Raw genomic sequence first — 57,671 nt, 5'->3', positions numbered from 1 at the left:
TGGTAAGAGGCTGCGGCCGTGTTGGCCAAATCATTGCGCCGGTATCGGACAAGCGTGTCTGGCGGGCAATGGCCTGTGCGGAAGCAACCACCGAGGCGATCACCGAGGAACGGCGCTCTTCCGTCGCACGCCACTGCGCGCGTTTGAGCGACAGCTTCATCATGTCGCTGGAGGCCAGGCGCAAGTCCTCGGCGGCCTTTTCCGCAGTGGCATGCGCCCCGCTGTCCTTCGCGTGAATAGCTTCGTAGCCAGGCTGTTTGGGTACCGGGGGATCTGTCAAACGACTTTTGGTAACCTGCCCGGTTTTTTTATCGAACTGCGCTTCATCGGGCACGAAGCACTGCTCAAGTAGGTGATGCAGGAGCAGCGGTTTGCCCTTATCGGACACTGCCAAGGGCCTGCTGTAGCAGGCATCGAGGCTGGAGCCTTGATCCTGCGTACCATCGCTGAGCAGCCGCTGCAGCGCAGTGGTGCTTTTGAGCTCATAGGCTGGAGTCGCGGCGTTCGGATCCTTACCAAAGTTTTCTCCGGGGTGGGCGAAGAACGTGGAGGCTTTTTGCGGGAGTGTGAGGGCTGCGTCGATTTCCGTATGGTCGCGCGGTATCAATTGCATGACATAGTTGCCCGGGCTTGCCGGTATTTCGAACAGCATCGCCCAGAACCGAGGCTGGCCGACCTCATCACCGCCAATCTTGATCCAGACCTGCGGTTGGATCTCAGGCTGCTCGTCCTCGACCTCGCTCAACACCGCATGCTTGTCGGCGTGTTGCTCTAGTTTAGGGTCGTTTTTCGCCGGTGGCTGAGCCGGTGGCGGCGCCAGGCCTTGTTCAGGGTTTGGTATCGCGGCGCTCAACCCCAGTGTCAAGAAACGCGCGACACGCTGGCGGGCCTGCTCAAGCTTGGGCTCGTCGAACGCAAAGCCGATGGACAGGCTCAGCGTTCGCCCGAATGCCGCGAAAGACATGCTTGCCGCGCCTCGGCCGGCGACGCCGTTCGCTTGCACCGCAACCTCCAAGGCCAAGGACAGTGTACGGCTCAGGCGCTGGCCGATCTCGATGCGAATCTCGTCGAAACCCAGGTCGATCTCCATCCACACCCGCACTTCGATGTTCACCGTGCAACTGAACGCCAGCGAGCCGTAAAACAGTGTGTCGCTGGGTTGTTTCAGGGAGATCAATGCGATGAACTTGGCGTCGAGGGCAAAATCCATTTCCGCCACCGCTGAGGCGCCGAGCGAGCGACCGCCGACTTTCCCGCCGATACGCGCGAAGCCCTTGGCGCGGAAGGCAATACCATAAAGGATCGAGGCATCCTCGATACGCATCACCATGCCACCTTCGCAGGTGATGCCAAAGGCATCCTCCGTGAACTCGAACTTCAGCTCGTAGGGCCAACCAAGCTCGTAATGAAACAGCCCCGGTCGGGTATACAGGGTGGCCGACCAAGTCACGGCCCTGAACGCCATTATCATCGGTTCAGGGAGTTTCGGATGCTCTCCGATCAAACCGTTGGGGTCGGACAGCAGGCGAGCCAGAAACTCCTGACGAGGCGCGGACAGGTACAGGTAGCCACGCAGGGTGGGGCGCGATGCAATGGATTGGCGATCGGTGGCATTCGCCCAGTCAGCATAATTCACGCACAGCCAGGCCCTGACCGTCATGAGGAAGGTCAGGTCCGAGCGCAAGGCAGCGGCCACATCCATCAGCAAAAGGTTTGGCAGTTTCGCTTCATCGTCGCTGAGGCTGCCGTCCTGCGATGCCGACTCCAGCGACAGCATGGCCCTTAGTGCCAGGGTCAGCCGATCGCCGGTCGCTTCTGGCTCCCAGGCTTCGAAGCGTGCAAGGTCATTTTGATAGCGCGAGACATCGTCGAGCACTTCGACCAATGCTTGCGGCGTGGTCACCGCGTCTGCGCGCCGCAGGCCCGCGAGGGTATAGCGATATCCGATGCCAAAGCCCATTTCACGCAGATAGATCGGCTTGACCGGTGTGGGTATCTCGGTGGACAGCTTGCCCATTTCCCCGTACAGGAAGAACGCATGGCGCTTATCGCCCTGGGCGTCCTCCAACTCGAGAAAGCCCATGGACGCACTCATCGACGCCCAGCTCTTGAGGTTGAGACGCCCCGAGGCAAGGAAGCCGCGTGCCTTGATACCCGCCGGCAGCACATCAGCGGGATACAACGTCGGCAGGTTACCGTCCACGGCGATCGCGGTAGCTTCCACTGTACCTGCCTGCATCGACAGGGATACCCCCAGGCCATCGAAGCGCACACGTGGCAAGCGGGCGCCTTTGACCTGGGTCGAGATGTACATGTTATGCAAGTCGATTCGGGCGCTGATCGTGTCACTGTTGGGAGTGAGCCTGGCCTGCCCGCAGATCACCAGCGCCGGGTCACCGCCAAAGGCCTCGCACGAGCCGAGGTAGCCGATGCCTCGCAGCTCGAAGGCGAAGACATCGAACAGGTTGAAGGTCACCCTGGGCTCTATGGGAATCTGGAAGCTGATCGCCCGCGCCAGGCGGCTGATGTCCCGGGCCAGGGGCGCCTTGTTGAGGCTAATTTTGAGGCCGCGCAAGTGTTTGAGGAAGGTATCGGCAAACTCATCTTGTACAGGTGCAAAGACCAAGCTGCCGGTCACCTGGAAATAGAACTGGTAGCCGCCCTCCCCAGCCATGTCGACCAGGGCGAACCCCAGCTTGGTGATGGTCAACTCGAAGCGTGTGGCGTGGCAAACGATCGGGCTTTGCGTTTTGTCCAGCTGCGCGTCGCAGGCCAGTACGGCCAGGCGCCCATTGCCAGGCTCTCGGCCCAGGCTCAAGGTCACCTTGCAATTGGCCTGGCCAACCAGTTCCGGTGGCAGCTGCCCACTGCCGTTGATGGAGAAGGCCTGGATTTCGCCGCGTTTCACGACCAATTTGCCGGCATCGAAGCGGAATGGCATGTCGACACCGGGAAGGGTCACCGGCTCGCTGGGGTCGACCTCGGCGACGATATCGAACAACCCCTGGCCGACCACGAACTCCGACACCTTGAACACCAACCCGCGCCCGCCGCCGCCAAGCCTTGAGTAGAACAGGTCGATTTCGGCGTCCTTGTGCAACGCCATTCTTGGGGCGCCAGCAGAGAAATCCAGTGCGAACTGAGCAAACTCGCCTTTCTCGTCGAGCTTTCCGGATTTTGGACGAATAAGGTACGTCAAGCCAAACAGGTCCCCCGGCTCGGGCTTGCCCCTGATTTCGCATGCCTCGTCCGCCTCCAGCCGGGCAGTCAGGGTGTTCAAGTCGAACTTCAGGCGAATGCTCAACGCGGTGGAGAACGCATCGAGATGAATGATCGCCTTTAGCGGCAAGGTCAGCGAGGAACCGCTCAACTGCACCTTGTCGGCGCCTTCCACCTCCACGTACTGGTTCAATTTGTCCATCAGTTTGCCCGCTGGCTTGCCGGGCGTCTTGTCCTGGTTTTCTCCGGCCGTCCCGAAGAATGGCAGCAGGCGTTTGGCTTTATCCAAGTCGTAGCCCAGCGAGCCGTCGAAGTCCTCCGTACGCAGTTCGGTAAAGGTCGGTGTACCGCTGAATTGGCCAATTGTGAGCGTTACACCGCCGTCGACCTTCAAGCTTTCCGAAGCGGGTCTGTGTTCGAGCAGGCTCTGGAAGAACGACAGCTTGCCTTGCTCCAATACGGCCAGGGCAATCACGGTATCTTTCTTCTTCCAACCGCGCAGTTGAAGCAGCCGCGACTTGGGACGTACGCCATCCAGGTCGGTGTCGCGCACCGCTTCCACCGGCGCATCCGCACGCTTGAGCCACAGGTCGGTCGACAGCTCCAGCACGTTCTTGGAATCTGCTTCGCCTTTGGGAGACACCAGCAAGGCCGCTACCAGGCCCCTTGAGAAGTCCAACAGCAGTGTCGGCGCCCACTCAGCCGGTACTATCAACTCCAGCCCGGCGAACGCCAACGCTTCGATCGGGCCCTGGTCAGTGTGGGTTGGGTTTTCAACCGGGGTGATCAGCAGCTGCTTCAGCGCGCAGCTGCGAGCATCGATCCGCACCTCGACCGCTACATGGCTGAAAACCTGTTTCGCCCCCTTGCCGAGCAGTTCGAGCACTCGACCAATCAAGTCCAGGGTGGCTTCGACCAGGCTACCCAGCACCCCGGCAGCGGCGCCCAGCGCTTGGCCGGCGTGGCGTGCCATCCATTTCAGGCTGGCCGCCAACAGCTTGCCCAGGCGATCGACCAGCGCCGAAGCATCTGGCATGGCCGGCAGCCCTGGGTAGATCGGGGTGGAGGGCGCGCCGGGCAGCTGTATCAGGCCGACCAAGCGGACCACCCCTTCGATTACCGTTTCGGCTGCGACGGCGATCAGTTCCAAGGGATAGGGATCGATGATGCTGAGCTCGGTAAGGCGCCCGACAGCGCGGGTGTTGACCAGCGAAACCTGGTACTTCGCCTTGAAGGCCAACAGCAGCCGTGGATCGTCCTTGGCGCGAATCACCACCTTGGGGAACACGATGCTCGCGCTCAGGGTGCCAACTGCTTTACCGGTTGCCAGATCGAGCGTTAGGGGCCCCTTGGTGCCGTCGACGTTCTCCGAATTGAAAACTAAGTGCATGTCGTCCAGATCGACCGTGACCGGTAGCGCCGTCTGGGCCCCAATACCCGTTATCGCGTCGACTACATGGTCCGCACTGCCATTGATCTCAAGGCTTCCACTCAACTGGTAGCGGTCGTTGGCACCCTGGATCTTGAAGTGACTCAACCCCGCGATCCATAGAGGTGGGTTCGCTAATGTCCACTCGATACTGGCCGCGCCTTCCGTGCTGGTGGCAATGCTCAACTCGCCGTCTAGCACTGAGAATTTCAACTCCGGGCTGGTGGCCCAGGTGACTTTGAGCGGTGGCGACGGTAGGTGGAGGTTCGGCAATGGCAAACCGAAATCGAACAACCGCACCGGGTCACCGAGACTCAGTCCGTCGAGCGATAAGTCAGGAAACGGCATGGCCGGCAAGTCGAAGCCCAGCCACGGCATCTGTTCGAACGTTGGCAGGTCCACTTGCGTGATCAACTCGACCAAACGAGATAACGCGTCAGTGGGCACGTCATTAACCTGGCAAGTTAGCTCGACTTGCCCGGCACGGTGCTCGGTCGCGTTGAATTCAAAGCCGATACGCGCGGTCAGCTGCGCTCGCAAGACTGGCTGCCCGGAAGGCGGCTCTCCCTGAGCAGCGCGCAAAAGTGCTTCAAGATCGATGGACAGCCCTGCATTGACCGAGGCCGAACCGAAGATTTGGGTGCAGCCGAAGAACGCGCATTGCTGCGCGCCAGCACCGAGGGTTATCTCAAGTCGTGCCAATGTGCTGGCAAGCGCCGTGCGCGCACTGGCCAAGATCACCGACATCTGCGCGACTTGATCTTTGGCCGCTGCCGTAGTCTTTGCCTGGGCCAACGTGTCAAGGGCCTTGAGGTCGCCAGCCAGGTCATCGGGCTTGCGCAGCACGAGTGCGCCTGAAGGGTCTTCGTCGAGCAGCACGCCCGGTACATCCAGCTTGATGGGGAAGTGCTGTGCACCCGAGAGCGCTGAGCCATGCAAGGTGCCTTCGCAGGTGATGTTCAACTGCGCCACTTCGAAGACTTTGTGCCTCAACGCAGGCCTGCCCACCTTCGCCTCGTCCAAAGCCTGCGCAAGACGTTGCAGATCACCTTGCACTGCTTTAGCGGAGACTTCGAGAGCCAGTTTCAGCTCAACCGAATTGCCACCCTGTGCTGCCGTTCGCAAAAAAAGCCTGATATCCATAAGAGTGCCCTTAGTGTTTATCGAACTTCTGAGCAAAAAACGTGGCATCGCAGCACAGCATTGAGCCCGCGGACAGGCGTGAGTGTAGCAGCGTTGCAACGGCAGGTAGCCAAGGCCAAAGCCGTGAGCAAACACGCGAAGAAAGTTGATACTTAGGCAGGGTCAAGCAACGTGTTTCAGCCCACTTTTTAACACGGGCAGTAACACGGCATAGGCGTTAGCGGTTGCGACGTAACGCGCACCGCGCTTAGCAACTTAGTGCCAGAGCACTTAATGTGTGACTGGAACGCGTCCTGCCAGCGGGTTCCCGTAATAGATGACAGCATCGCTATCAAGCTCAACCGCGTATTTATTAAACTCCGTTTCGTCTATCACTTCGTTGTCTGGTTTCCACGCATAGCGCACCGGCGCGCCGTGCGTGTCAACAACTTCTGGATTTGAACCCACTGCCAGCGTAAAATTTTTCTTGGTCATTCCCCAGCGCAGAGAAACTGCAACCCACTCGTACTCGCCATTTTCGAAAGACACTACGGGCATGACAACCTCCTGCTTGTGTTGTTCATCAACTTAGTCGACAAGCACGTTCAGGCTAGCTCAACGCCGCTTGATCGAAGGTAACGCATTATAATTTTTCAGCATTACGTATAGTGCGCCTCTTCTTTATCATCACGTTCTCGGCCAAGCCCTCAGGGGGCTTAAACTGGCTGTAGACCATGCCGAGAAAGTAAGGGGGAGTCGGAGACCGTATCGATCAGCGTTCGGTCAACATTCTCGGGTTGATAGTTTGGCGCATCCCCCCACGGCTGGTCTTTGATCAATGCGCCATTCAACCTGGCAAGCACGGATTCATGCACGAACACGCGCTGCCCCTGCGCTTCGTGAATGACCCTCCCTCTGGGCTTTCCAAACGGTGGCATCGACCCGTTCAAGAGGGTTCGCGTATGGGTATGGAGATCCCAGACCAACCGCGGTACCCATTCTGCAATCATCCAGGGGCCGGATAGCGACTGGTGGGCTTGGGCAAGCGGGTCTGGTACAGGACAGGCGCTTGGGTACAGCTCGTTTCGACAGGAGGGAACGTCGATATCCAACTGGGCTTCCAGGCTCTCCCCGATCATCCAGCGCAAGGCAATCAGGGCCAACTGCGCTTCTTCTGGCGGGTAGCCGCCGCCAACGTCGCAATGCACGCCAGCGAACCACACCTGTTTCAGATCCACAGGTTTCGGATCAGTCGCCTTGGGCCTCCACAGGTTCTGGCGAAAAAAGCAGCGCCGCTCGTCAATCGATACCGCATGGCGGACGATGTCGACGCCGGGATTTCGTGCGGTATAGGGCACGGACAACGGGTCGTAAACCCAACCCACGGAACTGACGGTGTCGAACAACCCTAGAAAGCGAATCGCTACCGTTTGGGAAAAAGTTGCCTTGAACTGCTTCATCAATTCAAAGTCCGGCTGCTTATGCGCGGTCAGCCACCAGCCGATGTAGCGGAACACCTGATCGAGCGACGGCTCGACACTTCCATTCTTTGCGCGCGGTTGGGTAGTCAGCAATGACCAGGCGAAATCCAGTTGTTGCGCCTGATGGGCGGGAAGTAGCCCAAGGGTGTGGACCATGGCGGCCAGGATTCGAGCCGCATAGGCACCCCGAGAAAAACCGTAGATGAAAATTTGATCGTTGGGCTTATAGTGTTCCATCAAAAACCGGTAAGCATTGAGCACATTGCGCTTGATCCCCCAGCCAAACGCCAGCCCGGCAATACGTGAAGGCAGCTTTTGCCATTCGAACAGGGTTTCACTTAGCCCAAAGGTGCCGACACCCTGATCGTAGTAGGTCAGCACCGTCTCACTGTTCTTGGGCAGTGTTCGAAAAATGCGCAGGACATTAGTGGGTTCATCAGAGAAGCGGTTATTTGTTCCATCAATGCAGAGAACAAGCTGGCGCGCCATGATCGGGTAGCCTCGCGGTTGTGCTGTCCGAATCAGTCAAGCGAGCGCCCTCGCTGCCATTCGACCAGTCAGGACTACGGTGACCCCACATCCGGGACGTGACAACTGTTGGGCAAATCGTGGGAAGCTAATTCAAGGCATAGCAAAGTTAACGCCGCTTTGCCATCAAGTACTTCGCTATAACGTGGTCCACTTTTCGAACCAAGGATGGATAGGGGCGCCTCCTCGCCCAAAACATGCGGCCAGGCCATATAGACCCACGAACTTCTACTATATTGAAAGTGGGTTCCAGGCCCGCGTGCAACGCAATCGGAATTCCGACGTAAGAGCAATCGCCTCATACTAGGGGTCCGGTTTATTGCGGTATCGGACAGTACAGCGTTTCCCCCGGCCGTGATCAACACGGCGGATGGTGCGAGGTCTACCTGATGCCGAATCGTCAACGCAGCCCCCGGCAGACCTTCGACAAGAAGGTCATCGCATCCATTATTCGTGATCCCGATTCACGCGCCCTGGTCATTGAGGCTCTGGCGCAAATACGGGTGGGACGCGAAGCGACTATTCCGAGCGCAGAGGGCCTGGACGCCGGCGCAGAATCGAAGAATCAAGAGCGGGCGCGGTTTTGGGTAAACATGCTCGAATGCATTGGCTGCCTGGCCACCTTTGTAGAGGCGCTGCGTGCACGGGGGCTGTTGAAGGTGGCGTCAAGCACAAACCCGCTGCTTGGTGAGCCGAGCGATCAGATAGACCCCAGGTGGGTGCACATCGACGACATCAATCTGCCTGGTTTCCTTGATCGTGCCAGGGCCTTTCGCTGCAAGGTCCGAGTCGATGGCGTTATCAAAGGCAGTGGCGTGCTTGTCGGGCCTAGCTCGGCGCTGACAGCATGGCATGTAGTTGCCGTGGACGGGCCTCGCACACCGTCAGAAACACAGCCGACTATCGAAGTGGTGCTTTCTGACGGACGCACCATCGGTGCGTTCATGCTGGCGCCAGCCTCCTCCCCTTGTGCTGATGTCGAGTGGTATGAAGGCCGCGCCCCCAAGTCCGACGCTGAGGTCATCGACCGCCACGATGTAGCACTGTTGCGACTGAGGCAACCCGCAGGCATTCACCTGTCCTTTGCCACCCTGGCATCGCCTCCCTACGAATACATCGGCCCGGCAGCTATCATTCTGATCTCCCACCCTAATGGCCAATGGCAGGGTCTGGAATTCACCAGTCTGAAGAGACTGCGCAACCTGACAGCACGGTGGGGCTATCGTGTTCACGGTAACAAGGGGGGATCCTCGGGTGGTGGCTGCTTCGACAGCAGTTTTTCCTTGGTCGGCATTCATCAGGGCCGGGCGCCAGGCGGTGGCCGCCTGGTGCCGTTGGTACGTTTCCACAGCCTCGTGCATCAAGCCATCGCCAATGACGAGACGCCCGAAAAGCTCTGGTCTCTCGACGGCACCCCCTACAGCGGGCTGGTCGTCGGCCGCGACGGATTCTTCGTCGGTTACCACGCGGCCATGCGCGGGGCGGCGCGCGTCAGGGGTTTGTGGATTCGACGCGTCAACCTCAAGCATGACGTATCGGGCTTGCCCTTCTCATACGAGCTACTCGACAAGTTGGTGGCGCGTAGTCCCAACGCCCGGGTGATTCGTGTCAGCTTCGACACCTTGGTCCAGGATCTGCCTGCCGAAATCGCCCGTCGTGCCGCGGACGCCAGTCTGCAGGTCGCACCGCCACAGGCCCGGAGCGGCGTCGGGGTGGACCAGACGGAGCCTGAAGCCATGATCGCCGATCGCAGCCGCAACCTGGCGCAAGCGCTCGAAGACAAGGCATTGGCCTTGGGCATCACACTCTGGGTGTTCTTCGATCACCCATCAGTCATGTTCGGCGACGAATCCCGCTGGGCGCTGACCGCCTTTGTGGACCAGGCCCTGCGACTGAAGCACCTGCGCGTTGCCCTTGCGGGCTACGAGGCCATCCAGATGCCGGGGGCCCAGTTCCAGTTTCAGATGGATGCCGAAGGTGAAGGCGCGCCAGGCCTGATGATTGAATACATCGCGGATGTGAGGAAGGAGGATGTGCAAAACCTCATTCGATATGCCTGTGATGCCATGCAGCGCTCCATCAGCCCTGAACGTGTAGAAGAGTGGACCGAGGAGGCGTTGGAGGGCCTGCACCTCGTCAATAATCGCTATGACAGCGTACTTCGGACCGAAATCGCCTCTCGGCTGCAGCCGCGGCTTAAACAGCTCTTTGAGAAATGAGGCCAGATATGAGCGCAAGCGACGATACAGCGAATCCCGCATGGCTATTTGCAGCCCTGTCGGGGCCTTTCGAGCCGAAGCAGGCATTACAGCTGTGTGCATCCACTGTCGAAGCCGACAGCCTTGTCATGGTGGCGACCCGTCTCGCGCAAGTCTGCGATACCAACCCTGCCGGTGCGCGCGACCGCTGGCTGATGCGCACGTCATCGCGGCATGACCTGCTCAAGTCCCTCGCCCCTTCTCAACTGCTCACCGCAGTCGCTGAACGGCGCAAGAGCGCCCAAGACCCGGAAACGGTGGACTTGCTGAATGTCCTGCTCAACGAACCACCATTGCAGCGCAAGGATATCGAGTGGGTCATTGAAAGCCGCAGCGATCAGTCGCAGTTGGAGCGGGTCATCGTTGCACTCGACCGAGCGGGCGAAGTCGCACCGGCCAACGATTTGCTGCAACCCGCACGGTCAGCGCTGGCCGAACTGAGCCGAGCGCAAAATCGGCGTCGGGTCGCGGAACGTGGTTTCTTCGGGCGCGAGGCTGAGTCCAACCTGATCAAGCAGTGGCTTTCACATCCCATCATGGCGGCGCCCGTCACCTGCCTGTTCCTGACTGGCGGGGCTGGCATTGGCAAATCGACATTGCTCGCTGAGTCCGTACGTCGCCACTATGAGCACCATCAACCACTGCTCCTGCGTTTGGACTTCGACCGAGCGGGGCTGGACGTGCTGGACAGGATCGGGCTGACCATGGAGGCGACCCGTCAGTTGGCAGAGCAACTGGGTGCTTCTTGCAGCGAACTGATGGACGCTCGGCTTGACGCCGGCCTGGTTACGGTGAGAGACACCAAGGCGCAGTTGAGTATTCGCCAACAACTGCCCGAGTCGCTAGCAAGCCAGCTCGGCAAGGCGGTGGCGGCATCAGGCCGACCGGTACTGGTCGTGCTGGATACGCTCGAAGTGCTGCGTGGCCGTGGCGAGACCCATCCTGAAGAGTTGTTCAAATGGCTCGACGCACTGGTTACCAAAGGCGTGAAGCCGATGCACGTGCTGGCGGCCGGCCGGGGCGACGCGCTAGACAGCTTGCCCGAGATCGATCTGGCAGGGGCTACGGGCTCGCCCAACGGCCAACCACCGGGGCGCGTGATCCGCCTGGAACTGCCCGGCCTGGAGGACGACGCGGCCCTGGCCCTGCTAGCCAGGCTGGAGGTACCGGAGCATCTGCGGCACGAGTTGCTCGAACTGGCGCAAGGTAATCCGCTGAAGCTGCGGCTTGCCGCCGAAGTCGCCAAGCGTTCGGGCATCGAGAGCCTGCCCAAGCACAAACGCGGCGCGGAGGTCAGCGCCGCCTTCCTCTATCGCTTGCTGCTTTCGCGCATCACAGACCCTGACCTGAAGCGGCTGGCCCACCCCGGGCTGGTAGTGCGGCGGATCAATGCGGAGCTGATCCGCAAGGTGCTTGCCCCAGCGCTCGGGCTGGGGGCGATCACCGAGCAGCGGGCAAATGACTTGCTGACGCAGTTGGCGACCCATCATTGGCTGGTTGAAAATGACCCGGGGGCGCCGGGGTTCCTCAAGCACCTCAGCCACATGCGTAAAGTGCTGCTGCCGCTGCTGTACCGATCCGCGCCCAGGCAATCCGCGCGAATCGATGCAGCAGCCATCCATTGGTTTGCCGCGCAGCCTTCGAATTGGGCGCAGGTCGAATCGGTGTATCACCAACTGCAGTTGACCCGCGTCAACCCCGCCACGCCAAGCGTACCGGCCAACATTGCCGCCCAATTCGACGACGACACACTCGAGGAATTGCCGCTTGCCGCGGCCGATCTGGTGCGGGTCAGCCGCGGCGGGCGCAGTAGCCAGTTCCGGCCCTCGCAGGCGGTGGTCAGTGGCTGGGCTGACGACACAGGTGTCGTGCGTGAGCTTCTGGCGGTGGTTCAGCGTCAGGACTGGACCGAAGGCGTGAGCATCGTGCGCAGTGTCATGGACGCGCAAGGTCTGGACATGCGTTCACAGATGGCAGACGCGATCCGCATGTTCTACTGGCGATCAGGCCAATGGGCGAAGGCGCGCCACTGGCTGACCGAGCGTGACCGTTTCGACGATTCGGATGGGGACCTTTCCAACTTACCCGAGCCGCTTGCACTGGCACGGCTGGAAATGCGGGCAGCGTTCAACCCCGAGGGTTTGCGTCGCCATTGGCAGATGTGGAGGCCGATACTGCCATCACTCGAACGCGCCTCCGTCGTGGCCGTCGACAACGCGGCGCGGCGCGGCGCACTCAGCTTGTTGCTGGCTAATCTTCCCGACCCGTTTCATTTCTCCTCAACTGATTCACGAGATTGCGATGTTGCCGCAGCCGCCAACGAGCGCTGGAATGGCGGCCTAGGCAACGAATCCAGGCGCGCTGAAACGCTTGGCCGCGAACGGATGGGGCGCGTGCTCCCGCCCAATTACAGTACCGAACCGCTCCTCCCCGGCAGGCTTCTGGCGACACTCACGCCATACGCCGTGTTCGTCAGTAACTTGTCCGTCCTGGCAGAGCATGCCGACCTGCGAGAGGCGGCAACATTGGCTACGTCGGCAATTTCGCTGGGCGGTGGGCTGATTAGCGAATCGCAAATCGAACCCGTAAAACCCGTGACGGGCGATCCGGTTGTCTGGCTGACCCATTTCGGTTTGTTTGCCGAGTGGGCTGAAGCACGCGCTTTCATCCACCGCGATGCCGATTTGAAGCTCATTAGCCGGGCCGCCGAGCGGTGGCGCCGGACAATAGCGGGAAACTGGTCGATTGGCCAACGTCGAGGTGGCTGGCGCAATCACCCGCCGATTGACGAAACCCTGCGCAAGCGCCTGGAGGTGCTCCTTGGAGGCCCTACGCCCACGGACCAGGCGCATGAAGAGCTCGCCATGTGGGCAAAGGCCCTTGGGACTGACGCACTTCTGCCGCTTCTGCGCCGCCGGCTGGACGGTGCGTTAGCCGAGACCGAGCAGGCACGCAGCACGTCCACGCCTGAACGCATCACACAACGGCTGCTGGCGCGCGGTACGCCGGCGGCCTTCGCACCGGCGCTGACGGTTCTCATCTTGCGCGGCGCATTCTGAAGGAGAGCGACATGACGAATGAAGAGAGGCTCGACAGCCTGAAGAAAAGGCTTACCCCCAAGATGGAAGCGGCAGTGCGAGCTGCGATGGATTCGGGCCGGTTGCCGCACTCGATCATGAGCACGCTGTCCGGCCCCAGCCTTGACTCAATGGCGGCGGGACAACCCCTGGAAGCCGTAGCAAGAAAGTATTCGACAGTCCTCTCCAGCCTGGAGGCGATCGTGATGCTGGTGGGGCGCCCGCCGTTACTGATCCGCAACGACATGGTGGTACTTGAACCGCTGCCAGACTTTCCCGAGGAGACTGGGTCGCTTATTCAGGGTGTGCAGAAGTGGGTTCCGTCCGTTGGACGCCTCGAGTTTCGCAATTACGACATGCCATGGGGAGGCACTGGCTGGGTGGTCGCGCACCAGGGCAACGGTACCGTGGTGGTTACCAACCGGCATGTGGCCAAGCTGGTGGCCAAACGTAAGCAAGACGGCTCTGCCGTTTTCATGCGTTCCCTTGCCGGAGCTCGCTATGGCGCCGCGATCGACTTTGGCGAGGAAGCTAGCAGCCAAAGCGGCGACAACAGTCGCACAGCCGAGCTGGTCCATATCGAATACCTGGCCGACGATACGTCGGCGGACATAGCCCTGCTTAGGATAGAGACGGCGGACTTTACCCTCCCTACCCCTCTGGAGCTGATCAATGACAACGACAGACTGGCCAAAGATGACCTGGTCGCTCTAATCGGTTACCCCGCCTACGACTCGCGCAATGATGCCGACGCGCAAGCGCGCTATTTCCGTGACTTGTACGAGGTCAAGCGCTTTGCGCCGGGCAAAATCCTGCTGCCCCCTGAAAACGGCATCCTGACCTACGACTGTACGAGCCTGGGTGGCAACTCCGGCTCGCCGCTGATCCGGCTCGAAGACGGCAAAGTTGTCGGCCTGCATTTCTCCGGTATCTATGGCAAGGCAAACACCGCCGTCAGTGCCAAGACCATCGCGGCTCTGCTCAATGGCGAACGCCCAATTTCGGTTTTGATGCAGGCTGCCCGCGAAGAGGCCAAGGATGGCAGCCACCCGGCCGAACACTTCAACAATAGAGAAGGCTTCAGTACCCAGTTCCTGGAAGGCGAAGTCGGGGCAGCAGTGGTTTCGACACCTTGGCCACGCCTCCCCCAACGACTTTCGGAGGACCTCGCCAAACCAAGCGACAACCCTCCAGAGCCCTTCGAGCTGCGCTACACCCATTTTGGGGTGAAATACTCTGCAATACTCAAGCTCCCGCTGATCACTGCAGTCAACATCGATGGTGGAGCGACGGTAAGAATCAAGCGAGGGGTAGACAAGTGGTTCGTCGATGAGCGCATACCCAGGTCGATCCAGTTAGGCGAAAGCAACTTCAAGGATGCCGAGATCGATCGTGGCCACATGGTGCGACGCGAGGACCCCAATTGGGGTGATGCAGCAGAGGCACAAAAGGCCAACGACGACACCTTCCATTACGTCAACGCGGCCGCCCAGCACTCGCGCTTGAATCAGGGTAAGGCGCTTTGGCAAGGTCTGGAAAACTACATCCTCGACAGTGCACGTACGCACGGTTTCAAGGCCTGTGTTTTCACCGGCCCGATTCTGCGAGGCCCGGACAGCGAAGAGGAAGAGATCGAAATCGACGGTGCAACTGTCCCGGTCGAGTTCTGGAAATTGGTGGCCACGCTGGACAGCGAGAGCAAGGCGCTGCACGCCACCGCCTACGTATTGAGCCAAGGGCAGCTGATCCGCAAGCTGATGGAGGATCGATCACGCCCAGAAGCGTTGGAGGGTATGGTCCTCGGCGCCTACCGTACATTCCAGGTAGCGATTACCGATTTGGTCAAGGCCACCGGTTATGACTTCAGCGATTACCTAGGTGCCGACCCGCTCACCAAGAATCCATTGGGGCAGGAGGCGGTAGGTAGGGGGGAGCCGTTGGTTTTACCGATTGAAGAACTCCCTGACATCATCCTGTGACGGGCGAGTAAACCGATAAGGGCGAGCGCAGCTGGGGGAGGCAACAAGTGCCCCCTCCACTGCATGGACTGCAAGATAGCCGGGGACGGATATGAAGACGCAACGCCTACGCCGGGTCTTCATCTTGATCACGACGTTCCTGCTTGTCAGCACCTTCGGGTTGAGTACCCGATCACCCGATACAGACCCCACCTGGAGTGCATACACGCTCTTCGGCAACGTAAAAACCCGGCTCGAACTGGTTTAAGATCCCTTCGCAAGAAGGCGACAGGTAAGTGGCAGTCTAAGTTTGGTCAGTTGCGTCGACACGTCGGCATACAGCAGGAGAACAACGAAGATGAAGGACCTTACTACCTACTTGAGCCCACAAGCTGTCTCGGATTTAGCGGGCCACAATGCAAAAGCTCCTTTCGTGTCAGACTGGCTGACCAGTCGGATCACCGCCTTCAATCGTAGCTCCGATAATCTGGAAGGACCTACGGCAGATGCCCAGGAGCTGAATCGAATGCGTCAGGAGATCACCCTGGCGATCGATAAATTCGAAGCGGCTATCAACGAAATACTGATTGCGAGACGGACCGAGGAAGAACAGGTACGGCGTTGGGTTCTGATCGTTGGCATCGTGTTGATCATTTTAGTGATCGGGTCCGCTGTCGCCCCATTCCTGTCTCCCGCAGCCAATACAGCCTGGATTACCACTCTCATGTCAGGGCTCTCGGTGGCCGGCCTGCTCTATCTTCTGTACTCACCCGTGCATAAATTAATCGACCTGGCTCGCGAACGCTCAGGCCTCATGATTTTGCCGTCAACCTTCAGAATTCGTGTGCTTGCCGCCGGTACCAGAGAAGAACAGGCGCAAATTGCCAAGGAGCTGTTCAATCTGCTGCAAAAGCCAACGTTTACTGAAGGTCAGTAGCTAGCGGTCATGCAGGTGTTTTTTTAGAAAAGCCCGCGTGCGGTCCTGCACTGGGTTGCTGAGGATATCACTCGGTGCGCCCTGCTCCACGACCACGCCGCCGTCCATGAACACAATCTGATCGGCCACCTCACCGGCGAAACGCATCTCGTGTGTGACGATGAGCATGGTCATATGTTCGGCCGCCAATTGCTTCATGACCAGGTTCACTTCTTCGACAAGCTCGGGGTCTAGTGCCGACGTCGCCTCATCGAACAACATCACCTTGGGTTCCATGGCCAGGGCACGGGCGATGGCAACACGCTGTTTTTGCCCACCAGACAAACGTGATGGGTACTCGTCGATCTTGTTAGCCAACCCGACCTTCTGCAAGTACTCCAGGGCCAACGCCCTGGCCGCACTTTTCGAATAGCCTTTTAACTTCACCGGCCCTATCGCGATGTTTTCACAGACGGTGAGGTGCGGGAACAGGTTGAAGTGCTGAAACACCATGCCCATCTGTTGGCGCACCTGGTTGATATGCTGTTCGAAGGCGCGGCCTTTCAAGGGCCGGTTGACCTGATCGCCGTCAAGCCAGACCTCACCACCATTAAGCACTTCGAGATGATTGATCGAGCGCAGCAAGGTACTTTTACCCGAGCCGCTGGGGCCAATGATGGCGACAATCTGCCCACGCGACACCGACAGGTCGATACCCTTGAGCACTTCAAGTGCACCGTAGGCTTTACGAGCGCCCTTCACTTCCACCATAACGTTGTTGTTCATCGTGACATCTCGACCTTTGCTTCAATAAGATGCAACCCAGCCTCGAGCACCAGGTTGGCCACGTAGTAGATCACCGCCACGGCGATGTAGAACTCAAAGGGGCTGTACGTTTCGCTGACTGCCAGTTGGGCGCTGTAGACCAGTTCGGCGATACCAATGATCGATACCAGCGACGTGTCTTTGAGCAAGACAATGAGGTTGTTCCCAAGCGGCGCAATGGTTTTTCTGAGCGCCTGCGGAACGATGATGTAGCGCTGGGTCATTGCCTTGCTCAGGCCAATCGAGCGCGCGCCTTCTATCTGGCCAGGGTCAACTGCCTCGATCCCCGACTTGATCACATCAGCGTTGTACACCGCAAAGTGCAGGCTCAGCCCGATGATTCCGGCAGCCAGCGCCGGAATATCGATTCCCACCTGAACCAACCCGTAGTAGATCAAATACAGTTGCAGCAACAAGGGCGTGCCCATCAACAGCCAGGTGACGAAACGCACAGGCAATGCCATGGCCCTGGGCGCATACAAGTCGATCAGGGCAAACAGCACGCCCACCACCACGCTGATGACACTGGAACAGAGAAACATGACAACCGTCCACCACAGGCCGGTCGCCAGCATTTCATAGTAAGGCGTGATGACACTCAGGTTTAATCCTTCCACGGGTACTCCTCACTTGGTCGCGTATCGCCGGTCCAGTACTTCCACCAAGTACTTGACCGAGTAGACCATGACGATATAAAGCAACGCCGACACCATGAATATCTCGAACGGTTTGTAAGTTGAGCTGATGAAGCGCTGCGCGGTATATGTCAGTTCAACAACCGAAATGGCCGACACCAGGGCAGAGCCCTTTATCAGGCCAATGGCATTGACGCCAAGCGGCCTGATCATGAGTTTCAGTGCTTGTGGAATGATGATGAACAACAGCGTCTGCCTGCGGCTGAAACCAATTGACCGTGCGCCCTCCTCCTGGCCAGGGTCGACGTTGTCGATAGCACCTCTGATGGACTCGGACATATACGCAGCGATATTCATGCCTAAGCCGATCACCGCAGCAGAGAATGGCTCCAGCTCTATGCCTATCTGTGGCCCGCCAAAGTAGATAATGAACAACTGCACGAGGCAGGGCGTACCGCGAAATACGCTGACGTAAATCTTGGCTGCCCATCGCAGGATAATGACTGGCGATAACCTGCCTGCCACGAGAATGATTGCCAGGCCCAAACCCAGTAATAATGAAAGTAATGAAATTTGCACAGTTACCCAAGCGGCTTCCATGAAAAACGGGTAGGTACGGAGGATCAATGACAGGTCCATAAAAACCACTCACAAAGTTCAGCCAACCTGGCCCAACCTGTCGGCCAGGCCACTGCAGGTGTGCATCAGCGGATGTCGCTACCCACCCATCTCATGGAGATTTCTTTATAAGTGCCATCGGCCAGGATCTCGTCCAGGGCCTTCTGCAACTGGGCCTTGAGTTCAGGGTTGTTCCTGCGGATGGCAATGCCGAGGCCTTCACGGCCACCCTGCTCGTCGGGCAGGTTGATGATGCGCACTTTCTGACCGGTTTCCTTTACCGCAACCATGACCGGAATGCTGTCCATCACTACCGCATCGATACGCCCGGCATCCAGGTCGACCAGCATTTCCGGCAACCCTTTATAGGTGCGCACTTTAAGATTGCCGCGAGCACGCGCCCATTCAGAGAGTAATAAGACCCAAATTAACGGCCATAATGGCCGCTACGCGGCGGGAGGTCACACCGAACTTCCGCCGAATATTTCCCATATGGAAGTTCACATTGGCTTCCGAGCAGTTGCAGATAACCGATATCTCCCAACTGGTCTTGCCGATGGCGCACCACTGCAACACTTCCTTCTCCCGGCTGGTCAGAACCACCGGTTTGCTGACCGGATGTTCGAAGGCCAGTCCGGCACCGCTCTGCAGTGCGTAGTCCTTGAGCATCCACAGGGTCGGCAGGACCGACTCTATGAAACGGTTGGCCTCGGCCCGGTTTTCCGCTTCCACGCTGAGGCTCAGCGCGCCGAGTTCGCCGCGAGCACCATGCAGCGGCATGGTCAGCCCATACACCAGGCCGGCGGCCGAGGCTTCCTCGAAGAACTCGTGCTGCTTTCGCGTCTGGTAGATGGACGGTTCCCAGAAAATCGGCAGTACGCTCTGGGTACAGTGACTGACCGTCGGGTCGACCCGCGCGTAGCCAGCCCGGTCGTAATGCTCGCGCCAGGCGGCCGGGTAGTTGCCGACGATGAAGGCGTTCTCGTAGTCCTGGCTGTCCTTAGGCAACAGGCCGAACAGGATCTTCGAGAATCCAAGGTCGCTCGCCATCTTCTGCAGGATGGCGCTCCACTCCAATTTTCCACTTGAGCGTTCCAGCTCAAGAAAACCGTCAACCAAGGCCATTTGTCATGCGAGTCGCCCAAGGTAACGCCAACGGTGACGTCCTTGAGGTCATCCAGCCCCTTGATCGGAGAGCCTTCCTTTACACCGATGGTACGGCCTGCATGGTAATAAGGCCCCACGAAATCAACGGCTTTCAGCCGCTCGGGAGTAATGGTCATCGAAGCGATGACGGCGTCATACTTTTTGGCTAACAGCCCGGCAATAATGCCGTCGAAGGGGGTGGTGATGATTTTTATCTTTACACCCAAGCGCTGGGCGAGTGCTTCACCAATGGAGGCGTCGAAACCCACAATTTCATTCTTTTCGTTGGCGAAACTGAAGGGAGCGTACTGGCCGCTCATGGCCACGCGCAGTGTTTTTGATTCTTGAACTGTCTGCAAGTCATCGGCCTGCGCCACGCCCTGAGAGAACAATGCAATTACTGCCACTGCGCTGGATGCAAGTAGCATCCTGGTTTTTCTTACCCACATCGAGGCACTCCTTGGAAGTTTGTATTTCTTATTGTCTGGGGCGCTGATGGCCCCTCCTTCACAAAGAGCTTTGCACACGGACACCTTGAAATCACCCTGCAATGTGCGTGTTCGGGTGGCACATTGCCGGGATCGACCGACATAATGTCGGCGCTACTTCGACCGGTTTCAAAACTGGAGTAGTGTCTTGCAATGCACCAAAAACTAGCAAGTATTCGGCTGGCGTGCCTCCTGCACTTCACTGGGGCATCCGGCCATTTACCGGTGAACAGGCAGGAGTGCCAGCATTGCGCGAATTAGACATCAAAGATCGGGAAATCCTCGAGATACTTTCCAAGGAAGCACGCGTGGCACTCAAAGCGCTGGCGGCAAGAATCGGCCTGTCGCGAAGTGCTACCAGCGAGCGGGTTTTGCAGCTGGAGCGTAGCGGGGTCATTCGCGGCTACCGTGCCGACATTGGTGAAATCGATGCCAATGTAATACGGGCGATTATCCTGGTAGCACTGAAACGTACACCAGCACTCGGGCTGCTGGACCTGCTGGCACAAAACGCCCAGGTGAAACGGGTTTCATCGGTCAGCGGGCAACTCGACCTGGTGGTCGAAGTAGAGGCGAGGACGATCGATGACTTGAACCGGGTACGAGACGCTGTGGCGTGCCATGACTCTGTAGACGACATCACTACGGCGGTGGTGCTACGGCGCGATATTGACCGCCAAAAAGCCTGAGCACACGACAAAGGGCGTGCCCCTCGGCACGCCCTCCTGCCCAGCCGATAGGCTATTTCAGCGCTGCGATGAAGCTGTCTTTCAGCACCTCGAGCAGGAAATCGGCATTGGCCCGGCTGAAAATCATTGAAGGCCGCATTTTCAACACATTGTCATGCGGGCCCTCGGTGCCGATCAACACGCCGCGCTCCCTGGCGCCGTCGGCTACTTTCCTGGCCAAGGCCGTGGCCGGCACCTTCGACTGACGGTCAGTGACCAGCACAATGCCGAGGAACAGGCCCAGGCCGCGCACATCACCAATCACATCAAATTGCTGCTGCAGCTTGCGGAAACCATCGAGCAGGTAATTGCCAACGCTCAAGGCATTTTCCTTCAACTGGTCGCGCTCGATCGCATCGAGCACTGCCAGGCCTACCGCGCACGACACGGGGTTGCCGGCGAAGGTATTGAAATACTCCATGCCGTTGTTGAAGGCATCGGCAACCTCGCGCGTGGTCACGACCGCCGACATCGGGTGGCCGTTACCGATCGGCTTGCCCATGGTGACAGCATCCGGCACTACGCCCTGAGTCTCGAATGCCCACCAGTGGCTGCCCACACGGCCAAACCCGACCTGTACCTCATCGGCCAGGCACAGCCCACCTTCGGCGCGCACCATGGCGTATACCTCCTGCAGGTAGTGTTCGGGCAGGAACACCTGCCCCGCCACGCTGGGAATCGACTCGGCAAGGAAAAAAGCGGGCTTCTTGCCTGCCTTGCGCATGGCATCCAGTTGCTCTGCTACCGACTCGGCAAAGCGCTTGCCGTGCTCTTCCACTGGCCAATGCTCGGGCGCGTAGTAGCTGTCCGGGACCACCGCCTCGTAAACATGCGCCGCCCTGCCTTTGCCGGCCTTGCGCTTGTACTTGTATGGGCTCAGGTCGATGAGCTCCTGGGTGGTGCCGTGGTAGGCCCAGTCCAGCACGATTGCCTGGTCACTGCCTGTGTAGTTGCGCGCCATGCGCAGCATCAAACTGTTGGCTTCACTGCCCGAACAACCAAAGGACGCGACGCAAAGCCCCTCTGGCAAGGTGCCGGTCAGGCGTTCGGCATATTCGACAATGTTGTCATGAAGGTAGCGGGTATTGGTGTTCAGTCGCGCAGCCTGACGGGTCAAGGCTTCGACCACATCGGGATGGCTATGGCCCAGGTGGCAGACGTTATTGAAGCAGTCCAGGTAGGCCCGCCCGAAGTTGTCGATCAGCCATACGCCATCGCCACGCACGAACTTGATCGGGTCAGTGTACGAAATTGACAGGTTCGGTAGCAGCAACTCCTTGCGCTTGGCAATGATCTGGGCCTTGGTCATGCCCTGCTGGTCGTAGGTCTCTGGCGGAATGCCGGCCAACATCGAGGCATCAGGGAACAAGTCAGCCCACACGTCACGGTACTCTGGCTCACCAACGCCAATGACCTCGCTCGCGGTCAGCTGGGTATCGGTGGCCATCTGCAGATGCAGGTGGGGGATCCAGCCGCCATTTTCATGGTCGGTGCCCATGTAACCGACCAGGTCGCCAGCCTCTAGCTTGTCACCGGCTTTCAAGCGGCCGAGCGCCTCATGGGCCATGTGCCCCCACAAGGTCAGAAATGGCGGGCAACCTGCCGGTGCGTGCTCGATCATCACCAGGCCACCATACCCAAGCGGGTCTGGTTCTACCTCGACGCTTCTGACGGTGCCGGTGACCGGTGCGTACAAAGGCGTACCCGCCGGCATCACCAGGTCGACCCCCACATGCAAGGTGCGACGCTGGCCCTTGATGAAACGGGACTCGAAAGCACTGTCGGTATAGATAGTACGCAACTCGCCCCATGGCCCGATGGCCAGCGGCACCTTGTGCGCGGCAGAGAACGCGTCCCACCAGCGGGTCGCATCCGCAGGACGTTGCTCGGCCGAAGCGATGGTCATTTCGTGGCTGGCGTCGCCAAACGGCGCGATCACTTTGTTGAGGATGGCGGCTGAAGGGCGCACCAGGTCGGCGAACGCTTTGTGGTTATCCGCAATCCAGCGGCGGATTTCCCCGGCACCGTCGATGGCATCGAAACCACAGGCCTTGCGCAGGATGCCGGTGGCCAGCCGTGGGTTCATCGCATCAAGCTGTTCCAGCAGGCGCCAGGCAGGTGCTTCACTGATCGCCAGGTAGGGATTGTCGCCTGCCTGATCGTGCCGCGAAGCAGAAAACGTCACGCTGATGACCAGGCGCATGGCAATCAGGTTGAACAGCACATCAAGCTCTTGCGCTTGCAGCGGGTACTTTTCATGGAAGCCGGCCACCAGCGCAGCAGCAGCGCCGATCGGGTCGTCCATGTCGAGAATGGCGTAAGCGCTGGCGATCGCGACTTCGGCAATCAGCACGCTATGCACTGCGTCGCCAAAGTCGATGAAGCCAGTTACGTTGCTGGTGGATTCGGCATCGACCAGAATGTTCCAGTCGTTGGCGTCGTTGTGGATCACCTGGGCGCGAAGTGAAGCCAGCCTGGGCTGGACAGTCTGCTCGAACTGGGTGATGAAACGTTCGGCAATGGCCCGCCGCTCGGGGCTCTTGATGCAGTGCAGGCGTGATCGAGCGCGCGCCGCATGGCACAGGTCCCAGTCCAGTTCACGAACGGCGCCCGGGTGCATGAAGCCCTGCAGGGCGCGGTCAAGCTCACCGAGTGCCTGGCCGAAGTTTCTCATCAGCGCAAAGGAGCGCCTGGCCTCGGCGAGCGGCGTGCCGGCCAACCAGCTGACCAGGCGCACCGCGTGCTGTTCACCTGTGGCGCTGGTCACCGTCGGTAGGTAATCGCCCGCCACGCTGGCCCGCAGGTGAGGCACGCCCAAGTGCGCGCCATGCACGGCCAGGTGATCGAGCAGCGCGGTTTGAAACTCGCTTTCTACCCTGGGCTCGCTGGCATTGACGATTTTCAGGATCCAGCCTGCATCCATGCCCGTCTTCAGCCGGTAGTTGCAATCACGCTCCCCGTCCAGGGGCGTTGCAATGCCGGTGACATTGAAGAAATCTTTTGCAAGGCCCTCTGCATCGCTTGCCGAAAACCGAGGTGCCGGGTGGGAAAGGTCTGTCATATCATCACGTTCCGAGCGAGCAAATTGTTTTTTCAATAGCTTGTCATGCACCACCGAAACCGACACCCTGCATACGGTCGGGATCGACAGGCATTATGCCGGTTCCGGCCGGCATAAAGACGGCGAGCTTATTGGGTGGTGCAATGCGTGACCTGGACGCAAAAGATCGTGAGATTCTTGAAGTACTTTCGAAAGATGCGCGTATTGCGCTGAAGGCGTTGGCCGGCCGCATAGGCCTTTCCAGAAGCGCCACTACCGAGCGCGTCGCCAACCTTGAGCGCAGCGGGATCATCCGTGGCTATCGGGCGGACATCGGCGAAATAGACGCCAACGTGATAAGGGCGATCTTGCTGGTGACGTTGCAGCGCACACCTGCCATGGGGCTGCTCGACCAGCTGGCAACGGACGCGCGCGTGCGGCGGGTTTCATCGGTGAGCGGCCAGCTTGACCTGGTGGTTGAAGTGGAGACACGGACAATCGACGACCTCAACCAGGTACGCGACAATGTGGCACGTCACGAATCAGTGGATGACATTACCACTTCGGTGGTCCTGCGCCGGGATATCGACCGTCAGGGCGCCTGACACCCTGACGGATCGTCAACCGCTGTTTGTCACCCAACGCAAACATACCCGCCAGCCCTGGCGGCGCGCCGCATCGGTGTACCCCACGTCCACCTCGCCTGCGCAACGCTGAACAATGGTCCGTACAATCGACAGCCCCAGGCCGGAGCCTTCCCCCACCGAGCCAGTGCCGCGATAGAACGGGTCGAACACGCGCTCCCACTCTTGCGGGTCAATGCCCGGGCCATCGTCGCTGACACTGAGCGTGACTTGGCCGACGCCCTGCTCCACACGCAGGTCGACATGGCCCGCCACAGGGGCATGGCGAATGGCGTTCTCGACCAGGTTGCTGATCACGGTCCTCAACTCGACTTCGCGTATGGGCAAGCGTGCATCGTCACCTTCCAGGCCAATGTCGAGCTGCTTCTGCTCGGCCAAGGGCATCAGATCTTCCAGCACCCGACGGCAGACTTCATGCAGGGATACCGCAGGTGTCGGCAGCGCGCCGAGCTGGGCGCTCGCCAATGCCAACAGTTGCTCGATGAGCTTGCGGCTTCTGGCGATACCGAGCCGCAGTTGGGCCACTTGGGCCTGGGCGCGGGCCGTCATTGCTTCGGGTTCAAGGCCTTCCACCTGCAGTGAAAGGGCTGTAAGGGGGGTGCGCAGTTCATGGGCTGCATCGGCGACAAAGCGCTTCTGGCTCTCCAGGGTGCGGGCAACACGCGCCAGCAGCCGGTTGATTGCCTGGATGAAAGGGCGTATTTCGATAGCCAGCATACGCTCATCAATCGGCCGCAGGTCCTGATCATCACGGCGGTCGAGCATTGCCGCCAAACTCGCGACAGGCCTGAACAGCTCGCGAATCAGGTTGGCCACCACCACCAGCAAAATGGCAAAGAGGATGGCGAATGGCAGCAATGCACGCCATGCGCTATCGCGGGCATCGCGATTGCGGCTGTCAATTTCCTGCGCAACGGCAAAACGCTTGCCGGAAGAATCGGTGTTCACCAGCACACGGAAAGGTTCGTTTCCGACATTTATGGTAGACAAGCCATTGGCCACGGCGCCCGGAATGGGCAACGGCAACAAGCTGTCATCAGCATGGCTGACGGCCTGTCCATCAGCCAGATACTGGATGACGATGCGGGTTTCTTCATCGTCGCCTGGGACAGAATGCTCGTTGGCTGGGTAATGAAATGCCAAACCTTGGCGCATGTACAACGCCGCAACCTGGCGCAGGCTGTTGTCCTGCAGCTCAAGCGCCTCATCGAAGGCCGAGAGGTAGCTGAATACCCCACTCATTGTCGCAACCAGTAGTATCGCCAGGGACAACCCTAGCGACAGGCGGAGCTGCAGGGACTGGTTCAGGCGCCTTTTGAGACCATCCATCCCAACCCCCTGATATTGCGAATCACATCCTTGCCCAGCTTGCGGCGCAAGGCATGGATGAGAAACTCCACCGCGTTGCTTTCGACCTCGTTCCCCCACCCGTAAAGCCGGTCCTCCAGTTCGGCCCGCGACAAGATCGCCCCCGGGCGGATCAGTAATGCCTGAAGCAAGGCGAACTCTCGGTTGGAAAGCTGAACAGGCGGCTGAGCCATCACCCTGGCGCATTTGCTGACAAGGTCCAGGCTGACCGTGCCGTTGCCCAGTTCAGGGGTCGCGCGCCCGCCTTTGCGCCGCATGACGGCGCGCATCCTGGCAAGCAATTCGGCCATTTCAAAGGGCTTTTGCAAGAAATCATCCGCCCCGCCATCCAGCCCGCGCACGCGGTCATCAAGCTCCGCGCGCGCGGTAATGATCAGCAGGGGAACGGGGTTGTCGGCGGCACGCAGCTGTTGCAGCAATTGCAGCCCATCTTGTCCGGGCAACCCCAGGTCGAGCAGCACCTGGTCGTAGGCCTGCGTGCGCAAGGCCGCCTCTGCGGTCGGGCCATCGGCTACCCAGTCCACCGCGTAACCCGCTGTTGCCAGCGCGTCCTGCAGTGCCTGGGCAATCATGCAGTCATCTTCGACCAGTAACACCCGCATTGCCTTCCCCAAAATGAGCACGTGATGGAACAATAGCCGAGTGCACGGTGACTGATTGTTCCTCGCTTCAACCTTGTCGTGGCCTTTGCAGGTTGTCGAAAGCTTTCAACAGGGCATCCATTGCCGCTTTGCAGTCATCCTGCTGCGGCTGGCCTGCACGCAGTGCATCGAGTGCCCGATCGATAGCCTTGTCCAGTACATGCCAGTCGCTGGCCGCGCGTGGCTTGATCCCGGCCTCGGCGTCGTCCCAGCTTTTTTCCAGGTCTTTGATGCGGGCCTTGGCAGCCGGCAAGTCCTGGGCATCGACCTTGGCCGCCACATCCTCGGCAATGGCCCGGAATGGGCTGAGGTCGCCCAGCTTGGTCGCTGCTTGGGCGCCCGCAGGTGCCTGCTGTGTTTGTTGTTGATCCGGTTTGGAACAACCTTGGGTTAGCAGCACGCCAAACGTGCAGGCGATTGCCAACGTCGCTATGCGTAAACGATGCGAAATCATGGGTAACTACCTTTTTGATCAACGGGCGAGTCGTTTGGACTGTTCGGCGCTGAACTGGGCAACGCCGACCAGGATGAAGATGACGCAAAGAAACAGTGCACTGGTCCAGGTGGCCCCCATGCCGAGGCCGCCATATGCGTGCGATTGAGTCAGCAGGTCGCCCAGGGAAGCACCAAGTGGTCGAGTCAGAATGTAAGCCACCCAGAACACCAGCACCGTACTGGCGCCCAGTCGCCAGGCGAGCACGCAAACGGCGATCAATACGGCAAAGATCACCACGCCGATATCAAAGCCAAGCCCCAACGCTTCGGTAGCCAGGTCACCGCCAGCAGTGCCTAGCGCGAAAGTACAAAGCACGGTGGTCCAATAGAAAAGCTCGCGCCTTGCGGTAACGATCTCGCGTATCGACAGGTTGCGCTCCAGCACGTACCAGATCGCAAAGTTGGCAGCCAGCAACACCGAGAAAAACGCTGTGCTGGCGTAAAGGCTGATGTCCAGCTCGTCGGTCAGGATGTCGGTGATCTGGGTGCCCAGAATGCTCACCAGCACCACGCACAGCCAGTAAATCCAGGGTTCACAGTGGCGCTTGCGCAACTGCAAGGCCAACGCACCCGCCAGCAGCACGGCCATCACCGCACTGGTGATGGCCAGCCCCCAGCCTACGTCGACGGCGAGAAAGTCGGCGAATGTTTCGCCCACCGTGGTGGACATGATCTTGATGATCCAGAAGGACAGCGTCACTTCCGGTACTTTGTTGAGCCAAGTGCTGCTCGGCGCATTCATCGAGTAACCTCCTCAGGTTCCAAAGGGGTATCCGAGTGCGAGGTTACCGTTGAACACTTAGATCAGGCTGAGCGCCTCAGTCATCGCGTATGTGCCGCTCCCTGCGCTCTTGCCGCTCCTTGGCCTCAATGCTCAGCGTCGCTGTTGGCCGCAGCAGCAAGCGTTTCAGGCCGATGGGCTCGCCAGTGTCCTTGCACCACCCGTATTCGCCCCGAGCAAGGCGCTGCAGGGCTTCGTCGATCTTGTCCAGCAGCTTCTTTTCCCGCTCGAGCAGGCGCAACTGCCATTGCCGTTGCTCCTCCACAGTGCCCAGGTCGGAAGGGTCACTGCTTGGCTCGAATGTGCGCATGAGTTCGAACTCGCTGGAGATTCGCGCTTGTAACACTGTGCGCTGCGACAGCAGCAGGTCACGGAAGAATGCCTGCTGCGAGGCATCCATGTAGGCCTGTGCAGGCATGCGAAGCAGCTCTTGTTCGTTCATCGCTATCACTCTTGCGTCAGGTTCAAAAGGGTCAGTGCCGCTGTGCATTGAATGCCAGAGGCAACCCTTGACAGTGTTCGTTCAACACAACGCCGAAAGTGTATGCAGCACCAGCGGCAACCCCAGATGCTGCTGGCGATTTTCTCGATGCGTGCGCAGGTAACCCGGACGTCTGCATCGAAAACCTTGCCTTCGTTCACCAAGCGGGCATTCCTGACAAGGATTCGGCTCATGCAGGAGCTTCCTTTTGGTTCCTGCCCACCACGAGGTGTTCGCACTTGAGGGACATGATCTGAAACTTGTCTCGATAATGTTATGTTATAACACATTATCTCATCCCGGCATGAACATGCCACCCATCCCTTTTGAACCTTATGTGAGCAAGCCCCCATGAGCGCTACGCCTACCGCAGCCCAGAACATTGAACCCTATGCCGACACCGAACTGGCCTGCCTGGCGGGTGCCAAGGCGGCGCTTTATCGGTGGGCTGCAACGGTAGCCACGCGTGACGTGGACCAGGTGCTGGCACTGTATGCGCCAGACGCCATTCTGGTGCCGACCTTGTCCAACCAGGTGCGCGATTGTGATGACAGCCGACGCAACTACTTCGACAACTTCCTGGCCAATGATGGGCTGGTGTGTGACGTTCAGGTGTTCAAGAAGCGCGTCAGCCGCAAGCTCGGCACCGTGGTGGTCGGCGGGCTCTACACCTTCGTCTACCGCAATGGCGGTGAGCAGCACGTGGTGCCGGCAAGGTTTTTGTTCACCTTTGAACGCATTGATGGGCAATGGCTGATCACAGGCCATCACTCATCGGTCGAGGCTTGAGTCCATTTCATTCGCAGTACTCGATCAATCTCGCCAACCAGTTGCCGTGTGGCCGCCTCGATCGTCCCTTCATTGCGGCACAGCACCCAGCCGTGCGCTGCAACCGCCCGCTCGAACGCCTCGGTACAGGCCACCTGCTCATCCAGGTTGTGGATCACCGTGCTGCCCAGCCCGCGCGTGCGGGCCGCAGCCCTTGCCCATGAAGTTTCTGGGGCGGTGACAACCCCGACATGCAAATCTGGCACTTGCACGCTTCGTTCAAGGTTCAGGCGCAAGATATGGTCAAACGGCACAGTGCGGCGGAACGCAGCGTCAGAGGGGTACCAGCGATCAATCAGGATGATGCTGTCAGCTGGCTGCCTAGGCAGTACATGTCGGGAAATCCACGCACGGCTTTCAGCAAAGCGTTCGCACACCCTGAACTCCAGGTCCTGGCAAGGGCTTCTGGCGAGCTGGTTGACCAGGGCCATGGTTTCGCGCCGGTAGGGGTCGTTGTTTCTTTCGCAAAGACGAATCACCTTTTTTCCTTCCACCCTCAGGGCCTGGGTAACGGCTTCCAGCAGCGTGGTCTTGCCGGTGCCCTTGGGGCCATCGATGGAAACAAATAGCGGGCGGTTCATCTTTCAATACCTGTTGGCTCAGGCGCGGGATGAGACCACCGATCACCGCCTGCATACAAGCAATTATCGAAAGGAGAACATCTGTACTCCCCAGGTATACGCACTTCCCCAAATATCAACCTTGAGCCTGCCAGCCCACTTGTTCGAGGGCCATCAGTAAGCGTGCCCCCTCAAGGCCAGGCACCTCTCGCCCATCTCCTGCCAGCATCGACCTGCCTGCCAGGATCGCGTTGACAATGGCTTCCTCCACGGCCTCGGCCGCCGCGGCGAACAGCGGCGAAATATGGTCGTTGTTGACCATCGCCACTTGCGCGGTCACCGGCAGATCGCGGCGGTTGTAATCGGCAGGCGCCAGCCCGGTGTTCCCCGTCGAGAAGGCCAGGAAGATGTCGCCACTGGAGTCATCGGTGCCGCCCCCGGTGCGGGCAATGCCCAGCGCAGCACGTTGCGCCAGGCGTTGACATTGATGTGGCAGCAACGGTGCATCGGTGGCCAATACCACCACGATCGAGCCCATGCCAGGGGTGTCCTGCTGGTCAAATGGCGAAGGGAGGCCAAGCAACACCCGGCCCACGGGATAGCCATCCACCCGCAGCTCCCGACGCTGGCCATGATTGGCCTGAACGAAGGCGCCCACCGTCCAGCCACCCTGCTCTGCCAGCAACACCCGTGACGCCGTACCAATCCCGCCTTTGAACTCATGGCAGATCATCCCGGTGCCGCCGCCTACGGCACCCTCGGCCACCGGCCCGCTGCATGCTGCCCCCAGCGCTTGCTGAACCAGGTCCGCGTTGACATGCTGGCCCCAGATGTCGTTCAACACGCCGTCGTAGGTCTCCATCACCACCGGCATGCACCAGTAGGTCGATGCGTCCGCCAGGGTCGCATGCTCGTGGGCGATCAGCGCGTCGCGCACCACCCCAACGCTGTGCGTGTTGGTGGTGGCAATGGCGGTCGTCAACAGGCCCGCTTCACGAATCCACTCCAGGCCTGTGGCATCGCCATTGCCGTTCAATACATGGCAGCCGGCAAAACAAGGCTGATGGCGCGCCGGGCCTTCGCGGGGCTCGATGACACTGACACCGGTACGCACAGGTTTTCCGTCATGGGTCGTGTTCAGGGTGGCGTGGCCAACCCGTACACCCGGTACATCGGTGATTGCGTTGTACGGGCCTGGTTGACCAAGGCCCAGCGTGATACCGAAGTCGCGTGCTCGCATCATGTCTCTCGCTCAAAGTTTCTGAAACGCCGGGCTCAACCTGCCATATGTGCCATACAGCAACATGGAGGTAAGCAGAAGCCCGACAATGATGAAGATGTCCCGGGCCGAAGCCGCACTCAGCAGGGTCGTCAGCAGGTAACCGGCACCGGTCACGGCAGCCAGTGCCGGCAACGGCCACAGCGGCATACGGTACGGGTGCTCGCGATCACGGCGCAGTACCCGGCTGAACAGTGCGCACAACCCCACGACCAGGTACACACAGAGGATCAGCAGTACGGTGAAAGACGTGAGTTCTGCCAGGTTGGAGCTGAAGGTCAGGGCCGTGGAAGGCACGGCAAGGAACAGCGTGGCCAACCACGGCGACTCCCACTTGGGATGAATGCGGGTGAATGTACGGTTCAGGGCCGGCATCCACAACGCATCCCGCCCGCTGCTGTAGATCACCCGCCCACTCTGGATCACCAGGGCGATGATGGCGTTGAACACCGACAGGAAAATCCCGCCACTCACCAGGCGCGACAGCGTTTCGTTGCCATGCGCCGTCAGCAGGTAGCCAATCGGGTCCGGGCTGGCCAGCATCGCCTCCAGCGAGGGCGCGCCGATCAGCAGTGCCAGCAGCGGGATCACTTCGATGGCCACCACCAGCACCAGTGACCACAGCACCGCCTTGGGGATGCCACGCCCGCCGCACTTCATGTCTTCTGCCAGCAACACTGCGCCGCCAAAACCATTGAAGGAAAACAACGCCGTGCCGACCGCACCAATCACCAGCGCCCAGGGTGCCGCATGCAGTATCCCGTTATCGAGCACCAGTGGGCTGACCAGGCTGGTGAGCGGTTGCTGGGCATGGCCGAAGCCCAGCACCACGATCACCATCAGCGCCGCTACCTCAAGCAACAGGCAGATGCCGGTAACCCATGCGTTCAACTTTATATTGAGGATACCCAGCAGATACCCCAGGGCGACAATCACCAGGGCCACCGCCTGCCCATCAAGCTGGGAGCCCAGCGCCGCATTCAAGTACGTGGCAGCCCCGGTTGCCAGTACCGGTGGAATGAACACCAGCATCGCCAGCACGGTAAGAAAGGTGGCGTAACCGGCCATGCCGCCAAATACCCGTTTGGCAAACACGTACTCTCCCCCGGCAGCACTGTGGGCGCGCCCCAGTTCGGCATAGCAAAGTGCAAACATCAGCGCCAGCACGCCACCGAGCATGAAGGCCCAGATCACCCCGGTACCTGCCTGGGCGATGGCAAATGGCGCGATGACGAAGACCGAGCTGGCGGGGGTGACCGAAGATACGGTGATGGCGACGACATCAGCGACGCTCAGCGTCGGTTTCAGTTTCGAGAGGGGTGCACTACAGGACGTCATTTGTTCATCCTCACGTTGTTGTTAGTGTCAGGAGGCAGAACCAGGAAACGAAACATGGCGAGCTCGACGGCCCGCTTGATGGGGATGAAATCTATGCGCCAGCGCCCAGTCGGACAATTCCCACTAAGGGGTACCCCCGGTTGACAGCTGTGGCAAAGCGAGCGCCAATGCCCTACCGCTTTCAAGGACGCCGTCGTGGACATTCTCTTTCATGAAGTTGCCGCTCATACCGCGTTGGCCAGAGCGATCGAGCAGATTGGCAGCCCGCGCTTCTGGCGCCAGCTGATCCTGGTGCTACGCCACTGGGTGCCGTTCGACAACGCACTGGCGATTCACTTCGCGGCCCATGGCGCGCCCCAGGTGCTTGAGGAATACGACGCCGCGCCAGCGCCGGCCGCAGGTGAGCTGTACCTGGACGGCCTGTACCTGCTGGACCCTTTCTACCAGGCCGCCCGCGAAGGCTTGGCCAGTGGTTGCTACCACCTGGAAGAAGTGGCCCCGGACCATTTCTGGCAAACGGACTATTACCAGAACTACTTCCAGGACCATGTGCTGGTGGACGAAATCCAGTTTCTGTTGCAGTTGCCGGACGGGGTGTTGTCACTGTCGCTGGGCATGCGCCGCGCTTTCGATGCAACGGAACTGGGCAAGTTCAACCTGGTCAGTGCCTGGGTGCTGGCCCTGCTTCAGCAGCACTGGGCGCGTAGCGACATCTCGGTGCCCGTGCGGCCACCGGTTGGCGATGCCTTGGCCAGGTTTGCCCAAGGCCTGTTGTCCGAGCGCGAGCTGGAAATTGCCCGCCTGATACTGCGCGGCTACTCGTCGAAGGCGATGGCGCAACGGCTGGGGATCTCGCCGGAGACCATCAAGGTGCACCGGCGCCACCTGTACGCGAAGCTGAACATCTCATCCCACCCGGAACTGTTTTCGATGTTCATCCGTGAGCTGGGGTTCACCGATGAACGCGCGGAGCCTACATCACCTTGAGTCAACCCAGCTGGGCCTGAAGAAACAGCGAAAACAACTCCGATTGCGACTTGATCCCCAGCTTGCTGTACATATGCTTGCGGTGCACCTTTACGGTTTCGACAGAGATTTCCAGCTTGCGCGCAATCTCCTTGCTCGAACAGCCGCTGAGCATCAGCCGGCCCACTTCCAGCTCACGTCCGGTCAGCGGCGACTGCATCTGCTCGACCTTTTCCTCCATGCGGCTTTGCCAGTGCGGCGCAGGCTTGGTGGCCGCCTCCAACAACTCTCGCTCGAAAGCCATGCGCTGGCGCATCAGGCCAGACACCCAAGGCCGCAACAGTTCCAGCAGGGTGACCTGTTCAAGGGTGAAACGGCGTTTGCAGCCAAGTGAAAGGCAAAGCGTACGTTGCGCATCCAGTTGCACGTTGAACTGAATTTCATCCGCTACCACGTTGAGGCGAAAGTAGCGCTGGTAGTAATCGGTCTGCTCGAAGCACTCGGGGGCGACGTCCGCCAGCCGCACCAGGCCAGATGCCGCAGCTTCGCGGCTGGCCACATAGAAGGGGTCCAGCAGGTACAGGCCGTTCAAGTAATCCTGGAACAGCGGATCAGGGTTGCCGTCCTCGCTGGGGCATTCGGCAAACACCTGCGGTTGCCCCGCCGAAAACAGCAGCGCGACCCAACTGTCGCAGGGCACGTATTCGTTCAACAGCCGCACCAGGGCAGGCCAGAAATGCGCTTTATCGAGCGTTTCGATCAGTTGGCCCACCGCTCGGTGCCAGGCAATGTCGTGCAGCGTAAAATTCATCCTCTACCCCTGCAGGGTTACCACGTGGGCGTAATACCCCAAGCGTGATCACCACCCCATAATCCGGGCTAGCTTACGCTGACCGAACCTTTACCGGGGTCGTTTTTTACGCCCCATGCCGCTTGCGCATGGTGGTTGAAGCAGACAGTCGAGGAATCCACATGAAGGTCGAACTTGTGCAACTGGCCGGTCGCGATGGCGACACCGCACACAATTTGCAGCGTACCATCGAGGCAATCAACAACTGCCACGCAGGTACCGACCTGCTGGTGTTTCCCGAAACCCAGCTGACAGGCTTCCCTACCGAAGACAACATTGGCCAGGTCGCCGAAGCGCTCGATGGCCCGAGCATCACGGCCATTCAGCAGGCAGCCTGTGCGCGGGATGTTGCTGTAGTGGTGGGCATGGCCGAAGCCGCCGTCGACGGCAACTTCTACAACACCACCGTGCTGGTCACGCCGGAGGGCGTCGCCCTCAGCTACCGCAAGACCCACCTGTGGGCATCAGACTCCGGCGTGTTCACCCCAGGGGATCGCTATGCCACCACCCTGTTCAAAGGCGTGCGTGTCGGTTTGCTGATCTGCTTCGACATCGAATTCCCCGAATCCGCCCGCGCCCTGGGCCAGCTCGGCGCCGAGCTGATCATCGTCACCAACGGCAACATGGACCCGTATGGCCCAACTCACAAAACCGCCATCAGCGCGCGTGCCATGGAAAACCAGGCCTTCGCGGTCATGGTCAACCGGGTCGGTGACGGTGATGGCGGCCTGGTCTTTGCCGGTGGCAGTGCCGTGGTCGACCCCTACGGCCAGTTGCTATGCGAAGCGGGCCGTGGCGAGTGCCGCATGACCGTCGAGCTGGCCATGGAGCAACTGCAACAAGCACGGCGCGACTACAGCTACATCGCCCAGCGCCGTATTCGCCTGCCAGGTGAACTGCTCGAGCATGAAAACGGCCTGCGCGAATTGATCATCCCCTCCTGATACTCCGCCATTCAAGCCCCCTCACGGGCAAGCAAGGCCGCCAAGGACGGCAGCACGTTCGACTCTGAATAACAATCACAAGCTGGAGCAAGCAGTAATGGCCACACTCAAGCGAACACTTTCGCTGGGTTCGGTGGTGCTTTTCGGCATCGCCTACATGACCCCGATCATCGTCCTTGGTACCTTTGGCATTCTGGCGGATACCACCGCAGGGATGGTGCCCGCAGCCTACCTTGCGGCCGCCATCGCCATGCTGTTCACCGCCTTGAGCTATGGCAACATGGCGCGCGCCTTCCCGGTTGCCGGGTCCGCCTATACCTACGTACGCAAGTCGATCAGCCCGCAACTGGGCTTCATCACCGGTTGGGCGGTGCTGCTCGACTACCTGTTCCTGCCCATGGCGATCTGGCTGATTGGTGCCGCCTACCTGCACTCGGCTTTCCCCAGTGTGCCGCAGGCCATCTGGGTTCTGGCGTTCATCGCTGTGACCACCACCATCAATGTGATTGGCCTGCGCCTGGCGAAAACCGTAAACGGCCTGCTGATGCTCATTCAGCTTCTGGTGCTGGCGGCGTTTGTCGCCCTCGCCGTGCACTACGTGTGGGGTGATCCCACGGTACCGCTATGGACCCTCGAGCCCTTCTACAAGGAAGGTGCCCAGTTGCCGCTGATCATGAGCGGTGCCGCGATCGCCTGTTACTCCTTCCTCGGCTTCGATGCCGTCAGTACCCTGACTGAAGAGACCAAGGAGCCACGCAAGAACATCCCAAGGGCCATCCTGCTGATCACCCTGATTGGCGGCGGTCTGTTCATCGCCTGCAGCTACTTCGTGCAGCTGGCCCACCCGTCTACCGACTTCATCAACGCAGATGCGGCAGCCTATGAAATCGCCCAGAACATCGGCGGCGACCTGTTCGTGAGCGTTTTCCTGCTGGGGCTGATCGTTGGCCAGTTCACCTCTGGCCTGTCGGCTCAAGCCAGCGCCTCCCGGCTGCTGTATGCAATGGGCCGTGACGGTGTGTTGCCCAAGTCGTTCTTTGGCAAGCTGAGCGAGCGCTTCAGCACACCAGTGCCCAGTATCATCCTGTGCGGGGTCGTCGCCCTGCTCGCCTTGCGCATGGATGTGACCACGTCCACTTCGTTCATCAACTTCGGCGCCTTCCTGGCCTTCAGCCTGGTCAACCTGGCGGTCATCTTCCATTACTGGCTGGCCATTCAGATATAGCCCATCGCGACGGCGTAAGAGACTGCCTGCACGCGGTTACTGGCGCCGATTTTGCGTTGGATGTTGCGGTGGTGGTAATTCACCGTATCGGTGCACACCCCCATGATCACGCCGATTTCCTCCGAGGTCTTGCCGTCGGCCGTCCAGCGCAGCACATCACATTCCCTACCGCTGAACTCCACATCCGTATTGAACACACGCACGTCGCTCTCCAGCTCGGAAATCTTCTCGTGGACCGCTGCGGCAAACGCCTTGGTCACCACCTTCAACGCCTCAAATTCCTGAAGACTGATGGGATTATCCTTGCGCGCCAGGCTTAACACCCCAACCCTCCCCTGGGTGTTGAACGAGGGCTGTGCCAGGCCGTGGCGTAAATTCGAGTCGTTGGCTTCGGACCACAGATCCGGGCACCCACGGAACAACTCATTGCTCCACAAAATGGGGGACGACGATACTTTGCTGTGTTTCACCGTGGGATCGATCACCGCGTAGTTAGCCGCCTGATATCGCTGCACCCAGTCCTCGGGATAATTGCCATACATATAAGTCCTGGGCCGCATGAACGGAGTCACGCTGCACATGCCGTAGGCAAAAAAATCAAACCGTAGTTCGCGCAAGGCCCTCAACGCGACAGCCGTAAACTCCTGCATATCCATGGTTCGCGCAAAGATACTATAAAAGTACGCATCCCATCCCAACTGCTGCCCTAATTCCATGGGGCAACGCGGCGGCACAGCCGTACTTCTATACCTGGCATTCCCACTGGTGGGCTTGGTGTCCAACGTGTGGCTGATGGCAAGCCTGGATCACCTGGCAATCTACCTGGGGCTGGGATGGTTGTGCCTGGGCATGCTTTACCTGACCGCAATTACCCGCGGTTTCAGCAAGCAGCCACCCGAGATGCATTTCGAAGAAGCGTAGTGAATCACGTAACAGGTAAGGGGCCGGAGCATGCAAACCTCTCGGCCTTGCTTGCAAGCGCGCTTTCACCTGCCGTGCCCAAATGCGGCAATGCCTGCTAGTCTGACGGACGATGGAGGCCGTGCTGGCTGCCTCCCCTTTAGCCACAGGCACCGGCCAATGACCTTCAACCCCCAAGTAAACCTGACCAACTGCGACCGCGAGCCCATCCAGACGCCCGGCAGCATCCAACCCCACGGCTGCCTGCTGGCCTGTGATGCATCGGCGACCGTGGTCCTGCGCCATTCAGTCAACGCCCCGGATGTGCTTGGCATAACAGGCGATATCAACGGCCAGAAGCTGCAAGCGGTGCTAGGGGACGAGGTAGCCCACACCTTGCGCAACGCGTTGGCCCGTACTCGCGAAGCCTCGCGCCCTGCACTCAGCTTCAGCGTTAGGCTGCCTAACGGCCAGGCTTTCGATGTCGCCGCCCACCTGTTCAAAGGCACTGCGATCCTGGAGTTCGAACCGGCCGGCGCCAGCATCGCCGAGCCTATTGAGCTGGCGCGAACCCTGATTGCCCAGCTGCGCGAAATCGAACAAACCAGCAAATTGTTCCGCGACGCCGCCCGCTTTGTCCGAGCAGTGCTTGGCTATGACCGGGTGATGATCTACCAGCTAGGCACCGACGGTGCCGGCAAGGTGGTCGCAGAGGCCAGGCGCAGCGACCTCGAAAGCTTCATGGGCCAGTACTTTCCCGCGTCCGACATCCCGCAGCAGGCCCGTGCGCTTTATCTGCGCAACCCGATCCGGGTCATTTCCGACGCCCAGTTCAAAACGGTGGCCATCGAGCCTGTCCTCGATCCGTCAGGCGAACCGCTCGACCTGTCCTACGCGCACCTGCGCAGCGTGTCGCCGATCCATTGCGAGTACCTGTGCAACATGGGCGTGGGCGCCTCGATGTCGATATCGGTGATCGTCAACGGCGAACTGTGGGGGATGATCGCCTGCCACCACTATGCACCCCGCACCCTGGCCATGGGGCAGCGGGTAGCCGCAGAGATGTTCGGCGAGTTCTTCTCCCTGCACATCGAGACCTTGCGCAGCCGGCAGAAGCTCGAAGCTGCCGTGCAGGTTCACAAAGCGCTGGACAGCATGCTGCGCGACGCCAACCAGACCGCTGACATCGATTCGTTCTTCCACGCACGCCTGCCACGGTTGATGTCGCTGATCCCCTGCGATGGCATCGGCATGTCGCTACAAGGCCGCTGGTCAACCGTCGGCCTGGTGCCGCCTAAAACGGCCGTCCCCGATTTGCTGCGCCTGGCAGACATGGTCAGCGAAGGCCGGACCTGGGCGTCCAACCGTCTGTCGATGGTATTACCTTCAGCCCAGGCATACTTTACCGAAGTATCGGGCGTCCTGATCATCCCGATGTCGCAGCAGCCGAGGGATTACCTGATCTTCTTCCGCAAGGAGGTGGTCGAGACGCTCGACTGGGCCGGGGACCCGAACAAGACCTACGACAGCGGCTTGCTGGGCGACCGCCTGACACCCCGCAAAAGCTTTGCCATCTGGAAAGAAACCGTTCACCAGCAGTCGCTGCCCTGGACCGAACAGGACCGCCAGTTTGGCGACTCCATCCGTACCGCCATCGTCGAAGTGGTGCTGTACAACAGCGAACTACTGGCCAGCGAGCGCACGAAGGCGGAAGTGCGCCAGCGCATCCTCAACGAAGAACTCAATCATCGGGTCAAGAACATTCTGTCGTTGATCGGCGCTCTGGTTGCCCACCCGACCTCGGAAAGCCAGACACTGCAGGACTACGTGGCGACACTGAAGGGGCGCATCCAGGCGTTGTCTCTCGCTCACGATCAAGTGGTACGTGGTGATGGTGGCGGGCGACTGGCCAAGCTGCTGGAGGCAGAGCTTTCACCCTACCGCACCGCCGCTGGGGTGATCGAGCTGCAGGGCCCGAATGTTACCCTTGATGCCCGCGCCTATTCGGTCATGGCTTTGGTGCTGCACGAGCTGGCAACCAATGCCGCCAAATACGGCGCGCTGTCGCGGGCTGGCGGCAAGCTTGCAGTGAGCTGGGCCATCGACGCTACCAACGCCTGCGCCATCAGTTGGCGTGAAAGCGGCGGGCCAACGGTTCGGCCACCTACCCGCAATGGCTTTGGCTCGGTGCTGATCGACCGCAGTATCCCGTTCGACCTTGGCGGCACGAGCGCGGTGGAGTATCACGCCGAAGGCCTGCAAGGGTTGTTCAAGATTCCTGCAATGCACCTTTCCGTGGCCGAGGCTGCCGAACCCGCGAGCCTGGCTGCGCCCATCGCACGTGCCAAGGATATCTTCGCAGCGCAAACAGGGCTGAGTGTGCTGATCCTCGAAGACCAGCTGGTGATCGCGATTGGCCTGGAACAGATTCTCAACGATGCGCAGATCAAGGACGTGATCACCGCCAGCTCCGAAGATGAAGCCTTGCGCTTGATTGCCAGTCGCACACCGGATGCCGCGATATTGGATGTCAACCTGGGCACTGGCACATCCATTTCTGTGGCCGATGAACTGGTGCGTCGGCAGATTCCGTTCCTGTTCGCCACCGGCTATGGCGACAGCATCAGCATTCCCGAGCACCTGCAGCACGTGCCCGTCACACGCAAGCCCTATGACGCCAATGCCATTCTGGCCAGCGTGAAACGGTTGCTCGATCTGGGCTGAATGGTTGTAGCAGCCTCGTGCTGCGAAAAGGCCCGTACGGCTGACAGTGATGTGTCGGCTATACGGGCCTCTTCGCAGCACAAGGCTGTTACAACAAGGGCACGGCGCCAGCCATGAAGTGGCGCCAGCCCTGTCAGGCGTTATACCGCCAGCGCGCGCTCACGCAACTCGCTGTTGAGGATGCGGTCGTTCTCGCTGTAGTCGACCGGGCAGTCGATCACGTGCACGCCTGGGGTCTTGATGCAGTGTTCCAGCAGCGGCAGCAGGCCTTCGGCGCTTTCCACGCGGTGGCCATTGGCACCATAGGCTTCGGCGTATTTGACGAAGTCCGGGTTGCCGTAGTCCAGGCCGAAATCGGTGAAGCCCATGTTGGCCTGCTTCCAGCGGATCATGCCATAGCCGTCGTCACGCAGGATCACCACGGTGATGTGCATGCCCAGACGTACCGCAGTTTCCAGCTCCTGGCTGTTCATCATGAAGCCACCGTCACCGCACACCGAAATTACCGGGCGGTCCGGGTGCACCAGGTGCGCGGCCATCGCCGATGGCAAGCCGGCGCCCATGGTCGCCAGGGCGTTGTCCAGCAGCACGGTGTTGGGCTTGTGCGCCTTGTAGTTACGGGCGAACCAGATCTTGTAGATGCCGTTGTCCAGGGCAACGATGCCTTCGGACGGCAGTACACGACGGATGTCGGCCACCAGGCGCTGCGGGTAGACCGGGAAGCGGTTATCGTCGGCACCTTCGGCGATCTGTGCTTCGTTGGCTTCACGAATGGCCATCAGGCGGGTGAAGTCCCAGTGCGACGTGTCGTTCAGCGCTTCGCTGATCTGCCACACAGCGTTGGCAATGTCGCCGATCACTTCAACCTGCGGGAAGTACACGGCATCGACTTCAGCGGAGCGGAAGTTGATGTGGATGACCTCGGTGCCGCCACGGACCATGAAGAATGGCGGCTTCTCGATCACGTCGTGGCCGATGTTGATGATCAGGTCGGCCGCTTCGACGGCGCGGTGAACGAAGTCACCCGACGACAGCGCGGCGTTACCCAGGAAGCGCGGGTGGCGCTCGTCGACCACACCTTTACCCATCTGGGTGGTGATGAACGGGATGCCGGTCTTGTCGATCAGTTGCTTGAGGACCTTGGCGGTCATCTTGCGGTTGGCGCCTGCGCCGATCACCAGGATCGGGTTACGGGCGTTCAGCAGTTTCTCGACGGCTGCTTCGATGGCCACGTGCTCGGCCAGCGGGCGGCGGTGCAAGCTGCGCGGGATCGGCAGTGCATCAGTCTGCTCGGCGGCGATGTCTTCCGGCAGCTCCAGGTGTACCGCCCCCGGCTTTTCTTCTTCGGCCAGGCGGAAGGCTTCGCGCATGCGCGACGGGATGTTGTCGGCCGAGGCGAACTGGTGGGTGTACTTGGTGATGGGGTCCATCATGCCGCACACGTCAATGATCTGGAAGCGGCCCTGCTTGGACTTCTTGATCGGCTTCTGCCCGGTGATCATCATCATCGGCATGCCGCCCAGGTAGGCATAGGCGCTGGCGGTGACCAGGTTGGTGGCGCCAGGGCCAAGGGTCGACAGGCTGACGCCGGTCTTGCCGGTCAGGCGGCCGTAGGTGGCAGCCATGAAACCTGCAGACTGCTCGTGACGGGTCAGTACCAGCTTGATCTTCGACTTGCGCAGGGATTCGAGCAGGTCGAGGTTTTCCTCACCAGGAATGCCGAATACATACTCGACACCTTCGTTTTCCAGGCATTGCACAACGACATCGGCGGCCTTGGCCATTTGGGGTACTACCTCAAAATCTTTGTGGGATTGCAGATTTATTAAGCTGCGTGACTGAGATGTTGCAGGATGTCTCAGTGGCGCGCATCGTAGGCCCTCTGGTTAATAATAATAAATATATTGTTATGATGCTTAGCATCACAGTTCGTTATGAATGCAGCTCGCATGAAAGGTAGCACCCCTCAATGAACCTCAAGGCATTGCGTTGCTGTGTCGAAATCGTCCGGCAAGGCAGCTTCACCAAGGCCGCGCAGCACCTGCACATCGCCCAGCCAGCGCTGAGCATGGCCGTTACCCGGCTGGAAGAAGAACTGGGCGTCACCCTGTTCAACCGCACCACGCGCAAAGTGATCCTCACGGCAGAAGGCGAGCAATTTCTGCCACGCATTGCCTCGGCCCTGCGCGAGATGGATGTTGCCCGACAAGAACTGCGCGACATGGCCGACCTGAAGCGCGGCGAAGTGCGCCTGGGTATTCCGCCGATGTTCGGCCTGCACTACGTGCCCGGTTTGATGAACGCCTTCCGCCAGTTGTACCCAGGCATTGCCATGACCGTGTTCGAAGGCAGTGCCGAAGACATTGGCCATCGGCTGGAGCAGCGGGAAATCGACCTCGCACTGCTGGAGTCCCGGCGTGTGCCGCCGGACAAGGAATCGATCCTGCTGGGCAGCGACGAGATGCTGGCGTGCATGCACCCCGATCACCCCTATGCCGGCAAGGCTTTCCTCACCGCCGAAGACCTGCGTAATACCGACATGGTGGTGTTCGACCGCACCTTCGTGCAACGCCATCTGCTGGACGCGTTCTTTGCCGAGCATGGCATCACTTACCAAGTGGCGCTGCAGAGCAACTTCGTCTCGCTTGTGGTGCAGGCCGCATTGGACAACATGGGGGTGGCCACCCTGCTGCGCTCGGTGCAACAGCGCACGCCAGGCATCGTCGGTGTGCCCTTCCGGCCGGCACAGCAGATGAGTTTCCGCTTGTGCTGGCGCTCGGGGGAATACCTTTCGCTCGCCAGCAAACGGTTCATCGACTTTGCCGCGCAAACCCACTACCTGGAGCGATAACCGGCAGTTTTCAGGGCCAGATGCTCGATCACCTGCTCCACTGCGCGTCCCAGGCAGCCCTTGAAGAAGTGGTTGGCACCGGCATACACCGACACCGCCCGTTGGCCAGGGCCTGCCCATTGCAGCAGGTTGGCCAGCGGCGCCATTTCATCCCGTTCGCCATGCAGCAACAGGCAATCCGCAGGCACCGGCAATGGCTCGTAATAACGCCCGCCCGGCACATCACCCACCGGCAGCCCCAGCAATGCCACCGCCTGCAGCTGCCCTTCAAGCTCACAAGCCACACGCGCGAACACGTAGGCACCAAAGGAAAACCCGACCAGGGCCAGCGGCAGCTCTGGCAGTTCCCGGCTGAAGTGACGAATAACCGCAATGCAGTCCTGCGCTTCGCCGATGCCTTCGTCATGCACCCCTTGCGTCTGCCCCACCCCACGAAAGCTCGGCCGCACCACTTGCCAGCCGGCTGCACATAACTGCCGTGCCAAGGTCAGCGGCACGATATGCCGTGGGCTGCCGCCCAGCAGCGGTTGCGGGTGGCTGACCAGCACCAGCCCCTTCGGTGCGCCAGCGGGGTAGTCGATCAACAGCTCGATTTGGCCGAGCGGCCCGTCGATGAGCAGTGGGTTACGCGGGGTGTCCGACATCGCAGTTGTCCTTGTGAACCGAATGTATGGCGCTTATTCACGCCGCTTGCCAAGCCTACATCCGTACTCACCCCTGCAACAGGGCAAACAATCTGACAGGCATCCTGTTGCATTTGTCAGGCTCATGCCCAAGCAAATGTAATTGGAAACAGCAGAATCATTGCAGTTCGCCAGGTTCTTGCCTGCGCTTCGCCTCCCTACAATGACCCCACAACAACAAACGAGCCCAGCTCCGTGAGGCACGCCCCCATGTACAGAGACCATATCGTCAAACCGCGCGCGACCGACAACCCGGCATTCATGGGTATGGCCGCCGCCGTGATCTTCGCCCTCGCCCTGCTCTACGGCGTGGGCGACGGTAGCCTGGCCCGGCTGATGGGCCCGATCGTGCTCGACCTGCAGGCACCGCTGATGCGCAACATCGCCGTGGCCGGCACCCTGGCCGTGACCCTGGTATTGAACGTGTTCATCCTTGGCCGCTTTCCGTTGCGGGCCCAGGTGATTACGGTCTGGTGCGAACTGTTGCTGTTGTTTCTGCTGTTTTTCGACACCTTCGACCTGTCCTACAGCTTCATCGCCACCAAGGTCGGTTTCATGATCACGCAAGGGGTGTTCACCACCGTCTACGTGTCCACCCTCTCGATCGCCATCGCCTTCGTCCTGGCGCTGCTGGGCGCAACCGCACGGCTGTCGTCCAACGGCTTCGCCATCGCCATTGCCAGCTTCTACACCTCGTTCTTTCGCGGCGTGCCGCTGCTGATCCAGATCTACCTGATCTACCTTGGTATCCCCCAGCTCGGCTATGTAGTCGGTGCCGTGCCGGCGGGGATCCTGGCGTTGTCGCTGTGCTACGGCGCCTACATGACGGAAATCTTCCGCGCCGGTATCAGCAGCATCCCGCGCGGGCAATGGGAAGCTTCGCGGGCGATCGGCCTGACCCCCTTCCAGGCCATGACCCGGGTAATCCTGCCGCAGTCGATGCGGTTGATCATCCCGCCCACCGGCAACCAGTTCATCTCCATGCTCAAGGACAGCTCGCTGGTGTCGGTGATCGGTGTGTGGGAGCTGATGTTCCTCGCCCGCACCCAGGGCCGTGCGGAGTTTCGCCACCTGGAAATGTTGATCACCGCCGCCGTCTTGTACTGGGTGCTGTCGATCCTGCTCGAAGCCGTGCAGTCGCGCCTGGAAAAACGTTTCGACCGCGCCCATCGCTGATCGAGGAGCCCCATGATGAACCAACCTTTCACCCCCGGTATCGCCCAGGCCGCCATATCGATTCGTGGCCTGCAGAAATGGTACGGCGAGTTTCACGTGCTCAAGGGCATAGACCTGGAGATCGCCAGTGGCGAAATCGTGGTGGTCTGTGGGCCGTCCGGTTCGGGCAAATCCACATTGATCCGCTGCCTGAACCTGCTCGAAGACTTCCAGAAAGGCCAGGTGCTGATCGCCGGCAACCCGCTGGACCGCGACGCAGCCAGCGTGGCGGCTATCCGCCGCCAGGTGGGTATGGTGTTCCAGCAGTTCAACCTGTTCCCGCACCTGACCGTACTGGAAAACCTGATGCTCGGCCCGCGCCTGGTCAGCAAGCTCAGCGAGGCCCAGGCCCGTGCCCTGGCGCTGGAGTACCTGGACCGGGTGCGCATCGCCAGCCAGGCCGACAAGTTCCCCGGGCAGCTTTCCGGTGGCCAGCAACAACGCGTGGCCATTGCCCGCGCGCTGTGCATGAAACCACGCATCATGCTGTTCGACGAACCCACCTCGGCGCTGGACCCGGAAATGGTCAAGGAAGTGCTCGACGTCATGGGCGAGCTGGCCCAGGACGGCATCACCATGCTGTGCGTTACCCACGAAATGGGCTTCGCCCGCCGGGTGGCCGACCGCATCATCTTCATGGACCAGGGCCAGGTGATCGAACAAGGCCAGCCCAATGCGTTTTTCGACAACCCGCGCCACGCACGTGCCAGGGAGTTCCTCTCGCAGATCCTCAGTCATTGAGGCCTGTGTCTACCGCTGTGCCAACACCACAACAACAATTGCATGCCCGGAGACTTACCGAATGAACCCAGTCGCACGCTTGTTCGCACTCACCGCCGTTGCCGGCAGCCTGACCCTGATGGCCGGCGCCGCCTGGGCCGGTGCCACCCTTGACCGCATCCACCAGAGCAAGGTCATGAACGTGGCCACCGCCGCCAACTGGCCACCGCAGTCGTTCCTTGGCGAGGACAATACCCTCAAGGGCTTCGACATCGATGTAGCCAACGAGATCGGCAAACGCCTGGGCACCCAAGTGGCCTTCGTCACCCCCGAGTACGGCATCATCACGGCAGGGCGCTGGGCCAGCCGCTGGGACCTGTCGGTCGGTTCGATGACCCCCACCACCGAGCGTGGCCGGGTGCTCGACTTCCCGGCCATCTACTACTACACCCCCTACGTCTTCGCCGTGCACAAGGACGCCGCCGGGAGCAACACTGCCGACCTTAACGGCAAGACCATCGGCGTCGAGGCCGGTACCACTTCCGAGGACTACATCAACCGCCGGCTGAAAATCGACGCAGCGGATGTGCCAGCCTTCAGCTACAGCGTAGAGCCAGGCGAAGTGCAGACCTATGGCGACAGCATGGGCCCGCTGGACGACCTGCGCATGGGCAACGGCACCCGCCTGGATGCCACCTTGTCGGCACTGCCAACCGTCATGGGTGCGATCAAGGCTGGATACCCGATCACCCCCGTGCAGGGCAAGCCCGCCTACTACGAGCCACTGGCCATCGCCACCGACAAGGGCGACGACGCCTTCAACGCCGAACTGGCCAAGGCGGTCGAGGGCATGAAGGCCGACGGTACGCTGAAACAGCTGTCCGAGAAGTGGTACGGCGCCGACCTCACGCAAGTGCAGTAACCCCCAGACCCGCAGGCCAGCGCCCTTCCCTTGAAGGGCGTGCGGCACCCTCATGCCCGCAAAACGTACAGCTCCCAGCAAAAGGATGACCCAGCCGATGTCCAGCTACAGCAATAACTACTACACCGGGACCATGCGCGCTGCCCCCCTGCGCCCGGCACTGACAGGTGAAAGCCGCGCCGATGTGTGCGTGATCGGTGGCGGCCTGGCAGGCCTTAGCCTGGCCCGCGAGCTGCTGATGCGCGGGCGCTCGGTGGTGTTGCTGGAGGCGGCACGGGTGGCCTGGGGCGCCTCCGGGCGCAATGGCGGCTTCGTGCTGCAAGGCTGGTCCGAAGGGCTGTCGGCGATCGAGCGGCGCTGCGGCAAGCAGACCGCCGCGGCGCTGTTCCGGCTGTCGCTGGAGGGGGTCGATATCGTCCGCGACACCATCGCCCGCCACCAACTGCCAGGCTGCGCGGCAACCACCGGCAAACTCAGCGTGGTGCGCTACGACGACGCCGACAACCTGCAGCGCACCCGCGACCGCATGGCCCGCGACTTCAATTTCGACATGGAGTACCTCGATACCCAGGCGCTGCGCAGCCGTCTGAACACCGACCGCTACTTCCAGGGGCTGCGTGATAGCCATGGCTTTCACTTCCACCCGCTGAACTACTGCCTGGGCCTGGCCGAGTTGGTCGAGCTGGCCGGTGGCCGCATACACGAACAATCGCCAATGCTGCGGGTGGAACGCAAGGCCGGCCACCATCGGGTGGTCACCGCCCAGGGGGCGGTCAGCTGCAGCGATGTGGTGTACTGCTGCGGCGGCTACGGCGGCCCTGAGTTTGGCCAGTTGCGCCGTGCGTTTCTGCCGATTGCCACGTACGTGGTGCTGACCGAGCACCTGGGTGAGCGCCTGCGCGATGTAGTACGTACTACAGACGCAGTGGGCGACAACCGTCGCGCCTCGGACTACTACCGCATCGTCGAGGGTGACCGCCTGCTGTGGGGTGGCCATATCACCACGCGCAACCTGCAGGACGAACAGCGCCTGGGGCAGTTGCTGACCCGTGACATCCTTAGCGTGTACCCACAACTGCAGGGTTTGAAAATCGCCAAGGCCTGGTCTGGGCTGATGGGTTACGCCCGCCACAAGATGCCGCACATCGGCCCTCTGGGCCCGGGGTTGTGGGCCTGTACTTCATTTGGGGGCCATGGTATGAACACCGCACCCGTGGGTGCACGGGTAATCGCCGAGGCAGTCTGTAACGAAAGTGACCGCTACCGCCTGTTCGACGCCTACGGCCTGGAATGGAACGGCGGGCCGTTCGGGCCAGCGGCGGCGCAAACGGTGTATGCCGGCCTGAAGCTGATGGACAAGTTCCAGGAAGCCCGCGCGCAGTACAACCACTAAGAGCAATCACCAGGAACCACCATGGACGCCCTCCCACCCGGCGCGCTGTTCAAACTGACCGAAAAAGACCGGCAACTGTTGGCCTTGCTGCAGGCCAACGCCCGCGAGCCCACCGCCTCGCTGGCGCGCAAGCTGGGCGTGTCGCGTTCTGCGGTGCAGGAGCGCATCAACCGCTTGGAAAACGCCGGGGTCATCACCGGCTACAGCGTGCGCATCGACCAGGACAAGCTGCAGCAAGTGATCAACTGCTTCACCATGACTTCATGCAGCAACAAGAGCTACACCGACGTGATGACCACTTTGCGCAAGATGGACTCGGTGCAGGCGGTGTATGCGGTGTCGGGTGAAATGGACTTCATCATCCACCTGACCACCCACACGCTGGGGGAGCTGAATGCCGAGCTGACCCGCATCAACATGATCAAGGGCGTGACCCACACTGCTTCGCACATTGTCATGGAGACAAAGTTCAGCAAGAAGCTGACACTGTGATTGCCCCCCGACACGCTGAATAGCCGTCCAGCGTCCTCGACGTTGCAGTCACAGATTGACTATGATCCCGCCTTGAACGTTTCAGCATGTTTCAATAGGGATACAGATGTCAGTCCAGGAACTCCCCCCGCTCGCCAGTAAAAGCACCGTCGCCAAGATGGAAGCCGCCATGGCGCTGGGCAGCTTCGCCATCGGCACCGGCGAATTCGCCATCATGGGCCTGATGCCCGACATAGCCAGCAACCTGCAGTTGAGCGAGCCACAGGTGGGCCATGCCATCAGCGCCTATGCATTGGGGGTGATGGTCGGCGCCCCTACCCTGGCGATTCTCGGTGCCAAACTGCTGCGCAAGCACATGCTGCTGCTGTTGATGCTGCTGTATGCCTTGGGCAACCTGGCCACGGCCTTCGCCCCCTCGTTCGGCGGCCTGGTCGCCTTCCGCTTCATCAGTGGCCTGCCCCACGGCGCCTACTTCGGCATTGCGGCTGTGGTGGCCTCGAGCATGGTGGCCAAAGATCAACGTGCAGGTGCCGTCGCTCGGGTGATGATGGGCCTGACCCTGGCCATGTTGCTCGGCAACCCGGTGGCCACGTTCCTGGGCCAGTATTTCGGCTGGCGTTCGGCCTTCGTGCTGGTCGGCGCGATTGCCCTGTGCACCATCGCCCTGGTCTGGCGTTTCGTGCCCCAGCGTCACGACGAAGTACGCAGCGACCCACGCAAGGAACTGCAGGCCTTTACCCTCCCGCAGGTATGGATGGCGCTGGCCATCGCTTCCATCGGCTTTGCCGGCATGTTCTGCGTGTTCAGCTACCTGGCGCCGACCATGCTGCAAGTGACCCAGGTCTCGCCGCAGTGGATTCCGTTCGGCCTGGCGGCGTTCGGTGTTGGCGGCATCGTCGGCAACATCGCGGGCGGCAAACTGTTCGACCGCCTGCAATTCCGCGCGGTGGGGCTGGTGTTGATGTGGTCGATTGCCGTGCTGCTGTTCTTCACCTTCGCCGCCCAAGCGCTGTGGAGCCTGCTGCTGGGCATCGGCCTGGTGGGTACCATGATCGCCCTGGCCGCACCGCTGCAGATCCGCCTGATGGACATTGCTCATGAAGCGCCAAGCCTGGCCGCCGCGTCGAACCATGCGGCGTTCAACCTGGCCAATGCACTGGGGCCATGGCTGGGCGGCATGGCGATCACTGCCGGTATGGGCTGGACCAGTACCGGGTTCATCGGCGCGGCGACGGCGCTGGTTGGCCTGGGTATCTACCTGTTGGCACGGCGGATGAAAGGCGGCCACTGAAACATCCGGTCGTTAGGCCCAGCACTGCTGGCGCGCCAGCACCGAGGCGGCCGTTTCGCCCAACAGCTCGGCGTAAACGCCGGGGGCGGTGGCACCTTCGGTGTTGATGAAGAGAATGCGGGCATTTCTACCGACCCCCAGGCTGGCGGCTGCGCCCGAGTCCTTGACCAGGCGGGCCAGCCCAGCCAGCCCGGCCACACCTGACTCACCCGCGATCAACGGAATGTCACGAACGCTGCCGGCTGACAGGCGGCGCATGGCGGCCACGGCCTCGTCGTCGCTGATGGTCATGAAACAATCGATGCTCGGCTCCAGGAAGCGCCATGCCAGGGGCGATGTCTCGCCACAGGCCAGGCCGGCCATGACCGAGTCCACCGAGCCAACAGCCCTGGCCGGCTTGCCAAGCATCGCACTTTGGTACAGGCAGTCGGCCTGCTCGGGTTCGACCATGACAAACAGCGGGCGCTGCTCGCCGAAGTGTTCCCACAGGTAGCTGACGATGCCAGCTGCCAAGCCACCTACCCCGCCCTGCAGGAACACATGAGTGAACGGTGGCTGCCCGACGGTGGCTTCGATGATTTCCGCGGCGATGGTTGCGTAGCCTTGCATCACGTCGCGCGGGATCTCCTCATAGCCTTCATACGAGGTATCAGAAACCACGGTCCAGCCATTGCTCGCCGCCAGCACGGCGGCGTGCTCGACCGACTTGTCATAGTTGCCGGCAACCCGCACGATCTGTGCGCCGTAGGCGGCAATCGCCTGCTCACGCTCGATGCTGACATTGGCGTGCAGCACGATCACGCAGCGACAGCCTATGCTGTGTGCTGCTGCCGCCAGGCCTTTGCCATGGTTGCCATCAGTGGCACTGACGACGGTGAAGCCGGCCAGCAGATCAGCATAATGGCCCTCCAGCAACCCATGGGGCGCGAAAGGCTGTTCGGGGAAGGTTCGCAGAATCAACCGAACCAAGGCGATCGGCGCCCCAAGGGCCTTGAAGCTACCGAGCACCGAGCGCACCGATTCATCCTTGACCGACAGCTGGGCTATGCCCAGTTCTGCGGCCAGGTCAGGCAAACCGTACAGCGGCGTGGCCCCAGCATTCAGGCACGACCAACCGGTCAGCCACTGGCGGCTTTCTTCGGCCTTGGCAATGCTCATCACAGTTCGCAACGCTTGTGGGTATGGCTGGCGGCCAGCCTTGGGGTTGGAAACAAACATGCAGCACTCCGTTCTACAAGTATCAGCAAGCCCATGCCGCTGCAGCCAAACTGCCGTGGGCGGTTTTTTCAATGAATATCAGGTGTGGGCCAGGCGATGGCTCACGACATCCAGCAACACCTGCGCCCCCTGAACGAGGTGATCGTCAGCGGTAAACTCGCGCGGGTTGTGGCTGATGCCGCCCTGACTGGGCACGAAGATCATCGCAGCCGGCGCTATGCGGGCGATCATTTGCGCATCGTGCCCGGCACCAGAGGTCATGCGTCGGTGGCTGAAGCCCAAGCGCCGCGCCGAGGCTTCGATCGCATCGACCAGGCCGGCATCGAAGGCAACTGGTTCAAAGCGCACCAGGCGCTCCGTAGCGATGCTCACGCCTTCACGCTTGGCGAGGGAATCCAGGTATTGGCTCAGGCGGTTTTCGGCGTGAGCCAGGCAGGTTTCGTCCGGGTCGCGCAGGTCGACGGTGAAGGTCGCCTTGCGTGCAATGACGTTGATCAGGTTTGGCTCGAACCGCATGCAGCCGACGGTGGCCAGGGTCGTGCCAGAATATACGGCCATGGCGCGCAGTTCGGCAACGATGGCACTGGCCACGAAACCGGCATCATGGCGCAGGTGAGTCGGTGTGGTGCCGGCATGGTTGGCATGGCCCAGCACCTCTACCTGCTGCCAGGAAATGCCTTGCAGGTTCTCGACCACGCCAATCAGGGTGTTCTCGGCCTCAAGGATCGGGCCCTGCTCGATGTGCAGCTCAAGGTATTCGTGCGGCCCCACGGCCCCTGGCTGCATTGTGCCGGCATAGCCAATACGCGCCAATTCGTCGCCCAGCCGCGTGCCGTCGGTGCCAAGCGTATCCAGGGCCTGCTGCAACGATAGGCCACCGGCGTATACCAACGAGCCCATCATGTCTGGCTGGTAGCGCACGCCCTCTTCGTTGGTAAAGGCGCCAACGGTGATCGAACGCTCGGGCTGCCGCCCTGCCTCACGATAAGCACGTATCACTGCCAGCCCCGCCAGCACCCCGTAGCAGCCATCCAGGGCGCCAGCATTGGTGACGGTATCGATGTGCGAACCCATCATCAGTGGGCGCTGGGCACCGCTGTCAGTAGCTGAGCGCAACGTGCCGAAAATGTTGCCGATGCGATCGATCTGCACCTCGAGATCAAGCTCATGCATCCATTCAACCAGCAGATCGCGCCCAGCCTTTTCTGTATCGGTCAGCGCAATCCGAGTGCGTCCGCCGTGAATGGGGTCGACGCCTACTTGCCCCAGCGCACTGATTTGCTGCAATAGCAACGCGCCGTCCAATTGCAACGGGGTACTCGTATTCATCAACCGTTTCTCCTTGGGTGCCATGCCATGGCAGCGCACCCTGTTTGATCATGGGAGAATTCTATTCGGCGAAAGCGTACGAAAAACTTGATTTCCGACCTTTTCATGCACTTTCATTACGCTTTTCCAGCCTTTGGCGCTGCTTAGCAACGGAGATACCTTCATGCCCCTCGATCACTTCGATCTGGCCCTGCTCGAGGCCGTACAGCGCAATGCCGGGACGTCGCAGTTGGACCTGGGCACGCAGGTCAACCTGTCCTCGGCAGCGGTGAACCGGCGCTTGAAGAAAATGGCGGCCGACGGCGTGATCCGTGGCACGGTGGCACAGGTGGATGCCGTGCATCTGGGTTACACGCTGACCGTGATCACCGAGGTCGAAGTGGAGAACGAGCGGCTGGACCTGCTGGACGAGATGAAGCGCACCTTCCTCGCCTGCCCGCAGGTGCAACAGTGCTACTACGTGGCGGGGGAATGCGATTTCGTGCTGATCATGCTGGTGCGGCACATGGAGCAGTACACCCAGCTGACCCGTGAGTTGTTCTTCGAAAACAACAATGTCAAACGCTTCAAGACGTTGGTTTCGATGAGCAATGTGAAGACCGGCATGTTCGTACCGACGCTCACGGCTTGAGCCATTGAGGCCGCTTTACGGCCTCAATGGCTCAAGCCGGGCTTGCCTGTGGCAGTTCGATGCGCACCCGCAGACCACCAGTGGCGGCGGCCTGCGCAGTGATACTACCGCCGTGCAGGGCAATGGCCCGCTGGGCGATAGCCAAGCCCAGGCCGAAACCATCACCATCGCTGTCGGCACCCCGGTCGAACGGCTCGAAGATCCGCGGCAGGCGCGCCGGATCTACGCCCGGCCCATGGTCGCTGACACAGACCTGAAACCATTGCCCACCCGGCGCCATAGCGGCCTCCACCAACACCTCCGTACCAACTGCGGTGTAGCGCACCGCGTTGCGGATGATGTTCTCGAACGCCCGGTACAGCAGTTCTTCATGACCGTGGATGAGAAACGCACCCTGGGCTTGCAAAGACACCTGGCACTGCTTCATGCCGGCCTCGAAGCGGGCGTCTTCGACGATCTGCGCCAGCAGCTCCACCACATCCACGCTGGCAAAGTCGCTATCGCCCTGGCGAGCCTGGGCGCGGGCCAAGGTCAACAACTGCTCGATCAGGTCATCCATGCGCCGCGATTCGCGCTCCACCCGCTCCAGCATGTCGTGCCGGTCGGGCTGCTGGCGCATCAGGCCAATGGCAGCATGCATGCGCGTCAGCGGTGAACGCAGTTCGTGGGAAATATCGTGCAGCAGGTTCTGCTGCGCCTGCACCAGTGCCTTCAGCTGACCGGCCATGCGGTCGCAGTCCTCCGCCAGCTCGACGATCTCGTCGCGGCGCTTGCCCAGCCTGGGCTTTACCCGCACATCGAAGCGGCCCTGGGCTACCTGGCCCATCGCCTCACGTAACCAGGCCAGCGGGCGAGTCAGGTACAAGCTGCACAGGAAGGCGAACAGTGCACTCATCAGCGTGCCGGTAAACAACGGGCCCATACCACGCGGGCGCGGTGGCTCGCCAAGCACCGTGGCCACCGAAGCACGTAGCACCAGCGGGCGACCTTCACGGTCGCTCAACGCCTGCTCGAAACGCGCCACCGGCACCGCTCTGCCGGCCAGCAACTGGCCTTGGCTGTCGTAAAGGCCCACCTGTACATCGGGCGGTTGCGGTGATACCTCAAGCAGCTGTCGGCCTGCCTGCTCGCCGTAACGCTGCAACAGCTGCAGTTCGGTGGCCAGCAGCGAGCGCAGCGCCGGCGTATCGCCACGCCAGTCATTGAGCATGAAAGCGCCCGCCCCCACCAGGAAGGTCAGGCAGTTGGCCAGCCAGAACGCCAGAAACAGCTTCCAGAACAGGCGCCGGCGCATCATTCGACGATCAACATGTAGCCCATGCCACGCACGCTCTGGATCCAGCTGCTGCCGTCGGCGCGCGGGCCAAGTTTTTGCCGAATGCTGCTGACATGCACGTCGATACGCCGGTCGTAACGGGTCAGCGGCCGGCCCAGGGCATTAAGCGAAAGGTCCTGCTTGCTGACCAACTGGCCAGCCTGACGGGCCAATGCCTCCAGCAGGCTGAACTCGGAGCCGGTCAGCTCCAGCGTAGCGTCGCCCCAGTGCGCCTCGCGTCGGCCCGGCCACATTTTCAATGCCCCGGTGCGTAGCTGTTCGGGCGCACTGGCCTCGCCCATCTGCTGTGGCTGTACCCGGCGCAGAATTGCCCGCAGACGTGCCACCAGTTCCCCCGGGGAACTGGGCTTGGGCACATAGTCATCGGCCCCCAGTTCAAGGCCGGCAATGCGGTCGATGTTGTCGCCACGGGCGGTCAGCAGCAGCACCGGCACCTGGCTGCGTGCACGCACACGGCGCAGCACTTCGATACCGGAGATACCGGGCAGCATCACGTCCAGCACCACCACCTGGTAGTTACCGGACAGCGCCTGGGCCTCGCCCTCTTCACCGGTGTCCACGGCCGTGGCCTGGAAGCCTTCGCGCGCCAGGTACAGAGAGAGCATTTCAGTCAGTTCGCGGTCGTCGTCGACCAGCAGCACAGGGATCATCAGGGCCAGATATCGCAATTGCAGGGGCCGTAATGATCACCCTGCAGGCGGGCACTGTCACCGCCGGCCGGTCGGACTTTACACATCTTTACCCTCGGCTAACCGCGCCGTACACAGCCCGCCCGTATCCTCATCGCCCGCCGCATGCGGGTTGCCCGCACGTGCTGCACTCCGAATCCGCTTGTCTGGAACCCCCGATGAACTACCCGCGCCTGTTGCTCTCCATCCTGTTGCTGAAAGCCACGCTGGCCCAGGCCTCCCCCTTCAGGATCGCCGACATCCGCGTCAACGGCCTGCAGCGGGTTTCCGCCGGCAGTGTGTTCGGTGCCATGCCGCTGAACGTCGGCGACCAGGCCGATGACCGCCGCCTGGTGGACTCGACCCGTTCCCTGTTCAAGACCGGGTTCTTCCAGGACATCCAGTTGAACCGCGATGGCAATGTGCTGATCATCAACGTGGTCGAGCGCCCGTCGGTGTCGAGCATCGAGATCGAAGGCAACAAGGCGATCAGCACCGAAGACCTGATGAAGGGCCTGAAGCAATCGGGCCTGGCCGAGGGCGAAATCTTCCAGCGTGCCACCCTCGAAGGTGTGCGTAACGAGCTGCAGCGCCAGTACGTGGCCCAGGGCCGCTACTCGGCCGAGGTCGACGCCGAAGTGGTGCCGCAGCCGCGCAACCGTGTGGCGCTGAAGATCAAGATCAACGAAGGCACCGTCGCCGCCATCCAGCACATCAACATCGTTGGCAACAACGTGTTCGATGACGAAACCCTGGGGCAGCTGTCCGAGCTGAAGACCACCAACTGGCTGTCGTTCTTCAAGAACGATGATAAGTACGCTCGTGAAAAACTCTCCGGGGACCTGGAGCGCCTGCGTTCCTACTACCTGGACCGCGGCTACATCAACATGGACATCGCCTCCACCCAGGTGTCCATCACGCCGGACAAGAAGCACGTCTACATCACCGTCAACATCAACGAAGGCGAGAAGTACACCGTTCGCGACGTGAAGCTGTCCGGTGACCTCAAGGTGCCGGAAGACCAGGTCAAGTCGCTGCTGCTGGTGCAGCCAGGCCAGGTGTTCTCGCGCAAGGTGATGACCACCACCTCCGAGCTGATCACCCGCCGCCTGGGTAACGAAGGCTACACCTTCGCCAACGTCAACGGCGTGCCACAGCCGAACGACCAGGACCACACGGTCGACATCATGTTCGTGGTCGACCCGGGCAAGCGTGCCTACGTCAACCGCATCAACTACCGCGGCAACACCAAGACCGAAGACGAAGTGCTGCGCCGCGAAATGCGCCAGATGGAAGGCGGCTGGGCCTCGACCTACCTGATCGACCAGTCCAAGACCCGTCTGGAGCGCCTGGGCTTCTTCAAGGAAGTCAACGTCGAGACCCCGCAGGTAGCTGGCACCGACGACCAGGTCGACGTCAACTACAGCGTCGAAGAGCAGGCCTCCGGCTCGATCACCGCCAGCGTCGGTTTCGCCCAGAGCGCCGGCCTGATCCTCGGTGGTTCGATCAGCCAGAGCAACTTCCTCGGTACCGGTAACAAGGTGGCCATCGGCCTGACGCGCAGCGAATACCAGACCAAGTACAACTTCGGTTTCACCGACCCCTACTTCACCGCCGACGGGGTCAGCCTGGGCTACAACCTGTTCTACAACAGCACCGACTACAGCGATTACTACGACGATGGCGTTTCGTATTATGCGATCAACAGCTACGGCGCCGGGGTCAGCTTTGGCTACCCGATCAGCGAAACCTCGCGCCTGAGCTACGGCCTCACCCTGCAGCACGACGACCTTTCGCCGGGCACCTACAGCGCCGACGAGATCTACGACTTCATTTCCCGCGAGGGCAAGAGTTTCAACAACCTCAAGGCCTCGATCGGCTGGTCGGAATCCACCCTCAATAAAGGCGTACTGGCCACCCGTGGCCACTCGCAGAGCCTGACGCTGATGGCCACCACCCCAGGCAGCGACCTGTCATTCTACAAGCTGGACTACAACGGCCAGGCCTACTTACCGGTGACCAACAACACCGCACTGCGCCTGCACACCAGCCTGGGCTATGGCAATGGCTACGGCTCCACCGACGGCTTGCCGTTCTATGAAAGCTACACCGCAGGTGGCCAGGGTTCGGTGCGTGGGTTCAAGGACGGCACCCTCGGCCCACGCAATACCCCGGCCACCGGTGCTTATGCAAGCTCAGGCCAGGCTTACTACTCCGACCGAGACACCGATGTGCTGGGGGGCAATATCCTGATCACCGGCGGTGCCGAGTACATTTTCCCGTTGCCGTTCGTGAAGGACCAGAGCCAACTGCGCAGCTCATTGTTCGTCGATGCGGGCAATGTGTATGCCGACACCTGCTACCTGTCCACCACCCAAGGCTGTGGCAGCGTCGACCTGGCGCAGATGGCCGTGTCGCTGGGGGTTGGCGTGACCTGGTACAGCCCGATGGGACCGCTGAGCTTCAGCCTGGCGGCGCCGTTGAAAAAGCCGGATAACGCCGAGACCCAGATTTTCCAGTTCTCCCTGGGGCAGACATTCTGAAGCCGGCAAGGCAAGCGTCCTGCGCGGTCCTACAGGGACCGCGAAGCGCTTTGGAGCATTACCCGCTTTTACCCCCGCTTAACCCAAGTTGACAGTCACATTGCCTAAGCTGACCTGCACTCGAACCCCGCCCAGCAGGACACACTCATGCCTCCCTTCACCCCTTGCTTCCCCACCACACTGCGGCACGATGAAGTACCGCTGGCACTGCTCGACCTGGTCCAACAGCGCCTGGCCAGCCTGCTCGGCCCACGTTTCACCGTGGTCCTGGGCGGCAGTGGCGACGGTGCCGGGGTGAGCCACTACCACTTGGCAATCCAGCACAACCAAAGCGGTGTTTCCCTGGAAGACTACGGCACCGTCACAGCCGGTTTCATCGAGCGCCTGTTGCGCATGAGCACCCAGGTGCGCGACATGCTCGACTCAGCCACCTTCAGCCTCATGGCCAGCGAACACCCTGGCCGACCACTGGTATGGCTTCGCGAGCTGGCCTGCAACGGGGAAAGCATTACAATGCGCGCCCCAATCTGAAATATGTTTTCTCCATGAAATCACTGCTTTACGCCGTAACCTTATTGTTTTCCTTTACCCTGCCCGCCCTGGCCAACCCGCCGGCAACCTTCACCGAAGCCAAGGTGGTGGCCAAGCAGAAGGTGTACCTGGACCAAGCCAGCAGTGCCATGGGCGACCTGTACTGCGGTTGCAAGTGGACCTGGGTGGGCAAGTCCGGCGGGCGTATCGATGCCGCCTCGTGCGGTTACCAGACGCGCAAGCAGCAGAACCGCGCCGAGCGTACCGAGTGGGAGCACATCGTGCCCGCCTACACCTTCGGCAACCAGCGCCAGTGCTGGAAGAACGGTGGCCGCGAACATTGCGTGGACAACGAC

General features: G+C 60.7%; 45 protein-coding genes and 4 pseudogenes (2 of these 49 running past the window's edge). 23 read left to right on the top strand and 26 right to left on the bottom strand.

The features are described from left to right. The 3 genes from ACNQP3_RS13040 to ACNQP3_RS13030 all read right to left on the bottom strand — a co-directional run. Nucleotides 1-5,641 carry the start of a hypothetical protein gene (locus ACNQP3_RS13040; protein WP_264317128.1) on the bottom strand. 6,092 nt of this gene lie to the left of the window's left edge, so the window shows 5,641 of its 11,733 coding nt (coding positions 1-5,641); it begins with the start codon at nt 5,639-5,641; its stop codon lies off the left edge, out of view. A gap of 420 nt (nt 5,642-6,061) precedes the next feature. Further along, nucleotides 6,062-6,328: a hypothetical protein gene (locus ACNQP3_RS13035; protein ID WP_060494137.1), complete on the bottom strand. Its 267-nt coding sequence runs from the start codon at nt 6,326-6,328 to the stop codon at nt 6,062-6,064. A 158-nt stretch (nt 6,329-6,486) separates the two neighbouring features. Then, entirely contained in the window at nt 6,487-7,740 is a 1,254-nt protein-coding gene (locus tag ACNQP3_RS13030; protein WP_060494138.1) for a T6SS phospholipase effector Tle1-like catalytic domain-containing protein, read from the bottom strand. A 428-nt stretch (nt 7,741-8,168) separates the two neighbouring features. On the opposite strand from ACNQP3_RS13030, the gene ACNQP3_RS13025 reads away from it, so the two are divergent. The 4 genes from ACNQP3_RS13025 (at nt 8,169) to ACNQP3_RS13010 (ending at nt 16,009) form a co-directional block, all read left to right on the top strand. After that, on the top strand, nt 8,169-9,998 hold the full coding sequence (locus tag ACNQP3_RS13025) for a serine protease (RefSeq protein ID WP_264317127.1): 1,830 nt from the start codon (nt 8,169-8,171) through the stop codon (nt 9,996-9,998). A gap of 8 nt (nt 9,999-10,006) precedes the next feature. Further along, nucleotides 10,007-13,096, top strand: a complete 3,090-nt coding sequence (locus ACNQP3_RS13020; protein ID WP_060494140.1) for an ATP-binding protein — start codon at nt 10,007-10,009, stop codon at nt 13,094-13,096. 11 nt (nt 13,097-13,107) lie between these two features. Beyond that, complete coding sequence (locus ACNQP3_RS13015) at nt 13,108-15,093, top strand: DNA/RNA non-specific endonuclease (RefSeq protein ID WP_264317126.1); 1,986 nt, start codon at nt 13,108-13,110, stop codon at nt 15,091-15,093. Between the two features lie 337 nt (nt 15,094-15,430). Further along, complete coding sequence (locus tag ACNQP3_RS13010) at nt 15,431-16,009, top strand: hypothetical protein (RefSeq protein WP_264317125.1); 579 nt, start codon at nt 15,431-15,433, stop codon at nt 16,007-16,009. Here the strand turns inward: ACNQP3_RS13010 and ACNQP3_RS13005 are convergent, their stop codons facing one another. From ACNQP3_RS13005 to ACNQP3_RS12980, 6 genes and pseudogenes are all read right to left on the bottom strand, one after another. Further along, entirely contained in the window at nt 16,010-16,759 is a 750-nt protein-coding gene (locus ACNQP3_RS13005; RefSeq protein ID WP_177336869.1) for an amino acid ABC transporter ATP-binding protein, read from the bottom strand. Nucleotides 16,760-16,770: 11 nt separating this feature from the next. Further along, nucleotides 16,771-17,430, bottom strand: a complete 660-nt coding sequence (locus ACNQP3_RS13000; protein ID WP_012272245.1) for an amino acid ABC transporter permease — start codon at nt 17,428-17,430, stop codon at nt 16,771-16,773. Between the two features lie 9 nt (nt 17,431-17,439). Next, nucleotides 17,440-18,087 carry an amino acid ABC transporter permease gene (locus ACNQP3_RS12995; RefSeq protein ID WP_012272244.1) on the bottom strand — a complete coding sequence of 216 codons (648 nt, stop codon included), beginning with the start codon at nt 18,085-18,087 and terminating at the stop codon, nt 17,440-17,442. A gap of 65 nt (nt 18,088-18,152) precedes the next feature. Continuing rightward, nucleotides 18,153-18,473: pseudogene (locus ACNQP3_RS12990) on the bottom strand (transporter substrate-binding domain-containing protein); the annotation flags it as partial. Continuing rightward, nucleotides 18,472-19,191 carry a transcriptional regulator LasR gene (gene lasR / locus ACNQP3_RS12985; RefSeq protein ID WP_347032980.1) on the bottom strand — a complete coding sequence of 240 codons (720 nt, stop codon included), beginning with the start codon at nt 19,189-19,191 and terminating at the stop codon, nt 18,472-18,474. The gene lasR and the pseudogene ACNQP3_RS12990, both read right to left, overlap by 2 nt. Continuing rightward, nucleotides 19,188-19,661, bottom strand: a pseudogene (locus ACNQP3_RS12980) (transporter substrate-binding domain-containing protein); the annotation flags it as partial. The pseudogene ACNQP3_RS12980 and the gene lasR, both read right to left, overlap by 4 nt. Before the next feature lie 287 nt (nt 19,662-19,948). Between ACNQP3_RS12980 and ACNQP3_RS12975 the strand changes: the two are divergent. Beyond that, on the top strand, nt 19,949-20,389 hold the full coding sequence (locus ACNQP3_RS12975; protein ID WP_012272242.1) for an Lrp/AsnC family transcriptional regulator: 441 nt from the start codon (nt 19,949-19,951) through the stop codon (nt 20,387-20,389). A gap of 52 nt (nt 20,390-20,441) precedes the next feature. Here ACNQP3_RS12975 and ACNQP3_RS12970 read toward each other — a convergent pair whose 3' ends face one another. Continuing rightward, entirely contained in the window at nt 20,442-23,489 is a 3,048-nt protein-coding gene (locus ACNQP3_RS12970; RefSeq protein ID WP_264317123.1) for an aminotransferase class III-fold pyridoxal phosphate-dependent enzyme, read from the bottom strand. Between the two features lie 143 nt (nt 23,490-23,632). Between ACNQP3_RS12970 and ACNQP3_RS12965 the strand changes: the two genes are divergently transcribed. Next, nucleotides 23,633-24,073 (top strand): Lrp/AsnC family transcriptional regulator, encoded by a 441-nt coding sequence (locus ACNQP3_RS12965; RefSeq protein WP_021784634.1) that lies wholly within the window; start codon nt 23,633-23,635, stop codon nt 24,071-24,073. Between the two features lie 15 nt (nt 24,074-24,088). Here ACNQP3_RS12965 and ACNQP3_RS12960 read toward each other — a convergent pair whose 3' ends face one another. The 5 genes from ACNQP3_RS12960 to dksA form a co-directional block, all read right to left on the bottom strand. After that, the gene (locus tag ACNQP3_RS12960; RefSeq protein WP_264317122.1) at nt 24,089-25,441 is read right to left on the bottom strand and encodes a sensor histidine kinase; all 1,353 of its coding nucleotides are present in this window, start codon (nt 25,439-25,441) and stop codon (nt 24,089-24,091) included. Beyond that, nucleotides 25,417-26,082 carry a response regulator gene (locus ACNQP3_RS12955; RefSeq protein ID WP_060494148.1) on the bottom strand — a complete coding sequence of 222 codons (666 nt, stop codon included), beginning with the start codon at nt 26,080-26,082 and terminating at the stop codon, nt 25,417-25,419. The genes ACNQP3_RS12960 and ACNQP3_RS12955 overlap by 25 nt, the downstream gene beginning before the upstream one ends. A 67-nt stretch (nt 26,083-26,149) precedes the next feature. Beyond that, nucleotides 26,150-26,575 carry a hypothetical protein gene (locus ACNQP3_RS12950; protein ID WP_012272237.1) on the bottom strand — a complete coding sequence of 142 codons (426 nt, stop codon included), beginning with the start codon at nt 26,573-26,575 and terminating at the stop codon, nt 26,150-26,152. 18 nt (nt 26,576-26,593) lie between these two features. Next, a complete protein-coding gene (locus tag ACNQP3_RS12945) occupies nt 26,594-27,358 on the bottom strand; it encodes a membrane protein (protein WP_012272236.1) in 765 nt (254 codons plus the stop codon). A gap of 76 nt (nt 27,359-27,434) precedes the next feature. After that, nucleotides 27,435-27,839 carry an RNA polymerase-binding protein DksA gene (gene dksA, locus ACNQP3_RS12940; RefSeq protein ID WP_012272235.1) on the bottom strand — a complete coding sequence of 135 codons (405 nt, stop codon included), beginning with the start codon at nt 27,837-27,839 and terminating at the stop codon, nt 27,435-27,437. A gap of 390 nt (nt 27,840-28,229) precedes the next feature. On the opposite strand from dksA, the gene ACNQP3_RS12935 reads away from it, so the two are divergent. Beyond that, nucleotides 28,230-28,667: a DUF4440 domain-containing protein gene (locus ACNQP3_RS12935; protein WP_060515278.1), complete on the top strand. Its 438-nt coding sequence runs from the start codon at nt 28,230-28,232 to the stop codon at nt 28,665-28,667. Here the strand turns inward: ACNQP3_RS12935 and ACNQP3_RS12930 are convergent. The 3 genes from ACNQP3_RS12930 to ACNQP3_RS12920 form a co-directional block, all read right to left on the bottom strand. Further along, complete coding sequence (locus ACNQP3_RS12930) at nt 28,646-29,287, bottom strand: dTMP kinase (protein ID WP_060515279.1); 642 nt, start codon at nt 29,285-29,287, stop codon at nt 28,646-28,648. The two genes, ACNQP3_RS12935 and ACNQP3_RS12930, sit on opposite strands and share 22 nt — an antisense overlap. A 115-nt stretch (nt 29,288-29,402) precedes the next feature. Next, nucleotides 29,403-30,506, bottom strand: a complete 1,104-nt coding sequence (locus tag ACNQP3_RS12925; RefSeq protein WP_060515282.1) for a P1 family peptidase — start codon at nt 30,504-30,506, stop codon at nt 29,403-29,405. A 12-nt stretch (nt 30,507-30,518) separates the two neighbouring features. After that, nucleotides 30,519-31,883 carry an APC family permease gene (locus tag ACNQP3_RS12920; RefSeq protein WP_060494150.1) on the bottom strand — a complete coding sequence of 455 codons (1,365 nt, stop codon included), beginning with the start codon at nt 31,881-31,883 and terminating at the stop codon, nt 30,519-30,521. 195 nt (nt 31,884-32,078) lie between these two features. On the opposite strand from ACNQP3_RS12920, the gene ACNQP3_RS12915 reads away from it, so the two are divergent. Beyond that, complete coding sequence (locus ACNQP3_RS12915; RefSeq protein WP_060494151.1) at nt 32,079-32,870, top strand: helix-turn-helix transcriptional regulator; 792 nt, start codon at nt 32,079-32,081, stop codon at nt 32,868-32,870. A gap of 1 nt (nt 32,871) precedes the next feature. Here ACNQP3_RS12915 and ACNQP3_RS12910 read toward each other — a convergent pair whose 3' ends face one another. Next, complete coding sequence (locus tag ACNQP3_RS12910) at nt 32,872-33,660, bottom strand: helix-turn-helix transcriptional regulator (RefSeq protein WP_012272229.1); 789 nt, start codon at nt 33,658-33,660, stop codon at nt 32,872-32,874. 161 nt (nt 33,661-33,821) lie between these two features. Here ACNQP3_RS12910 and ACNQP3_RS12905 point away from each other — a divergent pair, with 161 nt between their 5' ends. Further along, nucleotides 33,822-34,643: a carbon-nitrogen hydrolase family protein gene (locus ACNQP3_RS12905; protein ID WP_012272228.1), complete on the top strand. Its 822-nt coding sequence runs from the start codon at nt 33,822-33,824 to the stop codon at nt 34,641-34,643. A gap of 97 nt (nt 34,644-34,740) precedes the next feature. Then, nucleotides 34,741-35,862: pseudogene (locus ACNQP3_RS12900) on the top strand (APC family permease); the annotation flags it as partial. Here the strand turns inward: ACNQP3_RS12900 and ACNQP3_RS12895 are convergent. Next, nucleotides 35,859-36,518 carry an autoinducer binding domain-containing protein gene (locus ACNQP3_RS12895; protein WP_347062961.1) on the bottom strand — a complete coding sequence of 220 codons (660 nt, stop codon included), beginning with the start codon at nt 36,516-36,518 and terminating at the stop codon, nt 35,859-35,861. The pseudogene ACNQP3_RS12900 and the gene ACNQP3_RS12895 sit on opposite strands and share 4 nt — an antisense overlap. Before the next feature lie 70 nt (nt 36,519-36,588). Between ACNQP3_RS12895 and ACNQP3_RS12890 the strand changes: the two are divergent. Further along, nucleotides 36,589-36,789 (top strand): annotated as a pseudogene (locus ACNQP3_RS12890) (amino acid permease); the annotation flags it as partial. A gap of 159 nt (nt 36,790-36,948) precedes the next feature. Further along, nucleotides 36,949-39,492 carry an HWE histidine kinase domain-containing protein gene (locus tag ACNQP3_RS12885; protein ID WP_264317121.1) on the top strand — a complete coding sequence of 848 codons (2,544 nt, stop codon included), beginning with the start codon at nt 36,949-36,951 and terminating at the stop codon, nt 39,490-39,492. Between the two features lie 140 nt (nt 39,493-39,632). Here ACNQP3_RS12885 and ACNQP3_RS12880 read toward each other — a convergent pair whose 3' ends face one another. Beyond that, complete coding sequence (locus ACNQP3_RS12880) at nt 39,633-41,276, bottom strand: acetolactate synthase large subunit (RefSeq protein WP_012272225.1); 1,644 nt, start codon at nt 41,274-41,276, stop codon at nt 39,633-39,635. A gap of 185 nt (nt 41,277-41,461) precedes the next feature. Here ACNQP3_RS12880 and ACNQP3_RS12875 point away from each other — a divergent pair, with 185 nt between their 5' ends. Next, the gene (locus ACNQP3_RS12875; RefSeq protein WP_012272224.1) at nt 41,462-42,343 is read left to right on the top strand and encodes a LysR family transcriptional regulator; all 882 of its coding nucleotides are present in this window, start codon (nt 41,462-41,464) and stop codon (nt 42,341-42,343) included. Here ACNQP3_RS12875 and ACNQP3_RS12870 read toward each other — a convergent pair. Next, a complete protein-coding gene (locus ACNQP3_RS12870) occupies nt 42,328-42,987 on the bottom strand; it encodes an alpha/beta hydrolase (protein WP_012272223.1) in 660 nt (219 codons plus the stop codon). The genes ACNQP3_RS12875 and ACNQP3_RS12870 overlap by 16 nt on opposite strands. A 249-nt stretch (nt 42,988-43,236) precedes the next feature. On the opposite strand from ACNQP3_RS12870, the gene ACNQP3_RS12865 reads away from it, so the two are divergent. The 6 genes from ACNQP3_RS12865 to ACNQP3_RS12840 all read left to right on the top strand — a co-directional run bounded on the left by ACNQP3_RS12865 (nt 43,237) and on the right by ACNQP3_RS12840 (nt 49,059). After that, nucleotides 43,237-44,202 carry an amino acid ABC transporter permease gene (locus tag ACNQP3_RS12865; protein ID WP_012272222.1) on the top strand — a complete coding sequence of 322 codons (966 nt, stop codon included), beginning with the start codon at nt 43,237-43,239 and terminating at the stop codon, nt 44,200-44,202. A 15-nt stretch (nt 44,203-44,217) separates the two neighbouring features. Then, the gene (locus ACNQP3_RS12860; RefSeq protein WP_081337075.1) at nt 44,218-44,982 is read left to right on the top strand and encodes an amino acid ABC transporter ATP-binding protein; all 765 of its coding nucleotides are present in this window, start codon (nt 44,218-44,220) and stop codon (nt 44,980-44,982) included. Nucleotides 44,983-45,043: 61 nt separating this feature from the next. Then, nucleotides 45,044-45,883, top strand: a complete 840-nt coding sequence (locus tag ACNQP3_RS12855) for an ABC transporter substrate-binding protein (protein ID WP_012272220.1) — start codon at nt 45,044-45,046, stop codon at nt 45,881-45,883. 97 nt (nt 45,884-45,980) lie between these two features. Beyond that, nucleotides 45,981-47,276, top strand: a complete 1,296-nt coding sequence (locus ACNQP3_RS12850; RefSeq protein ID WP_264317120.1) for an NAD(P)/FAD-dependent oxidoreductase — start codon at nt 45,981-45,983, stop codon at nt 47,274-47,276. A gap of 21 nt (nt 47,277-47,297) precedes the next feature. Beyond that, on the top strand, nt 47,298-47,768 hold the full coding sequence (locus ACNQP3_RS12845; RefSeq protein ID WP_012272218.1) for an Lrp/AsnC family transcriptional regulator: 471 nt from the start codon (nt 47,298-47,300) through the stop codon (nt 47,766-47,768). A gap of 106 nt (nt 47,769-47,874) precedes the next feature. After that, on the top strand, nt 47,875-49,059 hold the full coding sequence (locus ACNQP3_RS12840) for an MFS transporter (protein WP_012272217.1): 1,185 nt from the start codon (nt 47,875-47,877) through the stop codon (nt 49,057-49,059). 12 nt (nt 49,060-49,071) lie between these two features. Here the strand turns inward: ACNQP3_RS12840 and ACNQP3_RS12835 are convergent, their stop codons facing one another. Next, entirely contained in the window at nt 49,072-50,277 is a 1,206-nt protein-coding gene (locus tag ACNQP3_RS12835; RefSeq protein WP_012272216.1) for a diaminopropionate ammonia-lyase, read from the bottom strand. 78 nt (nt 50,278-50,355) lie between these two features. Beyond that, a complete protein-coding gene (locus ACNQP3_RS12830) occupies nt 50,356-51,606 on the bottom strand; it encodes a Zn-dependent hydrolase (protein WP_264317119.1) in 1,251 nt (416 codons plus the stop codon). A 163-nt stretch (nt 51,607-51,769) separates the two neighbouring features. Here ACNQP3_RS12830 and ACNQP3_RS12825 point away from each other — a divergent pair, with 163 nt between their 5' ends. Then, nucleotides 51,770-52,237, top strand: coding sequence for an Lrp/AsnC family transcriptional regulator (locus ACNQP3_RS12825; RefSeq protein ID WP_012272214.1), 468 nt, complete (start codon nt 51,770-51,772; stop codon nt 52,235-52,237). Nucleotides 52,238-52,268: 31 nt separating this feature from the next. Here ACNQP3_RS12825 and ACNQP3_RS12820 read toward each other — a convergent pair whose 3' ends face one another. Together ACNQP3_RS12820 and ACNQP3_RS12815 are read right to left on the bottom strand one after the other, a co-directional pair. Beyond that, nucleotides 52,269-53,534: a HAMP domain-containing sensor histidine kinase gene (locus tag ACNQP3_RS12820; RefSeq protein ID WP_060494590.1), complete on the bottom strand. Its 1,266-nt coding sequence runs from the start codon at nt 53,532-53,534 to the stop codon at nt 52,269-52,271. Further along, nucleotides 53,531-54,223 carry a response regulator transcription factor gene (locus tag ACNQP3_RS12815; RefSeq protein WP_012272212.1) on the bottom strand — a complete coding sequence of 231 codons (693 nt, stop codon included), beginning with the start codon at nt 54,221-54,223 and terminating at the stop codon, nt 53,531-53,533. Before ACNQP3_RS12815 ends, ACNQP3_RS12820 begins: the two co-directional genes overlap by 4 nt. A 197-nt stretch (nt 54,224-54,420) precedes the next feature. On the opposite strand from ACNQP3_RS12815, the gene bamA reads away from it, so the two are divergent. The 3 genes from bamA to ACNQP3_RS12800 all read left to right on the top strand — a co-directional run. Continuing rightward, complete coding sequence (gene bamA, locus ACNQP3_RS12810; protein ID WP_264317118.1) at nt 54,421-56,784, top strand: outer membrane protein assembly factor BamA; 2,364 nt, start codon at nt 54,421-54,423, stop codon at nt 56,782-56,784. A gap of 147 nt (nt 56,785-56,931) precedes the next feature. Further along, the gene (locus tag ACNQP3_RS12805) at nt 56,932-57,315 is read left to right on the top strand and encodes a hypothetical protein (protein WP_264317117.1); all 384 of its coding nucleotides are present in this window, start codon (nt 56,932-56,934) and stop codon (nt 57,313-57,315) included. Between the two features lie 14 nt (nt 57,316-57,329). Beyond that, nucleotides 57,330-57,671 carry the 5' end (the start) of an endonuclease gene (locus tag ACNQP3_RS12800; RefSeq protein ID WP_012272209.1) on the top strand. The gene runs 624 nt beyond the window's last position, so only the first 342 of its 966 coding nucleotides appear in the window; its start codon is at nt 57,330-57,332; the stop codon falls past the right edge of the window.

The sequence above is a fragment of the Pseudomonas sp. LFS074 genome, from assembly GCF_047978165.1.
Taxonomy (GTDB): domain Bacteria; phylum Pseudomonadota; class Gammaproteobacteria; order Pseudomonadales; family Pseudomonadaceae; genus Aquipseudomonas; species Aquipseudomonas putida_P.
Note: the sequence above shows the minus strand (reverse complement) of the source record. Positions and strands in the feature narration are given on the sequence as shown.

Coding starts and splice junctions, on each gene's coding strand:
- ACNQP3_RS13035 (WP_060494137.1), bottom strand. CDS start 6,328: ATGCCCGTAGTGTCTTTCGAAAATGGCGAGTACGAGTGGGTTGCAGTT.
- ACNQP3_RS13030 (WP_060494138.1), bottom strand. CDS start 7,740: ATGGCGCGCCAGCTTGTTCTCTGCATTGATGGAACAAATAACCGCTTC.
- ACNQP3_RS13025 (WP_264317127.1), top strand. CDS start 8,169: ATGCCGAATCGTCAACGCAGCCCCCGGCAGACCTTCGACAAGAAGGTC.
- ACNQP3_RS13020 (WP_060494140.1), top strand. CDS start 10,007: ATGAGCGCAAGCGACGATACAGCGAATCCCGCATGGCTATTTGCAGCC.
- ACNQP3_RS13015 (WP_264317126.1), top strand. CDS start 13,108: ATGACGAATGAAGAGAGGCTCGACAGCCTGAAGAAAAGGCTTACCCCC.
- ACNQP3_RS13010 (WP_264317125.1), top strand. CDS start 15,431: ATGAAGGACCTTACTACCTACTTGAGCCCACAAGCTGTCTCGGATTTA.
- ACNQP3_RS13005 (WP_177336869.1), bottom strand. CDS start 16,759: ATGGTGGAAGTGAAGGGCGCTCGTAAAGCCTACGGTGCACTTGAAGTG.
- ACNQP3_RS12995 (WP_012272244.1), bottom strand. CDS start 18,087: ATGGACCTGTCATTGATCCTCCGTACCTACCCGTTTTTCATGGAAGCC.
- lasR (WP_347032980.1), bottom strand. CDS start 19,191: ATGGCCTTGGTTGACGGTTTTCTTGAGCTGGAACGCTCAAGTGGAAAA.
- ACNQP3_RS12970 (WP_264317123.1), bottom strand. CDS start 23,489: ATGACAGACCTTTCCCACCCGGCACCTCGGTTTTCGGCAAGCGATGCA.
- ACNQP3_RS12965 (WP_021784634.1), top strand. CDS start 23,633: ATGCGTGACCTGGACGCAAAAGATCGTGAGATTCTTGAAGTACTTTCG.
- ACNQP3_RS12960 (WP_264317122.1), bottom strand. CDS start 25,441: ATGGATGGTCTCAAAAGGCGCCTGAACCAGTCCCTGCAGCTCCGCCTG.
- ACNQP3_RS12955 (WP_060494148.1), bottom strand. CDS start 26,082: ATGCGGGTGTTACTGGTCGAAGATGACTGCATGATTGCCCAGGCACTG.
- ACNQP3_RS12950 (WP_012272237.1), bottom strand. CDS start 26,575: ATGATTTCGCATCGTTTACGCATAGCGACGTTGGCAATCGCCTGCACG.
- ACNQP3_RS12945 (WP_012272236.1), bottom strand. CDS start 27,358: ATGAATGCGCCGAGCAGCACTTGGCTCAACAAAGTACCGGAAGTGACG.
- dksA (WP_012272235.1), bottom strand. CDS start 27,839: ATGAACGAACAAGAGCTGCTTCGCATGCCTGCACAGGCCTACATGGAT.
- ACNQP3_RS12935 (WP_060515278.1), top strand. CDS start 28,230: ATGAGCGCTACGCCTACCGCAGCCCAGAACATTGAACCCTATGCCGAC.
- ACNQP3_RS12930 (WP_060515279.1), bottom strand. CDS start 29,287: ATGAACCGCCCGCTATTTGTTTCCATCGATGGCCCCAAGGGCACCGGC.
- ACNQP3_RS12925 (WP_060515282.1), bottom strand. CDS start 30,506: ATGCGAGCACGCGACTTCGGTATCACGCTGGGCCTTGGTCAACCAGGC.
- ACNQP3_RS12920 (WP_060494150.1), bottom strand. CDS start 31,883: ATGACGTCCTGTAGTGCACCCCTCTCGAAACTGAAACCGACGCTGAGC.
- ACNQP3_RS12910 (WP_012272229.1), bottom strand. CDS start 33,660: ATGAATTTTACGCTGCACGACATTGCCTGGCACCGAGCGGTGGGCCAA.
- ACNQP3_RS12905 (WP_012272228.1), top strand. CDS start 33,822: ATGAAGGTCGAACTTGTGCAACTGGCCGGTCGCGATGGCGACACCGCA.
- ACNQP3_RS12895 (WP_347062961.1), bottom strand. CDS start 36,518: ATGCAGGAGTTTACGGCTGTCGCGTTGAGGGCCTTGCGCGAACTACGG.
- ACNQP3_RS12885 (WP_264317121.1), top strand. CDS start 36,949: ATGACCTTCAACCCCCAAGTAAACCTGACCAACTGCGACCGCGAGCCC.
- ACNQP3_RS12880 (WP_012272225.1), bottom strand. CDS start 41,276: ATGGCCAAGGCCGCCGATGTCGTTGTGCAATGCCTGGAAAACGAAGGT.
- ACNQP3_RS12875 (WP_012272224.1), top strand. CDS start 41,462: ATGAACCTCAAGGCATTGCGTTGCTGTGTCGAAATCGTCCGGCAAGGC.
- ACNQP3_RS12870 (WP_012272223.1), bottom strand. CDS start 42,987: ATGTCGGACACCCCGCGTAACCCACTGCTCATCGACGGGCCGCTCGGC.
- ACNQP3_RS12865 (WP_012272222.1), top strand. CDS start 43,237: ATGTACAGAGACCATATCGTCAAACCGCGCGCGACCGACAACCCGGCA.
- ACNQP3_RS12860 (WP_081337075.1), top strand. CDS start 44,218: ATGAACCAACCTTTCACCCCCGGTATCGCCCAGGCCGCCATATCGATT.
- ACNQP3_RS12855 (WP_012272220.1), top strand. CDS start 45,044: ATGAACCCAGTCGCACGCTTGTTCGCACTCACCGCCGTTGCCGGCAGC.
- ACNQP3_RS12850 (WP_264317120.1), top strand. CDS start 45,981: ATGTCCAGCTACAGCAATAACTACTACACCGGGACCATGCGCGCTGCC.
- ACNQP3_RS12845 (WP_012272218.1), top strand. CDS start 47,298: ATGGACGCCCTCCCACCCGGCGCGCTGTTCAAACTGACCGAAAAAGAC.
- ACNQP3_RS12840 (WP_012272217.1), top strand. CDS start 47,875: ATGTCAGTCCAGGAACTCCCCCCGCTCGCCAGTAAAAGCACCGTCGCC.
- ACNQP3_RS12835 (WP_012272216.1), bottom strand. CDS start 50,277: ATGTTTGTTTCCAACCCCAAGGCTGGCCGCCAGCCATACCCACAAGCG.
- ACNQP3_RS12830 (WP_264317119.1), bottom strand. CDS start 51,606: ATGAATACGAGTACCCCGTTGCAATTGGACGGCGCGTTGCTATTGCAG.
- ACNQP3_RS12825 (WP_012272214.1), top strand. CDS start 51,770: ATGCCCCTCGATCACTTCGATCTGGCCCTGCTCGAGGCCGTACAGCGC.
- ACNQP3_RS12820 (WP_060494590.1), bottom strand. CDS start 53,534: ATGATGCGCCGGCGCCTGTTCTGGAAGCTGTTTCTGGCGTTCTGGCTG.
- ACNQP3_RS12815 (WP_012272212.1), bottom strand. CDS start 54,223: ATGATCCCTGTGCTGCTGGTCGACGACGACCGCGAACTGACTGAAATG.
- bamA (WP_264317118.1), top strand. CDS start 54,421: ATGAACTACCCGCGCCTGTTGCTCTCCATCCTGTTGCTGAAAGCCACG.
- ACNQP3_RS12805 (WP_264317117.1), top strand. CDS start 56,932: ATGCCTCCCTTCACCCCTTGCTTCCCCACCACACTGCGGCACGATGAA.